The organism is Nocardia gipuzkoensis (assembly GCF_021183645.1).
In the GTDB taxonomy this organism is placed as follows: Bacteria; Actinomycetota; Actinomycetes; order Mycobacteriales; family Mycobacteriaceae; genus Nocardia; species Nocardia abscessus.
Genome location: NZ_CP089225.1, coordinates 7082874 through 7140544 on the forward strand (window position 1 = coordinate 7082874; position 57671 = coordinate 7140544).

The 57671-nt window shown below is 67.0% G+C and carries 51 protein-coding genes and 4 pseudogenes (2 of these 55 cut by a window edge); 28 read left to right on the forward strand and 27 right to left on the reverse strand.

What is annotated here, in order from left to right:
• From LTT66_RS32355 to LTT66_RS32365, 3 genes are all read right to left on the reverse strand, one after another.
• On the reverse strand, positions 1-2060 hold the 5' portion of the coding sequence (locus tag LTT66_RS32355) for a cation-translocating P-type ATPase (RefSeq protein WP_233062309.1). Its footprint begins 670 nt before the window's first position; 2060 of the gene's 2730 nt are visible here — the first part of the coding sequence; it begins with the start codon at positions 2058-2060; its stop codon lies off the left edge, out of view.
• Positions 2057-2965, reverse strand: a complete 909-nt coding sequence (locus tag LTT66_RS32360; RefSeq protein WP_233062310.1) for a DUF302 domain-containing protein — start codon at positions 2963-2965, stop codon at positions 2057-2059. Before LTT66_RS32360 ends, LTT66_RS32355 begins: the two co-directional genes overlap by 4 nt.
• Before the next feature lie 433 nt (positions 2966-3398).
• Positions 3399-4925 (reverse strand): bifunctional aminoglycoside phosphotransferase/ATP-binding protein, encoded by a 1527-nt coding sequence (locus tag LTT66_RS32365; RefSeq protein ID WP_233062311.1) that lies wholly within the window; start codon positions 4923-4925, stop codon positions 3399-3401.
• A 724-nt stretch (positions 4926-5649) separates the two neighbouring features.
• Here LTT66_RS32365 and LTT66_RS32370 point away from each other — a divergent pair.
• From LTT66_RS32370 to LTT66_RS32380, 3 genes are all read left to right on the forward strand, one after another.
• Positions 5650-6636: a 1-phosphofructokinase family hexose kinase gene (locus tag LTT66_RS32370; protein WP_233062312.1), complete on the forward strand. Its 987-nt coding sequence runs from the start codon at positions 5650-5652 to the stop codon at positions 6634-6636.
• A gap of 417 nt (positions 6637-7053) precedes the next feature.
• Positions 7054-7941, forward strand: coding sequence for an IS5 family transposase (locus tag LTT66_RS32375; RefSeq protein ID WP_408638878.1), 888 nt, complete (start codon positions 7054-7056; stop codon positions 7939-7941).
• 120 nt (positions 7942-8061) lie between these two features.
• Positions 8062-8280, forward strand: coding sequence for a serine hydrolase (locus tag LTT66_RS32380; RefSeq protein WP_233062314.1), 219 nt, complete (start codon positions 8062-8064; stop codon positions 8278-8280).
• 21 nt (positions 8281-8301) lie between these two features.
• On the opposite strand, the gene LTT66_RS32385 is transcribed toward LTT66_RS32380, so the two are convergent.
• The gene (locus LTT66_RS32385) at positions 8302-8673 is read right to left on the reverse strand and encodes a hypothetical protein (RefSeq protein ID WP_233062315.1); all 372 of its coding nucleotides are present in this window, start codon (positions 8671-8673) and stop codon (positions 8302-8304) included.
• 256 nt (positions 8674-8929) lie between these two features.
• Here LTT66_RS32385 and LTT66_RS32390 point away from each other — a divergent pair, with 256 nt between their 5' ends.
• A complete protein-coding gene (locus LTT66_RS32390; RefSeq protein ID WP_233062316.1) occupies positions 8930-9487 on the forward strand; it encodes a universal stress protein in 558 nt (185 codons plus the stop codon).
• 186 nt (positions 9488-9673) lie between these two features.
• Here LTT66_RS32390 and LTT66_RS32395 read toward each other — a convergent pair whose 3' ends face one another.
• From LTT66_RS32395 to LTT66_RS32410, 4 genes are all read right to left on the reverse strand, one after another.
• Positions 9674-10870: an IS110 family RNA-guided transposase gene (locus LTT66_RS32395; protein ID WP_233062317.1), complete on the reverse strand. Its 1197-nt coding sequence runs from the start codon at positions 10868-10870 to the stop codon at positions 9674-9676.
• A 264-nt stretch (positions 10871-11134) separates the two neighbouring features.
• Complete coding sequence (locus LTT66_RS32400; RefSeq protein ID WP_233062318.1) at positions 11135-11581, reverse strand: CBS domain-containing protein; 447 nt, start codon at positions 11579-11581, stop codon at positions 11135-11137.
• Between the two features lie 158 nt (positions 11582-11739).
• Positions 11740-12654 (reverse strand): universal stress protein, encoded by a 915-nt coding sequence (locus LTT66_RS32405; RefSeq protein ID WP_233062319.1) that lies wholly within the window; start codon positions 12652-12654, stop codon positions 11740-11742.
• Positions 12655-13026: 372 nt separating this feature from the next.
• Positions 13027-13947 (reverse strand): universal stress protein, encoded by a 921-nt coding sequence (locus LTT66_RS32410; protein ID WP_233062320.1) that lies wholly within the window; start codon positions 13945-13947, stop codon positions 13027-13029.
• Positions 13948-14286: 339 nt separating this feature from the next.
• On the opposite strand from LTT66_RS32410, the gene LTT66_RS32415 reads away from it, so the two are divergent.
• Entirely contained in the window at positions 14287-15252 is a 966-nt protein-coding gene (locus LTT66_RS32415; RefSeq protein WP_233061796.1) for an acyl-ACP desaturase, read from the forward strand.
• 294 nt (positions 15253-15546) lie between these two features.
• Positions 15547-16212: a fasciclin domain-containing protein gene (locus LTT66_RS32420; protein WP_233061799.1), complete on the forward strand. Its 666-nt coding sequence runs from the start codon at positions 15547-15549 to the stop codon at positions 16210-16212.
• A 188-nt stretch (positions 16213-16400) separates the two neighbouring features.
• On the opposite strand, the pseudogene LTT66_RS32425 reads toward LTT66_RS32420, so the two are convergent.
• Together LTT66_RS32425 and LTT66_RS32430 are read right to left on the reverse strand one after the other, a co-directional pair.
• A pseudogene (locus LTT66_RS32425) lies at positions 16401-16820 on the reverse strand (erythromycin esterase family protein); the annotation flags it as partial.
• Positions 16817-17998 carry a site-2 protease family protein gene (locus LTT66_RS32430; RefSeq protein ID WP_233062321.1) on the reverse strand — a complete coding sequence of 394 codons (1182 nt, stop codon included), beginning with the start codon at positions 17996-17998 and terminating at the stop codon, positions 16817-16819. The pseudogene LTT66_RS32425 and the gene LTT66_RS32430, both read right to left, overlap by 4 nt.
• Positions 17999-18357: 359 nt before the next feature.
• On the opposite strand from LTT66_RS32430, the gene LTT66_RS32435 reads away from it, so the two are divergent.
• Positions 18358-19392 (forward strand): hypothetical protein, encoded by a 1035-nt coding sequence (locus LTT66_RS32435; protein WP_233062322.1) that lies wholly within the window; start codon positions 18358-18360, stop codon positions 19390-19392.
• Positions 19393-19530: 138 nt separating this feature from the next.
• On the opposite strand, the gene LTT66_RS32440 is transcribed toward LTT66_RS32435, so the two are convergent.
• Positions 19531-20934, reverse strand: coding sequence for a wax ester/triacylglycerol synthase domain-containing protein (locus LTT66_RS32440; RefSeq protein WP_233062323.1), 1404 nt, complete (start codon positions 20932-20934; stop codon positions 19531-19533).
• A 53-nt stretch (positions 20935-20987) separates the two neighbouring features.
• Positions 20988-21224, reverse strand: a complete 237-nt coding sequence (locus LTT66_RS32445; protein WP_408638700.1) for an SHOCT domain-containing protein — start codon at positions 21222-21224, stop codon at positions 20988-20990.
• A 459-nt stretch (positions 21225-21683) separates the two neighbouring features.
• On the opposite strand from LTT66_RS32445, the pseudogene LTT66_RS32450 reads away from it, so the two are divergent.
• Positions 21684-22132 (forward strand): annotated as a pseudogene (locus LTT66_RS32450) (Hsp20/alpha crystallin family protein).
• A gap of 198 nt (positions 22133-22330) precedes the next feature.
• Here the strand turns inward: LTT66_RS32450 and LTT66_RS32455 are convergent.
• The gene (locus LTT66_RS32455) at positions 22331-23218 is read right to left on the reverse strand and encodes an IS5 family transposase (RefSeq protein WP_408638878.1); all 888 of its coding nucleotides are present in this window, start codon (positions 23216-23218) and stop codon (positions 22331-22333) included.
• Between the two features lie 408 nt (positions 23219-23626).
• Here LTT66_RS32455 and LTT66_RS32460 point away from each other — a divergent pair, with 408 nt between their 5' ends.
• From LTT66_RS32460 to LTT66_RS32470, 3 genes are all read left to right on the forward strand, one after another.
• Entirely contained in the window at positions 23627-25078 is a 1452-nt protein-coding gene (locus tag LTT66_RS32460) for a GNAT family N-acetyltransferase (protein WP_233062325.1), read from the forward strand.
• A gap of 110 nt (positions 25079-25188) precedes the next feature.
• A complete protein-coding gene (locus LTT66_RS32465; RefSeq protein ID WP_233062326.1) occupies positions 25189-27027 on the forward strand; it encodes an AMP-dependent synthetase/ligase in 1839 nt (612 codons plus the stop codon).
• Positions 27028-27416: 389 nt separating this feature from the next.
• Entirely contained in the window at positions 27417-31601 is a 4185-nt protein-coding gene (locus tag LTT66_RS32470) for a cation-translocating P-type ATPase (protein ID WP_233062327.1), read from the forward strand.
• Between the two features lie 128 nt (positions 31602-31729).
• On the opposite strand, the gene LTT66_RS32475 is transcribed toward LTT66_RS32470, so the two are convergent.
• Complete coding sequence (locus tag LTT66_RS32475) at positions 31730-32707, reverse strand: magnesium transporter (RefSeq protein ID WP_233062328.1); 978 nt, start codon at positions 32705-32707, stop codon at positions 31730-31732.
• A gap of 70 nt (positions 32708-32777) precedes the next feature.
• Here LTT66_RS32475 and LTT66_RS32480 point away from each other — a divergent pair, with 70 nt between their 5' ends.
• The 4 genes from LTT66_RS32480 (at position 32778) to LTT66_RS32495 (ending at position 36956) form a co-directional block, all read left to right on the forward strand.
• A complete protein-coding gene (locus LTT66_RS32480; RefSeq protein WP_233062329.1) occupies positions 32778-33008 on the forward strand; it encodes a hypothetical protein in 231 nt (76 codons plus the stop codon).
• A gap of 929 nt (positions 33009-33937) precedes the next feature.
• On the forward strand, positions 33938-34381 hold the full coding sequence (lpqS, locus tag LTT66_RS32485; RefSeq protein WP_233062330.1) for a putative copper homeostasis (lipo)protein LpqS: 444 nt from the start codon (positions 33938-33940) through the stop codon (positions 34379-34381).
• Between the two features lie 98 nt (positions 34382-34479).
• Positions 34480-35607, forward strand: coding sequence for a PLP-dependent cysteine synthase family protein (locus LTT66_RS32490; RefSeq protein WP_233062331.1), 1128 nt, complete (start codon positions 34480-34482; stop codon positions 35605-35607).
• A complete protein-coding gene (locus tag LTT66_RS32495; protein WP_233062332.1) occupies positions 35604-36956 on the forward strand; it encodes an MDR family MFS transporter in 1353 nt (450 codons plus the stop codon). Before LTT66_RS32490 ends, LTT66_RS32495 begins: the two co-directional genes overlap by 4 nt.
• A gap of 670 nt (positions 36957-37626) precedes the next feature.
• Here LTT66_RS32495 and LTT66_RS32500 read toward each other — a convergent pair.
• A complete protein-coding gene (locus LTT66_RS32500; protein WP_233062333.1) occupies positions 37627-38226 on the reverse strand; it encodes a hypothetical protein in 600 nt (199 codons plus the stop codon).
• 106 nt (positions 38227-38332) lie between these two features.
• On the opposite strand from LTT66_RS32500, the gene LTT66_RS32505 reads away from it, so the two are divergent.
• Entirely contained in the window at positions 38333-38530 is a 198-nt protein-coding gene (locus tag LTT66_RS32505) for a hypothetical protein (protein ID WP_233069543.1), read from the forward strand.
• The gene (locus tag LTT66_RS32510; RefSeq protein ID WP_233069477.1) at positions 38512-38691 is read left to right on the forward strand and encodes a hypothetical protein; all 180 of its coding nucleotides are present in this window, start codon (positions 38512-38514) and stop codon (positions 38689-38691) included. The genes LTT66_RS32505 and LTT66_RS32510 overlap by 19 nt, the downstream gene beginning before the upstream one ends.
• Positions 38692-38954: 263 nt before the next feature.
• On the opposite strand, the gene LTT66_RS32515 is transcribed toward LTT66_RS32510, so the two are convergent.
• Positions 38955-39575 carry a mycothiol-dependent nitroreductase Rv2466c family protein gene (locus LTT66_RS32515; RefSeq protein WP_233062334.1) on the reverse strand — a complete coding sequence of 207 codons (621 nt, stop codon included), beginning with the start codon at positions 39573-39575 and terminating at the stop codon, positions 38955-38957.
• 94 nt (positions 39576-39669) lie between these two features.
• Complete coding sequence (locus tag LTT66_RS32520) at positions 39670-39891, reverse strand: YgaP family membrane protein (protein WP_233062335.1); 222 nt, start codon at positions 39889-39891, stop codon at positions 39670-39672.
• A gap of 110 nt (positions 39892-40001) precedes the next feature.
• On the opposite strand from LTT66_RS32520, the gene LTT66_RS32525 reads away from it, so the two are divergent.
• From LTT66_RS32525 to LTT66_RS32540, 4 genes are all read left to right on the forward strand, one after another.
• On the forward strand, positions 40002-42161 hold the full coding sequence (locus LTT66_RS32525) for an MMPL family transporter (protein WP_233062336.1): 2160 nt from the start codon (positions 40002-40004) through the stop codon (positions 42159-42161).
• 87 nt (positions 42162-42248) lie between these two features.
• The gene (locus LTT66_RS32530) at positions 42249-42518 is read left to right on the forward strand and encodes a metal-sensitive transcriptional regulator (protein ID WP_233062337.1); all 270 of its coding nucleotides are present in this window, start codon (positions 42249-42251) and stop codon (positions 42516-42518) included.
• A gap of 46 nt (positions 42519-42564) precedes the next feature.
• Positions 42565-42804 (forward strand): YgaP family membrane protein, encoded by a 240-nt coding sequence (locus LTT66_RS32535; protein WP_233062338.1) that lies wholly within the window; start codon positions 42565-42567, stop codon positions 42802-42804.
• A gap of 26 nt (positions 42805-42830) precedes the next feature.
• A complete protein-coding gene (locus tag LTT66_RS32540; protein ID WP_233062339.1) occupies positions 42831-43238 on the forward strand; it encodes a DUF302 domain-containing protein in 408 nt (135 codons plus the stop codon).
• A 61-nt stretch (positions 43239-43299) separates the two neighbouring features.
• Here LTT66_RS32540 and LTT66_RS32545 read toward each other — a convergent pair whose 3' ends face one another.
• Positions 43300-44409 carry a transposase gene (locus LTT66_RS32545; protein ID WP_233062340.1) on the reverse strand — a complete coding sequence of 370 codons (1110 nt, stop codon included), beginning with the start codon at positions 44407-44409 and terminating at the stop codon, positions 43300-43302.
• A gap of 144 nt (positions 44410-44553) precedes the next feature.
• Positions 44554-44868, reverse strand: coding sequence for a hypothetical protein (locus tag LTT66_RS32550; protein WP_233062341.1), 315 nt, complete (start codon positions 44866-44868; stop codon positions 44554-44556).
• 593 nt (positions 44869-45461) lie between these two features.
• Between LTT66_RS32550 and LTT66_RS32555 the strand changes: the two genes are divergently transcribed.
• Positions 45462-45863: a nuclear transport factor 2 family protein gene (locus LTT66_RS32555; RefSeq protein WP_233062342.1), complete on the forward strand. Its 402-nt coding sequence runs from the start codon at positions 45462-45464 to the stop codon at positions 45861-45863.
• 89 nt (positions 45864-45952) lie between these two features.
• Here the strand turns inward: LTT66_RS32555 and LTT66_RS32560 are convergent, their stop codons facing one another.
• The 3 genes from LTT66_RS32560 to LTT66_RS32570 all read right to left on the reverse strand — a co-directional run bounded on the left by LTT66_RS32560 (position 45953) and on the right by LTT66_RS32570 (position 47176).
• On the reverse strand, positions 45953-46168 hold the full coding sequence (locus LTT66_RS32560; RefSeq protein ID WP_233062343.1) for a hypothetical protein: 216 nt from the start codon (positions 46166-46168) through the stop codon (positions 45953-45955).
• A 113-nt stretch (positions 46169-46281) separates the two neighbouring features.
• Positions 46282-46524: a hypothetical protein gene (locus LTT66_RS32565; RefSeq protein WP_233062344.1), complete on the reverse strand. Its 243-nt coding sequence runs from the start codon at positions 46522-46524 to the stop codon at positions 46282-46284.
• A 43-nt stretch (positions 46525-46567) separates the two neighbouring features.
• A complete protein-coding gene (locus tag LTT66_RS32570) occupies positions 46568-47176 on the reverse strand; it encodes a TetR/AcrR family transcriptional regulator (protein WP_233062345.1) in 609 nt (202 codons plus the stop codon).
• A 92-nt stretch (positions 47177-47268) separates the two neighbouring features.
• Here LTT66_RS32570 and LTT66_RS32575 point away from each other — a divergent pair, with 92 nt between their 5' ends.
• Positions 47269-48480 carry a cytochrome P450 gene (locus LTT66_RS32575; protein WP_233062346.1) on the forward strand — a complete coding sequence of 404 codons (1212 nt, stop codon included), beginning with the start codon at positions 47269-47271 and terminating at the stop codon, positions 48478-48480.
• A gap of 199 nt (positions 48481-48679) precedes the next feature.
• Positions 48680-48847: pseudogene (locus LTT66_RS32580) on the forward strand (TetR/AcrR family transcriptional regulator); the annotation flags it as partial.
• Between the two features lie 73 nt (positions 48848-48920).
• Here the strand turns inward: LTT66_RS32580 and LTT66_RS32585 are convergent.
• Entirely contained in the window at positions 48921-49637 is a 717-nt protein-coding gene (locus LTT66_RS32585) for a hypothetical protein (protein ID WP_233062347.1), read from the reverse strand.
• Between the two features lie 283 nt (positions 49638-49920).
• On the opposite strand from LTT66_RS32585, the gene LTT66_RS32590 reads away from it, so the two are divergent.
• Both LTT66_RS32590 and LTT66_RS37165 read left to right on the forward strand, forming a co-directional pair.
• The gene (locus LTT66_RS32590; RefSeq protein ID WP_233062348.1) at positions 49921-50121 is read left to right on the forward strand and encodes a hypothetical protein; all 201 of its coding nucleotides are present in this window, start codon (positions 49921-49923) and stop codon (positions 50119-50121) included.
• Between the two features lie 219 nt (positions 50122-50340).
• A complete protein-coding gene (locus tag LTT66_RS37165) occupies positions 50341-50475 on the forward strand; it encodes a hypothetical protein (RefSeq protein ID WP_269821985.1) in 135 nt (44 codons plus the stop codon).
• Positions 50476-51629: 1154 nt separating this feature from the next.
• On the opposite strand, the gene LTT66_RS32595 is transcribed toward LTT66_RS37165, so the two are convergent.
• From LTT66_RS32595 to LTT66_RS32605, 3 genes are all read right to left on the reverse strand, one after another.
• A complete protein-coding gene (locus LTT66_RS32595; RefSeq protein ID WP_233062349.1) occupies positions 51630-51986 on the reverse strand; it encodes a DoxX family protein in 357 nt (118 codons plus the stop codon).
• A gap of 318 nt (positions 51987-52304) precedes the next feature.
• Positions 52305-54017, reverse strand: a complete 1713-nt coding sequence (locus LTT66_RS32600) for a CocE/NonD family hydrolase (RefSeq protein ID WP_233062350.1) — start codon at positions 54015-54017, stop codon at positions 52305-52307.
• 502 nt (positions 54018-54519) lie between these two features.
• On the reverse strand, positions 54520-55149 hold the full coding sequence (locus LTT66_RS32605) for a TetR/AcrR family transcriptional regulator (protein ID WP_233062351.1): 630 nt from the start codon (positions 55147-55149) through the stop codon (positions 54520-54522).
• Positions 55150-55573: 424 nt separating this feature from the next.
• Between LTT66_RS32605 and LTT66_RS32610 the strand changes: the two genes are divergently transcribed.
• Positions 55574-56362 carry a FadR/GntR family transcriptional regulator gene (locus LTT66_RS32610; RefSeq protein WP_233062352.1) on the forward strand — a complete coding sequence of 263 codons (789 nt, stop codon included), beginning with the start codon at positions 55574-55576 and terminating at the stop codon, positions 56360-56362.
• A gap of 28 nt (positions 56363-56390) precedes the next feature.
• On the opposite strand, the gene LTT66_RS32615 is transcribed toward LTT66_RS32610, so the two are convergent.
• Complete coding sequence (locus tag LTT66_RS32615) at positions 56391-56963, reverse strand: hypothetical protein (protein ID WP_233062353.1); 573 nt, start codon at positions 56961-56963, stop codon at positions 56391-56393.
• 409 nt (positions 56964-57372) lie between these two features.
• Here LTT66_RS32615 and LTT66_RS32620 point away from each other — a divergent pair.
• Positions 57373-57671: pseudogene (locus LTT66_RS32620) on the forward strand (2-keto-4-pentenoate hydratase) (it continues 392 nt past the right edge of the window).

Genomic DNA, 57671 nt, shown 5'->3' on the forward strand with positions numbered 1-57671 from the left:
AATTTCCGGATGTTGTCGTAGACCTTTCTACCGGCCTGGATGGCCGCGGTGATGGTGGCGAAGTTGTCGTCGGTGAGCACCATGGTGGCGGCCTCACGGGCCACGTCGGTGCCCGAGCGGCCCATCGCGACACCGATGTCGGCGCGCCGTAGGGCTGGTGCGTCGTTGACGCCGTCGCCGGTCATAGCGACGACGTGGCCTGCGGCACGTAGCGCGTCGGCGATACGCAGCTTGGCCTCGGGCGAGGTACGGGCGAAGATGAGTTCGGTCGGTCCAGCAAGCAATTCGTCCAGTTCGGCCTCGCTCATCCGCTCCAATTCCGCTCCGCTGATCACAGTTGGCGTACCGCGGGTTATCCCGATCTGGTCGGCGACGGCTGCCGCGGTCAGCCCGTGATCACCGGTGATGACGATGATGCGGATACCCGCGCCGTGGCACAGCTGCACCGCCTCGGCGACCTCCGGCCGTGGCGGGTCCTCCATCGCTACCAAGCCGAGCAGGACCAGATCCCTTTCGGCTTGCTCCCGGTTCTGCGGTGCTGCGCAACCAGCGAGGTCGCGCGCGGCGACAGCCAGCATCCGCAGACCTCGGCGGGCGCGGGCGTCGACGAGTTCGGTGAGCTGCTCGCGGCGGTGCGGATGCAGAGGGCGGATGCCTCCCTCGGCGCCGAGTTCGGCGGTGCACAGTGGCAGCAGGGATTCCGGCGCTCCTTTGGTGTGCACGTGCAGCCGACCGGTCTCGTCGGCATCGAGAGTCGACATCCGTTTGCGTACCGGGTCGAAGTGGAACAGGCGCTGCCGGAGTCGTTCCCGCTCCTCGGCGCGGACCTGCTGCCCGAGGACCGAGGCCGCGTCGAGCAGCGCCAGCTCGGTGGGGTCCCCGCCGGCGGGCCCGGTGTCGTCGGCGAGACGAGCGTTGTTGCAGGCGGCGATCGCTTCCGCGACACGGGCCAGGGTGAGATCTCGCTTTCCGGGTGCGGCATCAGGGTCGTGCGTTCCGGTGGTGGTGTCGATCGTGACGACCCGCATGCGGTTCTCGGTGAGGGTGCCGGTCTTGTCGGTACAGATCACATCGGTGGAGCCGAGGGTCTCCACGGCGCTGAGGCGTTTGACCACGGCGCCGCGGCGCGCCAGCTCCCGAACCCCGATCGCCAGCGCCAGTGTGATCACCGGCAGCAGCCCTTCTGGAACATTGCTCACCAGCAGAGCGATCGCGAAGATCACGGAGTTGATCGGGGACAGCCCGGCCCCGAGCATCGCGAGCGGGATGAACGCCGCCGCGAGCAGAACGGAGATCAACGCGATCAACCAGGCCACGCGGCGCACCTGATGTTCGAGGGGACTCTCGTCTCGCTCGACACGTTCCGACAGCGCGGCGATGCGGCCGAGTTCGGTGTGCATTCCGGTGGCGAAGACGATCGCGCGTGCTTCGCCTTCGGTGCAGGAGGTGCCGCTGAAGACCAGTTCGCGTGCCTGCGCCAGCGGCACCCCGGCATCGACAGCGTCGGCGCTGCGGTAGACCGGCATCGATTCCCCGGTCAGTTCCGACAGATCCACCTCGATGCCGCCGGTGAGCAGGCGCGCGTCCGCGCAGATGCGGTCGCCTTCGGCGATGACAAGGACATCTCCTGGCACGACACCGGTCGCCTCGACCTCGGTGACCTGGCCGTCGCGCACGACTTGCGCTCGTATCGGCAGGTAGGCGGCCAGTGCCTCCACAGCCTGCTCGGCGTGCCGTTCCTGGGCGAACGCGAACGCCGCGTTGATGACGATGACGATGACGATGGCGATCGCGACCGGGACGATGCCGACCATCCCAGCGAGACCGGCCGCGGCCCACAGCAACAGCGCCAACGGGTGGGTGAGCTGACGAGCCAGATCCCGTCGCCAGCTCCGTTGGCCCCGCCGCCGCAGCATGTTCGGTCCGTAGTGGACAAGGCGCCGTTCGGCCTCGCGAGCGGTGAGTCCGGAGCGGCTGCCGCGTAGATCGCGTAGCAGCAGATCGATCCGTTCGGTGGGATCGATCCGCAGGCCCGATTCGGCCTCGGCCAGGCCGGTCACGTGGATGCCGGCGCCGCGTCTCGCAGGCTGTCCAAGGCGGCGAGGAGCCGCCGCCGTACATCACCGGCTACCGGGGGTAGCTCCGATCCGGCCATGACGTGAGGCGGTACATCGGGATCGATCGCCTCGACCACGGTGCCGTCGTCGACCGAGCGCACCACCACACGGCACGATGTCACCAAACCGGCCTGCCGGTCGGAGGTCAGCGCGCGGAAGGTCAGCCGAGGATCGCATGCGTCCACAACCAGGTAGTTCTCGATGTGCTCGCCGATGGTCTCGCGCAGTGTGGCCTGCATGTCCACTTCGGCGGTCACGATGAGCCCGTGGTGTCGCAGCGCCTCCCTGGTGCGTTCGACGGCGAGTTCGAACGGCGCGTCGAGGTTGGCCGCGATGGTCGGGGCGGGAGCGACCGGCAATCGGATCTCGGTCAGCAGTCGCCGGGCATCCGAGACCTCGTCCGGGCCGATCAGATACGCCTCGGTGGGTGGACCGATCGGCTGATATCCCGCGTCACGCAACCACTGCCGTAGCGCCCGATACGCCACGCCGAGGTCGCGATAGCTACCGCGGTGGCTGGTGCGGGCGACCAGGGTGCCGGGCATGAGGACTACCTGGGCGCCGGAGCTGGGGCCGAGGTTGGGCGCAGGCTCCACCGGAACGCCGAATTCCACCACGATCGCCTCATCGATCGGCAGATCCTCGCGGAACGTGATCGTCGGCGCGCCGCTGGCGGTCAATCCCGCATTCTGCACGATCCGGGTCACCTCCCGCATTCCCTCGGAGATGTCCTCGCCGAGCAGATTCGAGTTCGGTCGGATCTCGCGGGGCACTCGCAGCACTACCTCCGGCGCCGACTCGATCAGGGCCACCCGGTAGTCCATCGCAGCCTCCTCGGTTCGCGTCATGCGATGAGCGTGCGCTCTGCGGCCTGCCGCCGCACAGGGGCGAAAGTCCTGCTCTGGGGGTCCAACCGCCATCGGACGCCGGAAACGACGGAGGTCACCACAAGGGAAGGTCTTTACGCCCTGCCGGGGAAGCAGGCACCCGGTCGAAACGTCCACCACCTCGCTGTCGTGCACACTGTCGCCGGTGCGGGCCGGCAGCGGCGATGACCCGTTGTTCGCTGGGATCGCCGAAGATGCCACGAACGGTGACCACTTCCTCGGATACATCCATGGACCACTGCCGACGGCTGCCTGCGTAGTCCTCCGGCAGCGCTGACTGCTGACTCTGCGCCCGGGGTGATCGCTGCCACACTGTCGATGTCGGGCGGTGAAAGGCAGTGTGCTGGGCAGGGCGCCGCCGTCTGCCCATTCGATCAGCCGCCGTACGTGTTGCTCATCCACGCCTGACGGCGGCAGCGGCCGGGACAACCGCGCCGCGCCAGGCGTCCAGCGCCGTGCCGATCGAGCCTTCGATCGGCTGTGCGGTGTCGAGCACGATCGCCTCGGGCCATGGCGTCACCGTGGCCGCCAGAGCGGCCGCGATCGCGGGTGTGGCGTCGGAGTCACCCTGCGGCCTTGCGCTGATCCGTTCGGCCGCGAGGGGCTGGGGACAGACACACCGCAGCGGTACCAGATCGCTGCGAGTCTCGTCGGCTAAGGCGGCGGCTCGGGCGCGCTGGTCCGAGTCGGTCCAGCTGGCGTCGAGGATCACCGAGACTCCGCGCTCGAGCCGCTGCCGCGCCTGCTCCAACATCTGGGCATACACCAGTGCTTTCGCGGCGGACCGATAGGCACCGGCCCCGAAGACGCCTGCCGCACCGGCGATGGATCCCGTGGTGCGCAGCTCAGCGCGGACACTATCGCTGGAAATCACGACCGCGCCGGTGGCCGCCGCCAAACGGGCTGCCACCGTGGACTTTCCGGTGCCGGGCAGGCCGCCGACGAGCACGAGACGGACGGCGCCCTGTTCCAGGTGTTCGACGGCAAGGTCGAGATGCCGCTCGGCACGTCCGGCGGCTTCGACATCCCCTTGGTCGGCGCGTATATGGTCGGTCTTCGCCCGGACCATCGCCCGGTATGCGATGTAGTGGTGCCGAAGCGACGGCGGGGGTGAGTCGCCTGCCGCGCGCAGGTAGCAGTTCAAGAACGCATCGGATTGCTCGGGGTATCCCAAGAATTCGAGGTCCATCGCCAGGAAGGCGGCGTCATCGAGGCTGTCGACATAGCGGAGTTCATCGTCGAAGTCGAGGCAGTCCAGAATGCGGAAGCCGTCCGGTAGGACGAAGATATCCTCGGCGAGTAGATCGCCGTGACCGTCGACCATACGGCCGTCGGCGATGCGCTCCGTCAGCAGGCTGGTTCGGCCGTCGATGTAGCGCACGGCCATATATTCGGCGCGCGCGAGAATGCTGGGATCGCTCGGCGCGTGCGGATACTGCTGCAGGGGCCGCAATAGATTCTCCCATCGCCGACGCAATTGCGCGGGTGTCCCGGCGCGGTCGATGTCGGCGTCGCGCCGTCCGCCCGCATGGAACCGCGCCAAGGTCTCCGCGAGTGCTGACAGTTCGACGGCGTCGCGAGCCGGTTCCGCGAGCGTGGCGGACAATCGCGACGCCTCCGGCATCCGGCGCATCACGATGATCGGTTCGTCGGCGCCGCCTTCCGGGTCTGTCAGATGGGCCAGACCGAGATAGACGTCGGGTGCGAGACGCTGATTCAACTCCAGCTCTCTGGCGCACGCGCGCTCCCGGTTCTCCGGCGTGCCGAAATCGAGGAAGTCGGTGACGACCGGTTTCTTCGCCTTGTACGCGCGGTCCCCGCACAGCACCACCAGCCCGGTATGCGTCTCGCGTAGTTGTGCGAACGGTTCCTGTGCGTTGAACATAGCGGGCGCGGCGCGCAAAGCCGAGACATCGAGCATGACAACTCCCTCTCGAAGACTGGTTGATTTGCCGGACGATTGGTTCCATCGCGCCAGGCAGGACCTCCCGGCACGACCAGTCTCGCAGCAAGCACACCCGACGCTCTGGAGGACGAACTCCTCTCTATCGCGGTACGAATGTCATCGGCGCAATGACCTACAGCGTCGTCCCGCCCGCCTCCCTGCCGAGCGCCTATGTCGCGGTCCTGCGCGGCTACGCTCGCCCGAGCGGTTGCCGCGCCATATTTCGCCGTCGAGCAGGCCGACGGGGAGAAGATCCCCGCCCGCCGGGATCCTGTGGCCCTCGCCGCTACTGCTCGCCGAGACGGACGATGGTCCGGTGCGGTGATCACGGGACCGGCTCGGCGTGGTGTCGATCCGATAGCGCAACCGGCCGGTCTTGCCAGTAGCGACAAATAGCCGTCAGGCCCGGAACGGGTGTCGAGTGCAGGACCTAAGTCCCAGTACGTGAGGGGCGGCCGACTCTGCTCGGGCCAGCCGGCACTGGGCAGAGTAATCGGCATACAGGGATGCGCCGGGACGGAGGCGTCCAGTGGTTCACCACTCTTCGCGTGGACGGGGCAGCGGTCACCCTCCACAGGCGGCGGGCCAGGGTCCGGAGAACTCGATGCTCTGAAAGATCGGCTTCAGCGACACGACCCCGTGGACAAGCGCGCCGGACACCGACCGGGCTGGTGCGGAAGGACGGAGCGAGGAGGTTTCGGTGGGCCGGATCGTGACATTGACGATGAATCCCGCGATCGATCTCGCGACTCGGGTCGAGCGAGTCGTACCGACCGACAAGATGCGCTGCGCGACACCCCGCTTCGACCCGGGCGGTGGCGGGATCAACGTCGCGCGCACGGCCGCCGAGCTGGGCGTCGAGGTGACAGCGATCTTTCCCGTCGGTGGCCCGAGCGGTCGCCTGCTCGAGCAATTGGTGCGCGACGCCGGAGTGCCACCGCGGCCGGTGCAGGTGGCCGAATCGACCCGGGAAAGTCTCTCGGTCACCGAAACCACCAGCGGCGAGCAGTACCGATTCGTCTTTCCAGGCCCCCGGCTCACCGACCCGGAACAGCATCGCTGCCTGGCCGAGGTGGAGCGTGCGGTGCGCGGCGGAAACTATCTCGTCGCCAGCGGGACTCTGCCGCCGGGTGTGTCCTCGGACTTCTATCAGACCCTTACAGATCTCGCCGACGACCTCGGTGTGCGCGTGGTGCTCGATACTTCGGGCATCGCGTTGCGCGGTGTCCACCGTGGCGTCTATCTGATCAAGCCCAGCGTGCGGGAACTCGGCGACTACGTCGGACATCCGCTGGTCGACCGCACCGAACAGCTGTCGCAGGCTCGACGGCTGATCACCGCCGGGATGACCGAGGTCGTCCTGCTCTCCCTCGGCGCCGCCGGAGCGCTCGTGGTGACACGTGAATCGCACGAATGGTTCGCGTCGATCCCCGCGCGGGTGCGCAGCGGTATCGGTGCAGGCGACGCGATGGTCGGCGGCATCACGGTGGGGCTGACACGGGGATACGAACTCGCCGACGCGGTGCGTCTGGGTATCGCCGCCGCGACAGCAGCCCTGGCCACCACTGGGACCGGCCCGGGGCGCCGCGAGCACATCGCGGAGTTGTACCGAGAACTTCTGCGCGACGACGGCGCCGGTAGCGAATCCGATGACCTCTCACGACCGACGGCCCAGCGGCGGCGGTAACCACGCCACCAGCTCCCAGCCGCGGCACGTGGACGGGTCGAACTCGATACGGGGTCGGAGGGGTGTCAGCGCGGCCGCCATCCGACGGCTCTCCGAGAAAGTGTGGGACGTTCGACCTCCGCCTTCGAGTCGATGTCCTCCTCCAGTGCCCTCCGCGAAGCCGCACGCTGATTAGTGCCGCCGACGGCAGCGAGCGAATGGAGAAACCGTGCTGTTAAACGAGGACCGCCGACTAGCCACTGTTTTGAAAGTGGGTTGTTGACGGCGTCGCTGCGCGGCGGCCTCAACAGCCTGGTTGTGATCGAGATCCCTTGCTCGCGTTGGCATGTCGGTGGGCAGATGAGAGGAGGTCTCCGGTAGATGGGTTAGCGACCAAGCAAAACCTTGAATACCGGAGACCTCGTGCCCAGCGTAGCGGTGACGAGGCGCGCGGATCTGACCGACGCCGAATGGGCGCGGCTGGCACCGCTGTTGCCTCGCGGGAAGAAGGCGGGACGACCGTCGAAGTGGACGAAACGGCAGCTTATCGACGGGATCCGATGGCGGGTCCGGGTCGGTTCTCCGTGGCGGGACGTGCCCGCGCATTATGCGCCGTGGCAGACGGTCTACGGGTTGTTCCGCCGCTGGCAGCGCACCGGTATTTGGGCGTTGATCCTGAAGATGCTGCAAGCGGCCGCCGACGCGGCCGGGGCGATCGTGTGGGACGTCAGCGTGGACTCCACCATCACCCGCGCGCACCGGCACGCTGCTGGTGCGCGCCGCCACGGCGCAGCTCAGGTCGAGCCACCCGGTGGGGTCGACACCGAACCCGGCGACCACGCGCTGGGCCGGTCTCGCGGTGGCTGGACCACGAAAACCCACCTGGCTACAGAGCAGGGCCGCAAAGTGCTGTCGATCGTACTCACCGCTGGCCAGCGGGGAGACAGCCCGCAGTTCACCGCGGTACTCGACGGCATCACCGTGCCACGGTTGGGTGCCGGGCGGCCGCGGACCCGCCCGGACCGGGTACGCGCCGACAAGGCCTACAGCTCTGCCGCCAACCGCGCCCACCTGCGTAAACGGGGTATCAAAGCGACGATCCCGATCAAGAAGGACCAGACCGCCAACCGGAAGAAGAAGGGCTCGGCCGGGGGCCGTCCGCATGCGTTCGACGCTGAGGAATACAAGCTCCGCCACGCCGTGGAGTGCGGTATCGGTCAATTGAAGGAACACCGCGCCGTGGCAACCAGATTCGACAAACTCGCCGTCCGCTACCAGGCCACCATCCGCATCGCTGCCATCAACCAATGGCTCCGACACGGGTGAGGGCGGGCAACTGCCCGCCCTCACCCACTTTCAAAACAGTGGCTAGCGGACCGGATCGGACGCGTATTCAATCGGCGGGCAGTGGTGGGTGCCGCGGTCGCCGTCGTACGTGACGGGCGAATGGAGTTCGCTGGGCACGGGATGGCCGACATCGCCGCGAACCGCCCGGTCACCCAGGACGCGATCTTCCGGATCGCGTCTATCACCAAGACGTTCACCGCGATCGCGGTGACCCTCGGCCAGATCGTCGCCGACGTCACCGGCGTCCCATTCGCCGACTATCTGCGCGAGCGGCTCTTCTTGCCGCTGGGCATGCCCGACACGCGCGGGGTCGGATGAAGCACGGGGGTATGGATGAGTTCAATCCGGCTTGCGGTCGGACTCGGCTATGTCGAGGATCTCGCTGAGCGGGCGGCGTGAAGTCGCCGGAGCGTTCGGCTCCGATTCGGGCGCGATACCGACGCGGATCAAGACCTGAGGGAGGCCGGAGTGTGCGGTCAATTCGCGGACCACGGCACGGCTGCTCGGCACCTCGGTCAGGTGAGTCAACGGACAGGTCGCGAACCCGGCGAGTGTGCATTCCAGTAACACCGTGGACAGCACCTCACCGCAGCGCACCAGGTCCTCGGGTGTGTCGCGGTCGGTGGACAGCACGCTGTTGTGCAGCGACGGCGCCCGGCCGGCGAGCAGGACGGCCTTCTCGATGGTTTCTCCGGACGGTAGCTGGTTCATACCGTCACGGTAGGGATCGAGAGGCGATGTCCGGATGAGTCGTAGGTCCCCAATCGCACCGCAGCTGGTCCTCTGTACGACTGCCGCGCGACCTCGGCCCTGGACGGCCGCCATCGGTCCGTTCAGGCTGGAGAGATGGGACATGGTGGCACCGCTCGACCGGTGATCGATGCGCGCAGGCACGACGCGGTGATCTTCGATATGGACGGCGCGGTGACCGATACCTCCGAGCGGGTACTCGCAGGCCTACGCGGTCGTGATCGGTGCGACCGGCGACGCCGGGACATTCACCCACCTCGGTTCCACGCTGCTGGCCGTGACTGCCCATGCGGAGGGAACAGTGGTCGTCGTGCGCACCGATCCCGACGCCGACGGCGCGGTTCGCACGTCGGGCCCGGTAGTGGTGGGTGGGGACGGCAGCCCGGTCACCGACACGGCGATCGTGGCTGCCTTCACCGAAGCGGCCGAACGCGGTGTCGAACTCGTCGCCGTTCATGTCTGGAGCGATTGGGACTCCGGCCGGTTCGCCGGTCACCACAACGTGGTCGAGGCCGAATTCGACAATGTCAAGCGGGCGATTCTCGCCGAGCGCATCGCGGGCTGGCAGGAGAAGTTCCCGGGGGTTCGCGTCACCCGCAAGATCGAGGTGTCCGCGCCCGCTCCCCACCTGCTGGATTGGTCGAAGGTCGCGCAGTTGATCGTGGTCGGTAGCCGCGGCCGTGGTGGTTTCACCGGCCTACTGCTCGGCTCTACCGCCAACACGCTGGTGCAGCACGCTTCCTGCCCGGTCATGGTGGTTCACCCCGCACGCTGACCCAGACCGAGGCAGCGGTCGGCGTCACCGATGCGCGCGGTGGCTCGTGGTCGCCACCGCGTCGACGAGATCGAACGACCGAAGTGGCAACGCGGGCCCCGGGCATACCGCTCAGCAGCGCGCGGGCCCCATCGCCGATTCTCAATGACGATGTCAACTCTTCAAGATCATGTGGGCACTGGGATGTCACGCGGCGGTAGCGGCCGGAGTGGGTGGCACTGCCGTGTAGCAGCGGTTGTCTCGCAGCATCGCCCACAAGACGTTGACTCGTCGGCGTGCGAGAGCGAGGACGGCCTGGTTGTGTCGCTTACCCTCGGACCTCTTGCGGTCGTAGAAGTTCCGCGACGGCTCATGGCGCTGGACGCTGATCAGCGCGGATGTGTAGAAGACATGTTGCAGGCCGCGATGGTATCGGCGTGGACGGTGCAGGTTGCCTGCGATGCGGCCGGAGTCTCGCGGCACCGGTGCGACGCCGCCGTAGCCGGCCATGTGGTCGCAGGAGGCGAAGGCGTTCATGTCGCCGCCGGTCGCGGCCAGGAATTCGGCTCCGAGCACGGGCCCGATGCCGGGCATGCTCAGCAGGACCTCGGCGCTACGGTGGCGGTGAAATCGGCCCTCGATGAGCTTGCCGACGTGTTTGAGCTGCTCATCGAGGGCGATCACCCCCTTCGCCATCTCGGCGATCAGCTCGGCGGCCAGCCGTTGGCCGGGAAGGGTGGTGTGCTGGCTCGAGGCAGCGGTGACAGCCTTCATCGCCAGTGCGGCGGCACCTTTGACTTTCTGCGAGCGCAGCCATGCTTCGACCTCGCCGACACCGGCTTGGCGCAGCGTCTCGGGGATCTGGTAGCCGGTGAGCAGCACCAGCGGTCCTTGGTTGGTCAGATCGAGCACTCGCTCGAGTGCGGGGCTGAGGCTGAGCAACTGCTGGTGCAGCCGGTTGACCAGCCGTGTGCGGTCACCGGCGAGGTCACGGCGGCGGGCGATGAGCATCCGCAGTTCCACGATGAGTTCGTCATCGATGCGCATCGGTGCCAGATCGCGGCGGATGCGGACCTGGTCGGCGATGATGGCAGCGTCTTTTGCGTCGGTTTTCCCCGCGCCGCGGTAGCCATCGGCGGCCCGGTTGACCTGGGCGCCAGTGATATAGAAAACCGTCTGGTCGTGGGCTGTGAGCAGGGCCAGCAGCAGTGCCGATTCGCCTGTGACGATATCAACGGCCCAGTCCACCCGGTCGGCCAGGCCAGCCACCTGGCCGACCAGCTCCAGCAAAGCCTGTTCGTCGTTGCGGACTCGCCGCGACAGCAGCCGGTTGCCGTCGGTATCGATCACCACCGCGTGATGGTGTTGCTTGCCGATGTCGACTCCGGCCCACACACGTTCCAACGTCGTCTCCCTCGTTCACCGAAACTATTGCACCGCAGACGACCTCGCTGTCCTATCCCTACTGAGCGACTGGTTCGCAATTCTCAATCAGCAGCCGGGTCGTCGCGGGGTGCCGGGCGGCCAATCGGCGCAAGCCACATCCACTGCAGATGCCTGAGAGCCATACCCGGCACCCCTCGGCAACCAGGACCCTACGACTGGCCCGAGTCACCCACGAAAGAAGGTAGGGATGCCTGATCTGTGGCGCAGCGAGGTGACGGATTCTCACACGTCCTCGGTGGTGGGCAGATTGGCGGCGCAGACCGCTTCTACGAATTCGCCGACGGTGTTCTCGGTCAGATGGCGGGCCAGATCGGCTTCGGTGATGATGCCGGCCAGCACGCCGTTGTCGGTGACCGGAAGCCGCCGGATCCGGTTCTGCCGCATGAGCGTCAGCGCGTCGTCCACCTCGGTGTCGATCTCGACGGTGTGCAGCCGTTCGGCGCCCTGTGCCAATTCTCCGGCGGTAGTGGTCTTCGGATTCGCGCCGACACCGACGACCTGCACGACGATATCGCGATCGGTGACAATGCCGACGGGATGACCTTCGCCGTCGCAGATCGGCAGCGCGCCGATATCGAGTTGGCGCATCCGCTGGGCGGCTGCTTCCATGGTCTCTCGAACACTGATGTGTTGTACGTCGGGCCGCATGATGGTCTGCACGGTTGCCATGAGGCGACTCCTTCTACTCCGGGCGGCGTGCTCGCTACTTCGATCATCATTCGACGGCGGCGAAGGTATCGACAGGGCAGAAGGTCATCTGACGCCGGCGCCACCGCGGCGGCGGTCGGAGCGGTCGTCGCCGCGACGGCCTGCGACAGCGGACGCGTTCACTTCGGATGTACGACCATGACGGGGCACTCGGCGTGCTGTACGAGCCAATTGCTGGTGGAACCGAGTAGGAGGCTCCGGAATCCGCCCCGGCCGCGGCTGCCCACGACGACGAGTTGCGCGTGCTGCGACCAATCGCCCAGATGGTCACGAGGCCCGGACAGATAGACCTTGCGGATCACGGTGACCTCCGGGTACTTCTCCTGCCAGCCCGCGAGTCGCTCGGCCAGCAGTGCCCGCTCACCGATCTCCAGGTTCTCCAGCGGGATCTCGAGGTATCGGGTTCCGGCGAATTCACCGGCGGAGAGGTCGCTCCAAGCGTGGACGGTGACCAGATCGACGTCACGTGCTGCCGCTTCGGCGAACGCGGCGGCTATCGCCGCTTCCCCCACTTCGCTGCCGTCGGCGCCTACCACAACCGGTGCGCGGTCGCCGGTCAGCTGCCGGTCGCCGCGCACCACCACGACGGCGCCGTCGGCGTGGGCGGTTACCGCGAGCAAGGTCGAACCCAGATGAGCGATCGTGCCCGTGCCCGGTGTGGCACCGAGGACCACGAGATGCGCGTGCGCCGACAGTGTGATGAGCAGCGCGGCGGCGTTCTCTTCACCGAGCTTCGTAGCCACAGGCAGATCGGGGGCGACGCCATGCGCCAGCGCGCGGGCTTCGGTGAGGATTTTCGATCCGCGTGCGCGCATCGTCTCGCTGACCGCGGGCACCATCACGTCGTAAACGCCGAGCGTGGCGCGAGCCGCGGGAAGGTTCATGCCGTGCACGATCAGCAGGCGGCGCCCGCGATCTGATGCCGTCCGGGCCGCCCAGCGGACAGCCGCCGAGGCGTGCTCGCTGCCGTCGGTGCCGACCACTACCGCAGCGGACGCGAACTCGTGCGGATTGTCCTCGTGCTGATCAACCATGTCGGTGCCCTTCGGTATACGGATGCGTCATCTGTACGGTAGGGATCGACACCTGCGGCGACTGCTGGCCTTGGTCCTCGACCGGAGGGCCGATAGGCAGTTGAGGTCGATACGCCGATTCGTCTGTTCGGTGTCCAAGCGCATCCGTGGCCGCGTCGGCTGCTCGGACGTCACCATGCACGAGTTCGAATCGCCGCGAGGGCAGCAAGTCTACGCTTGCAGGCCAATGCCTTTCATGCTCGGCATACACGAGGCACTGTCGGAGAACGGCGTGGGAGCGGAGGGCGTCCACTACGACGTATCCGGGTCCAGATGGGGACGGCTGACCGCATGAGCGAGCGGCTCTGGGATGGCGGACCGCTGGCGTGGAGTTCACGCCGCGTGCGCGACGAGGACCGGGCAATGCGCGTGCTGGACGAGGAAATTGCTGGTCGAGCCGAGCAGTAGGCCGGTGAAACCACCGCGGCCGCGGCTGCCGACCACGATCAACTGCGCGGTCTTCGACCAATATTCCAGGCGTTGGGTCGCTCCGGTCAAGTACACCTTGCGGGTCACGCGGACGTCGGGATATTTCTCCTGCCACCCGGCTAGACGTTCGGCGAGAATGGCGTCTTCCGCGGTCTCCAAGGCGGAGCCCATGAAACCGGTGTCGGCCTCGCCCGCGAATTCCTCGAAGTGCAAGTCGCTCCACGAATGGGCGGCCACCAACTCGGCGCCGCGCTCTGATGCTTCGGTGAACGCGGCGGCGATAGCGGCCTCGCTGACCGGGCTGCCGTCGACGCCGACCACCACCGGACCGTGCTTGCTGACGTCCGGTTCCGCGCCGGTGTCGCGGACCACGACGATGGAGCCGCGGCCGTGGCTGGTGACCGTGAGCAGCGTGGAGCCGAGATGGGCGAAGACGCCGGCGTTGCCGGTGGCGCCCAGCGCGACGAGATGCGCGGATTTCGAGAGGTGGATCAGCAGCCTGGACGGACTCGCCTCGGAGACTTCGGTGGTGATCTGCAGGCTCGGCGCGACCTCACGGGCCAGCCGGTGTGCGCTGGCGGCGATTCCCGTGCCGCGCGTTCGCACGGCTTCGATGATCGATGGGGGCATGGCCAGGTGGCTGCCCGTCATGGAGCGCAGGCCTGCGATATCGAGCCCGTGGGCGATGAGCAAAGTGCGGCCTCGCCGTGCCGCTGTCTCGGCGGCCCAGCGGACGGCTCGCTCGCTGCCCTCGGAACCGTCGGCGCCGACGACCACCGGCGCCGACGCCAGCAGATGAGGGTTCTCGCGGTATGGCATGTCCATGTCTGTCGCCCTCCGGATTCGGAAATCAGCTGTTGTTCGTAGCGTAGGAATTCGCGAGTCGATGGACTGCTGTCGTTGGTCCTGGTCTCGTAGGCCGAAGGGCCGCAATGCCGCCGCGCCGGATCGCCCGGACGACACCGGGTATCTGCCGTTCGGACCACCGCGGCTGTCCGTCGATGGAACCGGGAACAGTGACACGGGACGGCCGAATTCATCGGATGAACGGGTATTCGGTCCCGCCTCCCCGGGGCCTTCGGCCCTGTGCGCCACCCGAGGCCGGTGGTGGTGTGTATGCCGACCTGTTCGAAGGATTGCGAAAAAGAGAGGCAGGCTACAGCATTGGCGCGTGACCTGACGCAGCGAGAGATTCTGGCCGAACTGGAGCCGATCGCCGAGGACTGCGTGCACCGGCACCTGTCGATGGCCAAGGACTGGCATCCCCACGACTACGTGCCCTGGGACGAGGGGCGAAACTTCGCCATGCTCGGTGGTGTGGACTGGTCTCCCGAGCAGTCCACTCTCAGCGAGGTGGCGAAAGCCGCGATGATCACCAATCTGCTGACCGAGGACAATCTGCCTTCCTATCATCGCGAGATCTCCGAGAACTTCTCCCGTGACGGTGCATGGGGTACCTGGGTCGGCCGCTGGACAGCCGAGGAGATGCGGCACAGCACGGTGATCCGCGATTATCTGGTGGTCACCCGCGGCGTGGACCCGGTTGCCCTCGAGAAGGCCCGGATGGTCCACATGACCAACGGATTCTCCTCCGGCGCGAACGAAACCGATGTCGCGAGTGGCGCCGGTTTCCTGCACTCGGTCGCCTACGTCAGCTTCCAGGAACTCGCCACGCGGGTCACCCACCGCAACACCGGCCGGGTATGCGACGACCCGATCGCCGACCGGATGCTGCAGCGCATCGCCGCCGACGAAAACCTGCACATGATCTTCTACCGCACCATCTGCGCCGCCGCCCTGGATTTGGTGCCCGATCAGGCGATGGAGGCGATAGACACCATCGTGGAGAACTTCCGGATGCCGGGCGCTGGCATGCCCGACTTCCGCCGCAACGGCGTGCTGATGGCCAAGCACGGCGTCTACGACCTGCGCCAGCACTTGGAGGAAGTACTGCTTCCGGTGGTCAGGCAGTGGAACATCATGGACCGCAACGACTTCGGAGCACGCGGCGAGCAAGCACGCGAGAGACTCGCCGCATTCATCGACGACCTGCAACAGGTGCGAATCCCACGCTTCGAACAACAGCGCGCCCGCGCCCTGGAGCGCGAACGCGCCCGCGCAGCACGATAGCGCCCGCGACCTGGACCGCCGTCGGCGTCATTGCGGCCATGGCCGCTGACACCGACGACTGATTCGAACGTGGCCGCGCTAACTCACAGCGAATTTTCAGCATAAATCGACGCATAAACGATGCATTCGAGGCAGTTCGGTGCAAGACTTCGTGGAGTGAGCATCCGCTCGTGCGGACCACCCGCACAGCGCGCGTGAACGTGGCGGTGGCCGTTCTGGGCCCCGCAGCGGTTAGGTACTCGCGCGTGATGACAACTACGACCGCTGAGGTCAACCTGAAGGAAGCGACCCAAGATGCGAAACGCGAAACGATCACTTCTGCTGGCTACGGCCCTCACCGCCACTGTCCTAGGGGCGTCGGCCTGCACGGATGACAACGACACATCCTCCGCGACCTCGACAACCAGTCCGGCCGTCACGACGTCGACGGCGACGACATCGCCCCCCTCGACGGGAACGCCCGCGTCGGCTCCTGTCGGCCCGGGCTGCGCCGCATACGCCGAGCAGGTGCCGACCGGGCCGGGTTCGGTGACCGGCATGGCGACCGAACCCGTGTCGGTCGCCGCGTCGAACAACCCGATGCTCACCACGCTCGTCGCTGCGGTGTCCGGTCAGCTCAATCCGCAGGTGAACCTGGTCGGCACCCTCGACGGCGGACAATCCACCGTGTTCGCACCGGTCGACGCGGCCTTCGCCAAGGTCGATCCCGCGACGATCGAAACGCTGAAGACCGATTCGGCCGCGCTCACCAAACTCCTGACGTATCACGTGGTGCCAGGCCGAGTGGGGCCGGGCGAGATCGCGGGCGACCACAAGACCGTCGAAGGTTCCACGGTCACTGTGACCGGCAGCGGCGACAATCTCAAAGTGGCTGATGCCGGCGTGATCTGCGGCGGACTCCAGACCGCGAATGCCACCGTGTACTTGATCGACACGGTGTTGACGCCCCCCGCGGCATGATGCGGCCGACCTCGGGCGGATCGGGGCGGTGATCAGCCGCTCACTCCGCCCGGGTCCGCGGCCTCTTTCCGGGTCCCGCGTCGCAAAGTCGCGCGGCCGCGAAGCTGTTGCAGCCGACCCCTTACCCGGACCGGCATCCCTGCGGTTATCGGCCACGTTCGAAGTCTCGAGCAGTTGGCACACCCAGACGTCGCACCGGTAATGTCGCCGGACACCATCCGGCGGCGCTGTAGCGGAGCGGGTTCGCGCCGACCGCCCGTTTCGCGTGCCTCGGCATGGGCGACACCGCGCACCTGTTCGGCGGTAAGACCCAACCCCCGGACCACGTCGTCGTTCACCACCATCCGGCCGCCGGTGGCCAGTGCGCCGAGTGCGAACTCCGGATTCCGGGGAGCGCCGAGCTTGCGCACGATGAGTGTGTCCAGCGGTGCGCCGAGCGCGGCGGTGATTTTTCAGACGACGGGCGCACCGCCGCGGGCGAGGCCGAGCACGATCGCGTCCGGATCGCCTCGATAGTGTTCGAGCAGCCCGGCCAGCACTCGACCGGCCTCGCGACGTTCGCGGAAGATCGGCTGCGGTTCGTCCCGGAAGACCGGTGCGGATGTCATGGCGTCCTTTCTTCGTAGATGGCCGACGCGAGACGCGGGCGCTCACCGATTCGCAGCGGCAAGCCGAGGACGGAGCGATCACAGGCGAGGACCAGATCGCTCGCGGTGATCAACCCCGTGAGCCTGCCATCGGCGCCGATGACGGCGACGGCGTCCAAGTTGGGCCGCAGCACCGCCCGAGACGCGACATCGGCGAGCGGCTCGTCTTCCCGAGCGATCGCACCGGTGGGTAGCGCGCGGGCAGCGCGTCCGACCGTGGTGGTAGCGCGCGCGGGCTCGGCGACCGCGGCCAGATCGGACCAGGCCACGACAGCGGTCGGATGACCGGCGTCATCGACGACCGGGAAGACCCGATGGCCGGTGGCCACCGCATTCGAGTGCAGCAGCTCGGTGATCGACCATGCTGCCGGAATCGCCATCGGACGGGCCGTCATCACGTCCCGGACCTTGCTGTCGCCCAGCCGATGTCGCAGTCCGGCGACAGTGAGTTCGGCGAATGCCGCAGACTGCAGGAACCAGCCGAGCAACATCAGCCACACACCGCCGAGATGTCCGAACAGGATCAACTCGGCCAGACCGAGCATGAGCAGGAAGGTGCCGAGGACCTGTCCGCTGCGCGCGGCCCAGGTCGCCGCCCGCAACCGGTCGCCGGTGCGCCACCAGATCGCAGCGCGCAACACGCGGCCACCATCGAGAGGGGCGCCGGGGAGCAGGTTGAACAACCCCAGCACCGCATTCATGACAGCCAGCCATACCAGGACAGCGGTTATCGGCCCGTCCGGGTCCGCCGCCGCAGTGGCAGCGGCCCCGGCGAAAGCGACGAGCGCGATCGCGAGGCTGGTGACCGGTCCGGCCAATGCGATGCGCAGATCGGCCCGCGCGTCCCGCGGCTCATCGGCCAATTCGGAAACACCACCGAGCAGCCACAGAACAATCCGTTCGACCCGAATCCCGTTGCGTCGCGCGATGATCGAATGCGCGAGCTCATGTGCTAGTAGCGCCGCACACAGCATGACGGCGCCGGTGACCGCTGCCGCCCACACTGCGGCCGTCGTGGCCGTGCCGGTCAGGTAAGAGCCCAGGATCCAGGTGAACAGTCCGACCGTTACCAGCGCCGACCAGTGCGCGTCGAGGCGGATCCCGGAGATCCGGCCGAGCGGAAATGTTCGACGCATCATGCCATGCCGTCCTCGTCGTACGCCTCACGCAGCGGTGTCTCCGGCCCCACTGTCACCACGGGCCTGCTGGGGACGTCACGTGCGTACATCGGCATCACCTCACACGGATTCGGGGGGGTGCTGCACGGCGATGCGGAACCTTCCGAGGACATATCCCCAGCGTGACGGGGTGCGGGCGGATTCTGGAGAGGCGTCCTGCCTTCGGCACGCGGGACCAACGTCCTCAGTGGCGAGGTCCGATTCCGGGTGTTGCGGAGATCACGAACGGCCGCCGGATGGTGACTTTCGCTTCTGTGGAAGCGCGTGTGCGCCGCGAAAGATCGAGCTAGAAGCTGATTCGATGCGCCCGGGAGGTAATCGTGACGATCACCAGGTACGAGAGACCAGGACTGGCCGCATCGGCGCTGTTGCTGGCATTGCGACTGCCGGTCGGATTACAGCAGACGATCGGGGAGTTGCGGTACCGAGGGCGATCATCCGGGCGGCATATCGCCCTGCCGGTGTCGTATGTGCGGGTGGGCGACAGCGTAGTCGTCCGAGTGGCGAACGCCGCCACGAAGACGTGGTGGCGGAACTTCCGGTCACCGCATCCGGCGTCGATCAGGATCGGCGGGTTCTGGTCGACGGGTATCGGGCACGTTGTGGCGCCGGGATCGCTAGAGCACGAAGAGGTGGTGGCGTTGTATCAGAAGGCGCATCCACGGCACCGGATCCACACGAATGATCCGTACGTGGTGATCGTCGTAAGTGCGGAGAAGACGATGCCGTCGCGCCGGGAGCTGAGCCGTCGCTGGTTCGTCGCGGTTACCGCTGGTGAAACTCTCGGCTTCGCCGCACCGGCTGTGGCGGGTGCGCTGACCGTCGACTCGGCGCCTGGCATGATCGCGGCCGCACTGCTGATCGCGGCCGTGGTCGAAGGCGGCGTGCTCGCCTTTTTCCAGAGTCGCGTACTGCGGTGGTGGTTGCCCGAATTCCCTGTCCGCGACTGGATCGTGGCCACGGCGGCTGGTGCGGTCGTCGCGTGGACAGTCGGGCTGGCGCCGGTACTGTACGGAGACCGATTGAGCAATTGGCCGGCCGTGGTCCAGATACCGGCGGTCGCCGCGGGGGCACTTGTGATCGTGTTCGCGATCGGCGTCGCGCAGTGGTACGTGTTACGGCGCTGGTCGGAGCGTGCGGTGCTGTGGATCTGGGGCAACGCGGTCGGCTGGATCGCGGGGCTGGCCGCCTTCACCACGGTCACGACCCCATTGTGGCGGACAGGGCAGTCGACGATGGTCACTGCCGTAATCGGGGCGCTGGGCGGCGTTGTGATGGCGGCGGTAGTGGCGGTGACGACCGGGATCTTTCTTGTGCGCATCCTTGTGCCCGGGCATCTACGGGCCTCCGTGTGACCGCGCCCGGAGAACTCACCTCGGCGGATACGGCGGGCCGCAGATCTCGAACCGGATCACTCCGGTCCGCGCCCCTGTCACACTGGTCGGAGCGGCCGGACAGAGGAGTGCGACCGCCTCGATCCGGTACACAACCGATCACACGGGTGTCGAGCGAGGTGCTTCGGCGGGGAGGTCGGCGACGCCCTCTGATGCGTCTTCGGCGCCGAGACGAAGCACAGTGGCGAAACCGGCGGCGAGGCAGTCGGTCAATATCGCGACATCGGGGACCGCGGCGGTATCGGCGTTGATCGCGATGTAGCAGGTTCCGGCATGCGAGGTCAGGGTGACGTTGACGGCCGTGCCGATGGTGGGACCGAAAGCGTACATCCGGTCGATCCGCGCCCCGGCGATATAGAGCGGCACCGGGGAACCCGGGACGTTGGACGCGAGGAAGTCGATATGTTTGAGCATTTCGGTGAGCAGTCCGGCAGGCAGCCGGTTGAACGCGGCGGCGACAGCGCCGGACAGCGGTATCGCCGGCTCGCGCCGCCAACCGGCGACCGCGGCGGCCACGGCGCGCATCAAGTCTGCGGTGTCCGGGACGTCGGCCGGCAACGCGAAACGAGCGAGGGTGATCCGATTGCCGCCGAGCGGATCGTCGGCTGTGCGAAGACTGATCGGCATGGTCACCCGCAACTGGTCGACACTCGCCCCGTGCCGATCGTGATACATACGTAGCCCGATGACCAACGCGGTCAGGAACGCATCGTTCATGGTGCAGCCAACCGCCCGCGCGGCACGGCGTAGCTGCTCGACGGGAGCGTCGAGTACTGCCAGCCGGCGACGGAGACTGCGCTCGATCATCACCGGCGACAGCGTCGCGGTGACGGGCTGGGCCAAGCGGACCAACGAGGTCGCCAGCGCCACACCATCGCGCGCCGCCCGCGCGGGATGACTGACAGCCCGCCACGCGGTCCGCGGCGTGACCCGCACACCGCCACGAAGAAGATCCGAGCCGACCTGCCAGTTCCACGCCACGATGTCGCGGACCGCGCCGTCACGGTCCTGCGACGGCTCGGGCGGATGGCCGCGATCGGTTCCCGCCCGATCGAAATCGAGCAGCGCTGTGGCGATCTGAATACCGCCGATGCCATCGGTGAGGCTGTGATGCACCGTCATCACCAGCGCGCATCCCGCGCCGTTCAAGCCGGTGAGCAAGGTCGAGCGCCAGAGTGGCCGGGCCGGATCGAACGCGGTCATCGCTTCGGTTCGGGCGAACTCGAGTACCGCGGAGAGGTCCGCCGGTTCCGGCAGCGCGGAACGGCGCAGGTGCCAGGAGAGGTCGAAATCAGAATCGAGCACCCACCGCGGCGGGGCGAGACCGAACGGCACGGTGACCAGCCGATGCCGCAACCTCGGCACGATGCGGGTGCCGCGATCGATCGTCTCCACCAAACGTTCCCAGTCCGGATCGGTATCGAGAATCAGGACCGAGACGATCGTCGAGCGGAGCGCCGGATCACGTTCCATGTTCCAGGAGAACAGGTCCGATTGGGACATGTGGGATTCGCGAGTGGCCATCGTCTGCTGCTTTCGAACCACGCCGGCACGCCTCAGGTGGATGTGGCGCTGTTGAGGGTTTTCAATCGACGGGTGTATTCCTCGTCATCGATCTCGCCACGGGCGTAACGGTCGGCGAGCACCTGCTGCGGAGTTGGCCCGCGCGGCACCGTGGGCCAGCCCTGCGAGGGGGCCGCGCTGTAGCGGACCAGTGCCACGATGCCGGCGATGACCAGCACCCAGAAGATCACCATGCTGATACCCATCAGACCGTATCCCCATCCGGTCATTCCATTGCTGTACCAGAACATCACCGCAGGCTCTCCTTCACTTCGGAGTGTTCGGTTCTTTCACTGTGCGCGCTGTACACCGACCGGGATACGGCCGAACAGCACTATTCAGGCGGGACGAGAGTCATCTGTCACCTGTCGTGGCCGAGAGCGCGACCCGGTCGGGCCCGCATGCCGCGCGGCAACGCATCCGGGTCCGAAAGACCCGAGTTCCACAGGCATACTGCCCTACCCCACCCGTACTCCGTGACCAGAATCGGACATAGTTCCCACGATGGCACCGTTCACCTTTGACGAGGCACACCGGGCCGCCCAAGACCGTCGCGAGTGCCTTGCGGAAGACTGCCCGTATTCGGGGACCGGAGTCCTCGGAGGAAGGACCGTAGGCCCTACTGCTGGGCGCGGGCGCCGGCGTGGAATCGAAGAGTCATCAACCACTCTCTTCGCTGGAGTCGCGCTATGAGCATCCTTTCCTCTCGCCGGGCATTGGTACCGACCTGGCCCGCACTGCCCGATTGGTCCGATCTGATGGCCCGGTTGGAGTCACGCCCCCCTGGACCTCGCTCGAGGGCCACATGATTCGAGTCGAGGAGAATCTCGAGAAGGGCCGGTACACGTTGCGGGCCGAGTTGCCCGGGGTGGACCCGGCCAAAGACGTCGACATCAGCGTCCGGGAAGGACAGTTGACGATCAAGGCCGAACGCACGGAACGGAAGGAAGAAGGCACCCGCTCGGAATTTCACTACGGCAGTTTCTACCGGTCGATTCCGCTACCGGTCGGCGCGAAGGAAGACGACATCGACGCGTCCTACACCGACGGGATCTTGACGGTGACCGTGCCGGTGTCCGAGTCGGAGACCCCGGAGAAGCACATCGAAATCAAGAAGACCGGAAACGGACACAGCTGACCGCTGCGGAACCCGGGATGGCCCAGACACACGGGCCAGCCGGCACAACGCCATACCGACCGCGGCCGCGGGTCGACGTCATTCGAGGTATGCGGAGGGTCTGCCAGCCATAGCCGGGATACGCTGAACACCGCCGCTTCCGCCATCGCCGCCTAGCCACTGTTTTGAAAGTGGGTGAGGGCGGGCAGTTGCCCGCCCTCACCCGTGTCGGAGCCATTGGTTGATGGCAGCGATGCGGATGGTGGCCTGGTAGCGGACGGCGAGTTTGTCGAATCTGGTTGCCACGGCGCGGTGTTCCTTCAATTGACCGATACCGCACTCCACGGCGTGGCGGAGCTTGTATTCCTCAGCGTCGAACGCATGCGGACGGCCCCCGGCCGAGCCCTTCTTCTTCCGGTTGGCGGTCTGGTCCTTCTTGATCGGGATCGTCGCTTTGATACCCCGTTTACGCAGGTGGGCGCGGTTGGCGGCAGAGCTGTAGGCCTTGTCGGCGCGTACCCGGTCCGGGCGGGTCCGCGGCCGCCCGGCACCCAACCGTGGCACGGTGATGCCGTCGAGTACCGCGGTGAACTGCGGGCTGTCTCCCCGCTGGCCAGCGGTGAGTACGATCGACAGCACTTTGCGGCCCTGCTCTGTAGCCAGGTGGGTTTTCGTGGTCCAGCCACCGCGAGACCGGCCCAGCGCGTGGTCGCCGGGTTCGGTGTCGACCCCACCGGGTGGCTCGACCTGAGCTGCGCCGTGGCGGCGCGCACCAGCAGCGTGCCGGTGCGCGCGGGTGATGGTGGAGTCCACGCTGACGTCCCACACGATCGCCCCGGCCGCGTCGGCGGCCGCTTGCAGCATCTTCAGGATCAACGCCCAAATACCGGTGCGCTGCCAGCGGCGGAACAACCCGTAGACCGTCTGCCACGGCGCATAATGCGCGGGCACGTCCCGCCACGGAGAACCGACCCGGACCCGCCATCGGATCCCGTCGATAAGCTGCCGTTTCGTCCACTTCGACGGTCGTCCCGCCTTCTTCCCGCGAGGCAACAGCGGTGCCAGCCGCGCCCATTCGGCGTCGGTCAGATCCGCGCGCCTCGTCACCGCTACGCTGGGCACGAGGTCTCCGGTATTCAAGGTTTTGCTTGGTCGCTAACCCATCTACCGGAGACCTCCTCTCATCTGCCCACCGACATGCCAACGCGAGCAAGGGATCTCGATCACAACCAGGCTGTTGAGGCCGCCGCGCAGCGACGCCGTCAACAACCCACTTTCAAAACAGTGGCTAGGCCGGCGTTGGGCACCTATGCTGGCGACCACGCCGTCGGCAGGGCGGCGACTCATCGCCGATCGGCGGCACACCGCCACGACGACCATTGGGAAATCGCTCGGTCCTGCCCTTGTCACGTCGATGCGATCCGCGCTCGGACGGCCTACTCGGCCATTGACCGATCGGCGGCCCGGCCGGGGGATTCGCGGAAGGTGGTTGGCTCTGATGACGGGAGGAACCGCATGACCACACACGGGCATCCTCCGATCGTGGTGACCGTCGACCGACCGTCGATCGGGCGTGACGCCGCCCTATGGTCCGCCCGCCTCGCCGAACGACTGCACTGCAGCCTGCGGGTCGTCTACATCGCCACCGCCACTGCTGACGTCTCGGCGGACATCCCAGCGACGGGCCCCGAAGCGGCGGCTCGGACGGAACGCAGCGCGACAGCCGTCGTCGACGACACCGTCGCGGTCGTGCGCCGCGATCACCCCGATCTCGAGATCAGTGGTGAGTCGATCGACGGACCGGCTGCGCAGGCGTGGGCCACAGTAGGAGAGGACGCCCGGATGGTCGTCCTCTGTCATCCCGACGTGGGGGAGTTCGACGTGCCGACGGCCCTGACGATGGTTACCGATCACGCCACTTGCCCGGTAACCGTCTGGCGGGGAGAGCCCGGCCAACTTCCAGACCAGCGCCCCGTGCTTCTCGCCGTGGACGACGACGGCGCCGACGCCGCGCTCGCCGCGTTCGGCTACGCACACCTGTTCGGGGCATCGGTCGTCGCCGTGAACGCCCGACCGGAGCAACTCGAAACGGCCGCTCCGGTTGCGTCGAGGAACCGGCACTCCCTCGACGCCCACCTTGCCGTGGCACGCGACGCCTTCCCTGACGTCACCGTGTCCGCCCTTGCCGACATCCCATATCGGTCGTTGAGCGAACACGCGACGGGTGCGCAACTGGTGGTCACCGGAATCGATGGTCGCGCGTCTGTTCCGGAAGTACCCGGTTTCGGTTGGTACTTGTTCCGCCGCAGCCGGTGCCCCGTCATATTCTGTCCGTCGCGAATAGCCCCGGTGGGCCTCGGCGCTGATCCGATCGCACCAACCACTGGTACCGCACCGGCACCGTCCGCTCCGCTGATCTCCGGGATAACCGTCCGCGCACTGACGCCTGACGACCGGGACGCGGTCGCGTCGCTGCACGAGCAGATGTCGGCGCACGACGCCTATCTGCGGTTCTTCAGTGCCGTTCCGAAGCACATCGACGAGTTCGCGGAACAATTGTGCCAGCACGACTCCACCCACCTCGCGCTCGGCGCCTTCGAAGGTGTCGACCTGGTCGGGGTCGCCAATTACGTCGTCACCGACACCACCGCGGGACACATCACTGCGGAGATGGCGCTAGCGGTCGACGCGCATGACCAACAACACGGTATCGGCACATTGCTCGTGCGGCGACTGGGCACGGCCGCCTACCTGCAGGGGGTGGCACATCTGACGGCCGAAATACTCGCGGAGAACACCCTCATGCTCGCGATCATCACCGAACAGGGGTGGAATGACGCGCTCCGATACGAGGGCGCCACCGTGCACTTCGATCTCGATCTCGAGGCCCACGAACAGGAAGATCCGGATACGCCTGTACTTCCACGTATGGAAAATGCGGGCCGAGCAATCCGAAAAGGTCGATAGGGACGAGCGCCGCTATCCGCGTCCGGACCGGTTCCAAGAATCGTGCCGGGCTTTGCAGTTTCTCGTATGAGCGCCTCATCGATCGGCCGAAGACTCCGTAGAATGAAGTGATGACGTTCCTTCGGGAATCCGAGGAACTTCCCGATCTCAGCAAGATCGAGCACCGGGCATCCTCGGTTGCCCAGATGCTTGTCGACCGCGTCACCGCGACTCCGGAGGCGGAGGCGTTCCGATTCCCCGACGGCGAGCGCTGGACCAGCGTGTCCTGGAAGCAGTTCGGCGACCGCGTCGACATCCTCGCCGCCGGGCTGATCGCACTGGGAATCCAACCCGAGGACCGGGTCGCCCTCGTGTCGTCCACGCGCTACGAATGGGTGCTCGCCGATTTCGCCGTGATGTGCGCCGGTGCGGCCACCACCACCGTGTACCCCACCACCAACGCCCCCGGCGTCGCGTTCATCGTCGCCAACTCGGGCAGTCGTGTCGTCGTCGCCGAGGATCAGGCCCAAGTGGACAAACTGATCGAGCACCGCGCCGAGTTGCCCGACGTGCGACAGGTGGTGATCTTCGACGGCGAAGGCGACGGAAACTGGGTGATCGCTCTCGATGACCTCGAAGAGCGCGGACGCGCGCTGCTCGCCGAATCGCCCGACGCGGTGGCCGACCGCATCCGCGGCATCCGGCCCGAGCACCTGGGCAGCATCATGTACACCTCTGGGACGACCGGCACCCCGAAGGGGGTGAGGCTGCCGCACTCGGCTTGGACCTACAGCGCCGCAGCAATCGACGCGTTGCATGTTCTCGGCCCCGACGATCTGAACTTCCTGTGGCTGCCGCTGTCCCACGCGTTCGGCAAGGTGATGCTCGCGCTGTCACCACTGATCGGCTATCCCACGGCGATCGACGGCCGGGTGGAGAAGATAGTGGACAACCTCACGATCCTGCACCCCACCATCGTGGCGGCCGCCCCGCGCATCTTCGAGAAGGCGCATGCCCGTATCGAGGGCATAGTGGCCGAAGAAGGCGGGATCAAGAAGAAGCTCTTCGACTGGGCCGTTGGCGTCGGCCTGAAAGTCTCGCGTGCGAGACAGGCCGGCAAAGATCCGTCGTTGCTGATTTCACTGCAGCACAAAGTCGCCGACAGGCTGGTGCTTTCGAAGGTTCGTGAACGCTTCGGTGGTCGATTACGGTACTTCGTTTCGGCTGCGGCCCCCTTGGACCGCGATGTCGCGCAATGGTTCGACGCAATCGGCGTCATCGTGCTCGAAGGTTACGGCCTGACCGAGACCGCAGCCGCCTCGTTCATCAACCGCCCGGAGGCATACCGGTTCGGAACGGTAGGCAAGCCGTTCCCCGGCACCGAGGTCAAGATCGCCGAGGACGGCGAGATCCTGCTCAGAAGCCCGGGTGTGATGAGCGGCTATCATGACCGTCCCGACGCCACCGCCGAGGCTTTCGACGCGTACGGCTGGTTCCGCACCGGCGACATCGGCGAGATCGACGCAGACGGCTTCCTGCACATCACCGACCGCAAGAAGGACTTGTTCAAAACCTCGCAGGGCAAGTACGTTGCGCCCTCCGCAATTGCCGCCACATTCAAGGGGATATGTCCGTACGCGGCGGAGTTCATCGTCTACGGAGAGACGCGGCCCTATTGCGTCGCATTGGTCGGCCTGGACGCCCAGAGCATCACCGAATGGGCCGGTAAGCACGGCCTGGCGGACAAACCGCTCGCCGACATCGCACGCGACGAGAAGACCCACGACGTGATCGCCGGCTACGTCGACCACCTGAACACCCAACTCAATCGCTGGGAACAGATCAAGAAATTCGACATCATCGATCATGAACTGTCAGTCGAGGCAGGTGATCTCACACCGAGCATGAAACTGCGCCGCAAGATAGTCGTCGACAATCTCGCCGCCAGCATCGATGCCCTCTATCACTGAAGTCGATCGCTGACCGCCACTGCGCATATCGACCGCGCGGTGTGGGCGCGGTCATCATGTGGCGACCGTCTTCTACACATCCGCCGGAGCGGTGTTGCCCTGGGCGCGATACCGGGTCGTCGCCGCCTACTGCGCCGTGGCCCGACACCCTCACGCAAGACAAAGGTCCCCGCCGGTCGGCCCCGTTGTGCCCTATTCCGCTCGGTTATCCCCGAGTTTGCTGAGCGTAATCGAGTCCTGCAGCTCCGACGGAGGGTGACTGTGTGTGAACGGTCGTTGAGTGCGGCACGTGCCCGCGAGATGTGCTGCCCGTTAGCCATCCCCGCACCCGGCAGCCCCTACCGGTCGAGCAGATGGCTCCGACCGGCCGACCGACAGCGGAGTCCCTGATGTTGGGCGGCTATCTCGAGAGATTGCTGCGTGTCCCGGTGCTCGCGGTGAATGCGTTGCGGGTCCCGACGGCCGCGGCCTGTGCACTGCGCGCACCGGCATCCGCTGCGGACGCGTTGCACACCGTGTTGTCGGAAGCCGTGGGGCACGCCCGCGTCGTATGGTCCTGTGACGAACGCGTACATGTCGCGGTGCGCGGACCGGCGCCGGAACGGCTGGAGGCGTTCGCTACGGACTTGACCGCGCGGGTGGGCCGTCTGCCCGGGGTGGCCTGGGCACGCCTCGACGCCGGGTGCGGATTTCTCGTGGTCGCCAGGAGGTCTTCCGAGGCGTTCGACTCGGCCGCCATCGTCGCCGCGGTGGAGGAAGCGGAGACCGCCGCCGGTGTCGAGGGGCCCTTCACCGCAGCTGTGGCCACACATCCCACCGATCGGAGCGCAGCGGCCTGGTACACCGTCGCGGCGGTCGCCGACGTGGCCGCGGTCGGCGTCGCCGCCCTCGGCACACTGCTGCGCCTGCCCGGGCGCTCGACGCCGATCGAACTCGCACCCGTCATCGCGTTCGTGCAGAACCAGGAGCGGCTGCGCGTCCCGCTGGAGCGGCGATTCGGGGTGACCGAAGTGGAGCTGGCCCTGGGCATCGCGGCCGCCACGGCCGGTGCCCTGGAGCGGCAGCTGCTCAGCCCGGTCGTCGACCTCGTCCACCGGGTGCTGCTGCTGCGGCAGGAGTATTCCCGCGCGCAGACCTTCGCGCAGCTGGAGCCGGTACTGTACGCGACCGCCCCGCCGACCCAGCCGCTACCGGAGCACCGCGCGCCGCGGCCGATCCCGCTGCCCCCGGGGCCGATCGAGCGCTATGACGAGGGCGACTTGATGGCGACGATAGCCGCTGCATTGACCACCATCCCGCTTTCTCATCAGACGCGGAGTGCGATCGACGTGGTCAGCGCGGGGGTTGCCAAGGCCGCCCGGCTCGGACGCGAGGCATTCGCCACCGGAGTGACGGAGTACCTGGGTCGCTGCGATGTGCTCGTGGTGCGTCCGGAACCGCTGCGAATACTCGACCATGTCGACCGTCTGGTGATCGACATGGACCTGCTCGGTGACACGCCACCGCCGAAGCCGGTGGCCGGCCATGACATCGAGATCATCCGGTACGAACCCAAGTCCGGACCAGAGGAAGGTCTGGAGGATCTCACCGAACTCGTCGAGCGGCTGCAGCGCGAAGGCCACGGCGTCGCGGTCGTCGCGGGCGCCGACGAGGCCGCGCTCGCCGCCGCGGATTGCGGCGTCGCGGTCGCGCCGTATCCGGAGCATCCGGTGCCGTGGCATGCCGACCTCATCGCCGTCGACGGGACGGTCGGCGTCGCGGCCGTGCTCGACGCCTGCCGGCTCGCCCGGGACATCAGTCGGCACAGTGCGCTGTTGGCGCTGGCCGGGTCGGCGGCGAGCGCGCTCATCCTGCTCGGCGTCCCGGTGCCGTGGCGACGTCGGCAGGCATGGCCCGTCTCGCTGGGTGTCGACGCGGCGGCTCTGGTCGCTCTGGCACACGGGCGCATGAGCGCGTTGCGGCTGGTCCCGCGGGCCCCGAAGGCGCAGGCGGGTGACGACTGGCACCGCGTCCCGCCCGCCGAGGTGCTCGCTCGTTTGGGAAGTAGCCCGGAAGGGTTGACCGCCGCCGAGGCGGGTGCCCGCCGCCCGCCGCCGGTCGCCGTACCGAACGCGCCTCGGCAGTTGCTGATTCATGTCGCCAACGAGCTGCGCAACCCCCTCACGCCGGTGCTCGCGGTAGGCGCCGCACTTTCGGTGGCTGTCGGGTCCATGCTCGACGCGGCCATGGTGGCGGCCGTCGTCTTCACCGACGCCGGAATCGGCGCTCTGCAACAGCTCGGGGCCGACCGGGCCGTTGCCGCGCTCGACCAGGTATCCGCCCAGCGGGTCCGGGTCCGCCGCGACGGGACCGAGCGTGGCGTCCTCGCCGACGAACTGGTCGTCGGCGACGTCATTCGGCTCGGCCCTGGCGAAGGGGTGCCCGCCGACTGCCGCCTGCTCGAGGCCGAGGGCCTGGAGATCGACGAATCCGCGCTGACCGGTGAGTCACTGCCGGTGGACAAGGTTCCCGCGCCGATCGAAGCGGAGGCGCTGGCCGACCAGTCGTGCATGTTGTTCGCCGGCACCGCCGTCGCGACGGGCCGAGCCAGCGCGGCAGTGGTAGCGGTCGGGGCCGACACCGCCGCCGGACGGGCTGCCCGCGGCGTCACCGCACCGCGCACCGGAGTGGAGAGCCGCCTCGAGACCTTGGCGGCGCGCGCCACACCGGTCGCACTCGGGGCGGGAGCCGTCACCGTGGCTGCCAACCTCGCCCGGGGCGCCCCACTGGCCGAGACGCTGGCCGCCGGGGTGAGCCTCACGGTCGCGGCCGTCCCCGAGGGTCTGCCGATCCTCGCCACCGCCGCCCAGCTGGCCGGGGCAAGACGGCTGGCTGAACGGGGTGTGCTGGTCCGCCACAAGCGAGCGGTGGAGGCACTGGGCCGGGTCGATGTGCTGTGTGTGGACAAGACCGGCACCCTTACCCATGGAATTCTGCGCGTCACCGCCGTGCACGACGGACAGCAAGGTGCCGCTGCCGATCAGCTCCCGGGCAGGCACCGGCAGATCCTCGCCACCGCGCAAGCTGTGGCGGCGACCACCCTGCCGCGACGACGTCGCCCGGGCAGCACCGACGACGCCATCGTCACCGCCGCGACGGCCGCGCGGCTCCCGGAGTCCCCGGCCGCACTGGCCGAGCTGACCTACGAATCGGGCCGGGCCTACCATGCGGTCATCGTCCCAGACGACGACGGTGTACAACTGAGCGTCATCGGGGCTCCCGAGACGATCCTGAGCCGCTGCGCCGACCACGAACACCCCAGCGCAGGCCACGTCGAGGTGGACCGTGATCGCCGCAGCCAGCTCGACGGACTGGTCGAGGAACTGGCCGGAGACGGCGGCCGAGTGCTCGCCGTCGCCACCCGCCGGCTCGGCGCGCCACCGGAGGGCGAGCTGACCGAGGACGCCGTCATAGAACTCACCCTGGCCGGGTTCTTGGTCCTCTCCGACCCGCCACGCGGCCATGCCGCGGACGCCCTGAATCGAATCACCCGAGCGGGTGTGCGGCCCGTGCTGATCAGCGGCGACCATCCTGCGACGGCCTGCTGGCTGGCCACCGAGGTCGGGATGCCGTCCGCGCCCGACGGCAGCACCGGTGTCGTCACCGGCCCAGAGCTCGACCGCCTCGACGACGACGCGCTCGACGCACTGCTGCCCGGGGTGTCGGTCTGCGCCCGGGTCACGCCGGCCCATAAAGTCCGGCTGGTGGCTGCCTACCGCAGGGCTGGGCACTGTGTCGCCATGACCGGTGATGGTGTGAACGACGCGGCCGCGATCCGGCTCGCCGACGTCGGTATCGCCCTCGGCAGCGGCCGCAGTACCGAAGCAGCCCGCCACGCCGCCGACGTGGTGCTCGTCGAGGACCACATCGGTAGCATCGTCGACGCGCTCATCGAGGGCCGTGCCCTATGGGTGGCGGTCCGCGATGCGGTCGCCAACCTGCTCGGTCACAACTACGGCGAGATCGCGGTGATCGGCGGCGTGAGTCTGCTGACCGGCATGACCCCGCTCACCGCCCGCCAGCTGCTGCTGTGCAACTTGTTCACCGACACGATCCCCGCGCTGGCCATCGCCATGCGCCCGGTGCCCAGCCTCGATCCGGAGCATCTGCTCGCGGAGGGCCCGGACCGCTCGATCGGCCCACTGCTCACCGAACGGATCACCGTGAACGGCGTCGCCACCGGTCTGGCAGGCGCGGGCGGCTACCTGGCTGCCCGCCTCACCGGTACCGTCGAGCGAGCTCGCACGGTCACCCTGCTGAGCATCGTCGGTGCGCAGTTGGGCGAGACCGCAGTGCTGCGGCCGACCGACCCGGTCGTCGTCGGCGCGGCCGCCGTATCGGCGGCGGCGCTGCTCGGCATCGTCGAGACTCCAGGACTGAGTCAGTTGTTCGGATGCCGACCGGTAGGCCCCGGCGGCCTGCTCATCGCCGGAACCGCTGCTACGGCGGCGGCCGTAGGCACCTTGATGTTCGCGCCTGCGGTAGCGCGCCACCGCGAGGATAGAGCATCCTCCTCGCGCAGCGCCTCAGGGTGAAACGGGATCCCGGGAGTTGGTTCACCGTGCGTGTGAGTCTCGCTGATCACGACCGACTGCCCGGAGTAGAAGGTGACCGCGGTGGCATTGCGGCCGGCCCCGCAGTGACAGATGGGATCTGTCCGCGATCAGGCCACGACCAGCGCGGTCACTCCTAGGTATATGAGGATCGAAAGGAGGTCTTGGATCACGGTCGCCAATGGTCCGGCGCCGAAGGCCGGATCGATTTTCAGTTTCGACATCGTCCACGGCAGACCCATCGCCACGACCGCGGCGACCGAGCATGCGGCCAGTAAGGAGATCGCCACCGCCAGCGACACGTCCGGTGCGCCCCAGAACATCAGCGTGAGCGGGTAGGACACGACGGCGATCAGCAGCCCGATGAGCAGGCCGGTCACGGATTCACGGTGGACGATGCCACGCACGCCGACACCGACCGCAAGGCCGCGGATCACCAGCGCCTCGGTCTGGGTGCCGACCGCGTCGGCCAGATAGACCACGCCGGGAATGAAGAACGCGACAAGGACCTCGCGCTCCAGTTCGGCGTGGAAGATGTCCACGACACCCGCGGCGAGCATCGCACCGGCGAGCCCCACCAGCAGCCACGGCAAGCGGTGCCACAGTCGGCGGGCGATCGGTTCGACGGTCGCAGTCCGGGCGCCGGTCGCGGATTTCAGATATCCGGAGAGCCGGGCGACATCCTCGTCGTGTTCCTGCAGCAGCACCGTCAACAGTCGCCGCGGTGGAATGAGCCCGAGCCATCGGCCATCGGCGTCGACGACCGCCAGCCCCGGTTCCTCATGCCGCAACGCTTCCCATACCGCCGCCTCCTGGTCCTTGTGCCCGGCGATCGTCGGCGGATCGGGGTCCATCACCGCACCGACGGCCGTCCCGGTGGGTGCCGCGAGCAGATTCTCGATCGTGATCAGACCGGCCAGCCGAGTGCCGTCACACACCGCTATCACGGCCGCGCTGGCAAATCGGCCACCGCGCATACGGGCCAGGACATCGTCGGCCATTTCCCCGGGATCGGCGATCGGCACGTCACGGGTGGCATGAGCCGCCGCCGTGCCGAATAGCTCCACGCTTCGCACAGTCGGTTCCACGGGCGCAAGGTAGTCCGATCGGCCGGGAAGCGCCAGCGTTCCGAACAGGCCGCGCGCCGTTCTGTCGCGCGTGCCCAACCGTCTGCTCGCCGGCGGACTCGGCGGGTGCCCCGGTTCGCTCCTCGGAGTCCTGGGGATCATCTTCAGCCTCGCCGGACTCGCAGTCGCGGTCTTCGCAGTCGTCGTCTGGATCATGGCCATGGTCCAGGCGAACAACACCGGCGGTGTCCACGCAGAGCTTCCCATTGTCGGAAAACTCACTGCCCCCTATGCCGATCAGTTGGCCAATTCGGTCAAGTAGCGGCAATCCGGAGTCTCAGCTGGATTCCGTGATCGAGGATGCTGTCGGCACCCTGCCGACGGCCGGATGCGATAGTCCGAAGATCAACGGCCCGAGACACTCTCGGGCCGTTGGCGTCCGCGCGGAACATCCGGCGGCCCATGGCGTTCGTGTGGAGGAGTGCACGCACGCGGGATTGAGCCGGTCACGACCGTGACGCTGATTCTGGTCGGCGCGGCGGCCGCTGTCGGTGCAGTACTGCACGTTCTGGAGCAGCGCAAAGGCGGGTCAGGTGTTCGACCTGAGACCGGGAGCCCTGAAACCCTTCTACCGCACCCGCGGATGTCTCGCAGTGGGCCTGAGGATGCCGGTGACATCGAGGTAGAAGTTGCAGTATCTACCCTGGACCGTGGCCAGTGGGCGCTGACTCGCAGCCCGCCGGGACGAATACCGCCGCGGCGAGTGCAGCGCGTTGGTTCGACGCTGACGACAGTTGTTTGCTAGACGTGAACTGTCCAGCAAACGACGTCAACTGGGCGATGCGATGGTCCGTATGCCGAGCATCCCCACCTCGGGTGTGCCGATTCAGGAACGCTGTGTTGCGTCGCCGACCCTGAGCTCCGTCGGGACCACGGTTTCGAATCACATCACTCGAGATTAGTACGCCCGCAGATAGTAGATCGATCACAGAGAAGTCCCGTGTACGCACGTGGTGTCATGGATTCCACGGTCGAAGCACCGCTCAGCTCCTATCGCTCGATGTGGCGGAAATCCACAGAAGTCAGGAGACGGGCCTGCATACTGAGCAGCGCAGTATGTCACCCATCGGTTGGACTCTGCCGCACGAACACCTGCCGTGCGGCGTGGTCGCGGACAGCGAATCTGCCGCGTGCGGATACATGGCTGTGCCGGAGCGCTGGTCACGAGCTTGTCGCTAGAATGGTTTTATTGTGAAGCTCATCGGGTGGTTGCGGCTTGGTGGCTTAACGCTGGCGCTGCTTGCGGCGGCGCTGCTGATGGCGCCGCTGATGCACTGCACGCTGCTCGACGCCGGCGAGCATCACCATGGAGCCGCTGCGCACTCCCATGACGCCGCAACGCCGATCACCGCCCTGGTGGCCGCGGCGGTGGACGGCACCTCCCATGTCCTCGCCGATGCCGGAGGACGCCACGGTGCGCCGCATGCCGTCCATTGCGCCATCACGCCCGCGCTACCGGCAGGTGGCGGAAGTTTCGTGCCGCTGCAACTGCTCCTGTTCGTGCTGGTCGTGGGCATGGTTGTCGCGGCCGTGTACCGGGTCTGTCCCGGTGGAGTGCGCGGTCCGCCCGTCGCGGCCGTACCCGTCGTCAGCGGCAGAGTCCTGCTGACGCGCATCTGTATCGCCCGGCGCTGATCGGTCAGCGCCAGGCTGACGTGTCGTCCCCGTCGGCCGGTGTGCTGCCCGTGCACGCTCCGCCCTTGTGGGCGGTCTCGATACAGAAAGCGACACTCATGGACAACGTTGTGCTCGGCAGGCGTGCCGAGGTTCCGGCGGCGCTGGGGGTCGCGCCAGACGCAACCCGGCAGCCGCAGGCGCTGGTCGGCAACACTCCGGTGTTGTGGGTCGGCGCGCCGCTGGCACCCGCGGGCCGCGGGTTCTGGGCCAAACTCGAGGGATTCAATCCGGGCGGTATGAAGGACCGCCCCGCCTTGCATATGGTGCGGCGAGCGCGAGGACGCGGCGATCTGGTGCCCGGAGCGCGCATCATCGAATCCACCAGCGGCACCCTCGGCATGGGCTTGGCGCTGGCGGGAATGACCTACCACCATCCGGTCACTGTCGTCACCGACCCTGGGCTGGAACCGATCGTCGCGCGAATGCTCGCGGCCTATGGAACGCGCGTCGACATAGTGACCGAACCTCACGCCAGCGGCGGCTGGCAGCAGGCGCGCCGCGCTCGAGTCGCGGAACTGCTCGAGCACGAGCCCGATGCGTGGTGCCCGGACCAGTACCACAATCCGGATAATGTCGCCGGCTACGAAGCGCTGGCGATCGAGTTGATCGAGCAGCTCGGTGGGGTCGATGTGCTGGTGTGCGCGGTCGGCACCGGCGGGCATTCGGCTGGCGTGGCGCGGGTGCTGCGGCGGTTCAACCCGGACCTGAAGCTGATCGGGGTGGACACCGTGGCGTCGACGATCTTCGGTCAGCCCGCTGGTCCGCGACTGATGCGGGGCCTTGGTTCGAGCATCTACCCGCGCAACATCGATTACGAGGCCTTCGAAGAAGTCCATTGGGTCGCGCCATCGGAGGCGGTGTGGGCGTGCCGCACGCTGGCGGCGACCCATCACGCCACCGGCGGCTGGAGCGTCGGTGCGGTCGCGCTGGTAGCGGGGTGGGCCGCCCGGGTCTTCGATCCCGAGTTGCGGATCGCGGCTGTGTTCCCCGACGGGCCGCTCCGCTACTTCGACACCATCTACAACGACACCTATTGCGAGGAGCACGGTTTGCTCGACGCCGACCCACCGATCGAACCGGGCACCATCACCCACCCGGCCGAGAAGGTCGTGCGGAGCTGGACCCGCTGCACCACCGTCATCGATCCCCAACAGCTCAGCCGCGACAGGAAGCGATCGTCGTGACGGTAGTCGTGGAGTTCCGCAGCTTCGATCTCGCCGCGCGGCTGCTGATGGTGAACCAGTTCGGCATCAATCTCGGTTTCTACATGCTTATGCCGTATCTGGCGGGGTACCTGGCCGGACCACTCGGCTTGGCTGCCTGGGCGGTCGGGCTCGTGCTGGGTGTGCGGAACTTCTCCCAGCAAGGCATGTTCCTCCTCGGTGGCACACTCGCCGACCGGCTCGGCTACAAACCACTGATCGTCGCCGGATGCCTGCTGCGCACCGGCGGTTTCGCCCTCCTGGTGTTCGCGACTTCCCTGCCGTGGTTGCTGATCGCCTCGGCTGCAACGGGCTTCGCCGGCGCACTGTTCAACCCGGCGGTGCGCGCCTATCTCGCCGCCGACACCGGAGAACGCCGGTTGGAAGCGTTCGCGGTGTTCAACATCTTCTACCAGGCGGGCATCCTGGCCGGGCCACTGGTCGGCCTCGCGCTGATGACGTTGGATTTCCGGGTGACCGCAGCCACAGCGGCAGCCGTGTTCGCTGCGCTGACGGTCGCGCAACTGTTCGCGCTCCCCACCCGGCGCGCCGAGACACCGCCGGAGAAGACATCGGTGGTCGAGGATTGGCGCACCGTGGTCTCCAATCGGCGGTTCGTGGCCTTCGCGGTGGCAATGATCGGTTCATATGTGCTGTCTTTCCAGGTCTATCTCGCGCTGCCGCTGCAGGCGGACTACGTGGCAGGCACGCGATCGCAGGCGGTGACCTCGGCGGTGTTCGTGATCTCCGGTGTCGTCGCGGTGGCCGGGCAATTGCGCATCACCGCGTGGTTGCGCTCCCGCTGGCGCACCGGCCGCAGCCTGGTCGTCGGCATGAGTCTGCTGGCCGTGTCGTTCCTGCCGCTGGCTCTCGTACCCGGATCCGAGCGGTTCGGGACAGCGGCCGCGATCGCCGCGATTCTGGTGGCGGCCGCGCTGCTGGCGGTCGGGACGGCGGCTGTGTTCCCGTTCGAGATGGACACCGTGGTCTCCCTGGCCAACGGCAGGCTGGTGGCCACCCATTACGGGTTCTACAACACCGTCGTCGGCGTCGGAATCCTGATCGGCAACCTCGCCACCGGCGCAGTGGTCGGCGCCGCCCACGACGCTGGAGCCGACTGGGCGGTCTGGGTCGGGCTCATAGCCATCGGCGCGCTCGCCGCGCTGGCCTTGCATCGGCTCGACCGCTCGGAGCGTGCGGTGGTGACAGCGTCCGGAGGCGACGATCCGGATACCGCGACAAGCAGTGAGCGGCGCGACCGTGCTCTTGGCCGGACAGTGCCGCCGGTCAGCCCTCCGCCAGGCCACCGCGACGACCGGATCACCATATGACGCGGTAGCTGCGGTCGTTGCGGAACCCGCAGCGCTCACAGAGTGCCAGTGCGTGCTTGACCGGTTCCGGATCCACGGAACCCCGCGGCAGGGCCAGGTGGTCGGCCCGGTCAACCGCCACTGATCCTGGGGTATGCCGGTTTTCTCGACCACGTTGAATGCCGTGCAGCAGCCCCAACTTCATATCATGTTTCTGCCAGTGTGGCGGTGGTGGCCGCCGTAGGCGCGGAAGACGGGTTTGCCGAACTGTCGTTCTACGTAGTTCAGTGTGGTGTAGCGGGCAAACGCCGCTATTCAGCCACACCCCTCGTCGTCGATGCGATAAGCACGAGGACCGCTCGTTGGACGCCACTTGGGCTCATCGCCCATGATCGTGACGCGCCATCACCTCAGTCATGCTGTCGTATCGGGGCGACTGACAGCTTCTCGAGCAGCGGCGATCTGTAGTGCACGCAACCTCTCCGGCGTCTCGGGCTGCGCGACGAGTTGCCCGCCGCCGCGCTGCCGCCGGATCGAGATCACAGCAGAACAGATTGCCACGGCGAGAAGCGATTTCGGAATACCCGGGTGCGACAGGGGCACCGGGCAGATTCCGCCGTACTGGTGGCATCGACGACGGCGTGGCGACCTTCGGGCCGGCAGTTCCTGCAGGTTCTCGGCGGACGGTTGCCTACGCCGTGCGCCGAGTAGTGAAGTCGAATTCGAGGTATTGCTCTGCGGCGGAGGGGATATGAGTGAGCGTGAGGTCGGCGAGGTTGCCCTGGTCGGTCTGCACGCAGAGATGGCTGCCGGTAGGCAGGTGATAGACATCGTCGAGGGTCTGCGTCCAGGCGACCGGCGGGATCTTGGTGCAGCGATCGGGTCCGATGTCCTCGCGGGGCACCGCGAACCGGGCACGGCCGTTGGTCATGGCGTTGAGTGTGTCGCCGGTCTTCGACGGGCTCATGTCGACGCCTGGTTCGTTCTGATCGCGCACCTGCCCGTTGTCCAAGTCGATGCCCTCGACGTTGATGAGCCTGGCGTGTCCCTGGGCGAGAGGTGCAGCGGTGGTCGGTATCTCGGTCGACGAAGTCGGGCCAGTGGTCGGCACCGGCGGTATGCCCGACGGTTCGGAAGCGGAGTTCGGTCCTGAGCACTGGGTGACGCCGAAGACAACGAGTGCGACCACGACGCTCACTACGCCCGCCGAGCTACCGACCACGGTCCAGAAGTGCGTCGAGCCATACCTGTTGCTCCTTGCGGGTGCCGGTCGTTGCTCGTCCTGGGTCATCTGCTGCTTCCCCCTGTTGCCCGGATGCTGACGCTGGGCTTTTTCTATATCGGCGCGGTCTTTCTCACCAGTGTGGCAGACCGGCACGGCCCGGCTCCTGCCGAGGATGCTGGCCGGGCGCAAGTCCGGGCCGGTGTTTCTCACCGACCGCAAGGCCCGCCCCTCGGTCGCGGTCAACGACATCGACCCGACGTCTGGGCGTGCGCGCCTGTCGTATCGGCGTGCGGCCGAGTTGTTCGAAGAACACACCGCCGTGTTCGACAACGGCCCTGCACGCTGCATCAGCTGCGACATTCCCGGCTGACCCATGCCGCGGAGGATGGTGCGTCGACGCCGGTGTTGATGAAGCTGTCCGGGCACACATCGGTGCGCAGTCTGGTGAAGTACGCGCGGGTTTCGGACGAAGGACTTCGTCGTTTCCAGGCAGAGAGCGACCCGGCGACACGACGCCGTCGAGGTCGCTGATCACGTGCGGCCGGGCAGGTCGTCTCCGGGCTCGTGCCGCGCGGTCGGCGAGTCGGTGATGGTTCATCGAATTGTTCAGGCCTGCCCGGGCGCGGCGGTTCCTTACTTCTTGCCGGGACGCCACCAGGGTGTGCTGGGTTCGGGCTTGGGGTGCCCGGGGCACCATTGCTCGGATGCGACACCGGCGCGGACACGGTCGATGTGGGCGCCGCAGCCTGACCAGGTGGTTTTGCCGCAGGTGCGGCATCGGGTGGGTGAGCACATCAGTGGGCCGCCTCGGTGGTGGTCTCGATGCGTGGAGGTCCTTGGTAAGGGCGGTGCAGGGCAGCGAATCCGGGGGTGGTCGCGGCGGTGACGAGCGCGTCGAGCAGGACCGGACCGCGTTGCGTGGTGGGGCTTTCGGTCAGGACGGGGCCGTTGAAGCCGTGGCCGTCGATGACGATGATCGGGCTGCCCCCGCTTGCGCCGAGCGCGTTCTGGCTGGCCGTGTGCGACCGGGTGACGGCGTTGTCGAGGCCGGGGTCGTCCACGGACCGGGCCAGGTCCGGGTCCAGGCCGGCGGCGGCGAGTGATGCGGTGAGGGCGTCGGGTCCGAGGTCGTCGCCGTGTACGTGCAGTCGGGTTCCGATGTGGTCGTAGAGGCGTGCGAACGCCTCGGGTCCGCCGGTATTGGTGGCGGCGGCGAACACTCGTCCCAGGTGGCGTGAGCGCTCGATCATCGACTTGTGATCGGCGTCGACGTCGTGACCGTCGTTGAGCACCGCCAGGCTCATCTGCCGCAGTCGCACCGTGTGCGGGCTGTCGGTGGCGGCGGCGAGCAGCCATCGGGAGGTGACCCACGCGAACGGGCACACAGGATCGAGGTACAGGTCGATGTCGGCCATCGAGAGCCTCCTTCGGGGTTGCGGCGGTGGGCGCGGAGCCTGCGCACCCGCCGCCGTGGTGAGAGGTGCGATTCCTCGTGGGCGCTGGGTGCCATCAGTGGCTTGCGCGGGGCTTTCCGTGCAGCTCCACACCGAACACAGGCCAGAGCAGGCAGAAGTTGAACACTCCCGCCGCGATCGGGATCAGGCCGATCACGGCCACGATGATGCCGGTGGCGCCACCGATCATGGCGAGGCCGATCACAATCAGCGCGATTCCGGCGGCGATGCGGGCCAGTCGCCCGGCGGTGCTTCCCATGAACTCGACGACGCCCATGCTGCTGAACTCCTTTGCCCGGGGAACAGGGGTTGCGCCCAACAATACCCCATGGGGTATGGTCGGCATCGACATTCACCATACCCCCAGGGGTATTGAAGGAGGGTCGAATGACCGAGACGAAACTCGATACCGCCCCCGCTGATCCACCCCACCCCGACTCCGCAGCGGGCCCGCTGGGCCGGTGGGGTGCGTACATGGCCGGGCACACCAAGGCGGTGATCGGGGTGTGGTTGCTGGTGCTGATCGCGCTCGGGGCCGCCGCGCCGAGCGTGTTCACCTCTCTGGCCGGTGCGGGATGGCAGGCCAACGGCTCGGAATCGGTGCGCGCGCGAGAATTGGCCCAGCAGCACTTCGGCGGCAATTCCTCGGCCGCGGTGCAGGTGGTGATCCATTCCGACACCGCCACGATCGGCGATCCAGCGATGACCCGCATGGTCGAGCAGGTCACCGCGGTATTCGCCGGTGACGAGCGGATCGCGCAGGTGATCGCCCCGCAGCCGGGATTCACGATCAGCCCCGACGCGCACACCGGAATCGTGATCGCGGGCGCGAACGCCTCCACCGACGACATGGTCAAGGCCGTCGACGAGCACAAGGACGTGTTGAGCGCGCTGTCCCGGGAAGGGATCGAGGTCTACCCGACCGGAGCCTCGGCGTTGTGGAGCGATTTCAACGTCGCCAACCACGACGCCATGATCAAAGCCGAGATGTACTCGTGGCCGGTCACTTTGGCGATCATGGTGCTCGCTTTCGGGTCACTGGTCGCGGCCGGGCTGCCGCTGCTGCTGACCCTGGCGGGTCTGGTCGCCTCCGCGGGTGGGCTGGTGTTGTTGAACCAGATCACCCCGATCTCGGTGTGGGCGATGAACTTCGCCATGATGTTCGCCCTGGCCCTGGGGATCGACTATGCGTTGTTCCTGGTGGCCCGCTTCCGTGACGCCCTGGCCCGCACCGGCGATCCCCGCGCCGCGGTCGCCGAGACCATGGCCACCGCCGGCAAGGCGGTCCTGCTCTCGGGATTGACGGTGCTGGTGAGCTTGTCGGCGGTGCTGATCGTGCCCGCCCCCGCGGTGCGGACCATGGCGGTCGGGATCATGCTCGCGGTGGTGTTCGTGCTGGCCGCGACCCTGACCCTGCTGCCGGCCGCGCTCGGCGCGCTCGGAGGCAAGGTCAACGCTGCGGCGTTGCCGTACGCGCGCCGCCAGCAGCACCGCTCCCCGGTGTTCGCGCGTTGGGGCCAGATCCTGCACCGCCACCCGTGGCCGTTCGCTGCGGTGGCGCTGGCCATCCTGATCGGGCTGGCGATACCGGTGTTCGGGCTCAAAACCGCGATGCCCTCGATCGCGGTGGTGCCCGCCGACGCGCCTGTGCGTCAAGGCTATGACCTGATCCAGCAGCAGTTCGGTCCCGGAGCCCCGGGCATGCTCTCGATCATCGCTCCCGCCGCCGAGGCAGAGGCCACCGCGACCATCGCGCGCGCCAGCGAAGGCATCCTCATGCTCACTCCGCCCCAGCCCGCCACAGACGGCGCCGACCTGGTGATGATGCAGGCGATGCCCGCGGTCGATCCGTCCGCACCGCAGATGGCGCAGATCCTGGACCGCCTGCGCGCCGACCTGCCCGAGCACGCGGTGGTCGGCGGTGCGGCGGCGGAGAACCTCGACCTGCAACAAGCCCTGGACGACTACCTGCCGATCGTGGTGGCGATCATCCTGATCCTCGGGTTCGCGCTGTTGCTGATCGCTTTGCAGGCCCCGCTGATCGCGGCCCTGGGCACCCTGGTCAGCTTGCTCTCGACCGCGGCCGCGTTCGGGGTGGCCAAGCTGATCTTCCAGGACGGGCACGGGGCCGGGCTGCTCGGTTTCACCCCGCAAGGGTTCCTGGACGGGTGGGGGCCGGTGTTCTTCTTCGCGATGATCTTCGCCATCGCGATGGACTACACGGTGTTCCTGCTGGCCACCGCCAAGGAACACTACGAACGCACCGGCGACCCCCATACCGCGCACCTGGACGGGCTCGCGCATTCGGGGCGGGTCATCTTCGCCGCGGCGGCGGTGATGGTGGCGGTGTTCTTCACCTTCGCCCTGGCCGACCCGTTGCCTCCCAAGGAGATGGGCATCATCCTGGGTGTCGCGGTCCTGCTCGACGCCCTGCTGGTGCGACTGGTGCTGCTACCGGTCATCTTGCGGCTGACCGGGCGCGCTGCCTGGTGGAGCCCGGCGGGGTTGCGCCGCATCCTGCCCGCCATCAGCTTCTCCCACCACTGACCCACCGGTGAACTCCCGTTCTCGAATCCCCGCCTCACATACCCCTCGGGGTATATTGGGGGCAGGATCCGAGAAGGGAACACATCGATGGTCGGCAACGACGACGCTATCGCGCAGGTACTCAACAGGCTGCGCCGCGCGCAAGGCCAACTCGCCGGGGTGATCGCCATGATCGAGGACGGGCGCGACTGCAAGGACGTGGTCACCCAACTCGCGGCGGTCTCCAAAGCACTCGACCGCGCCGGATTCAAAATCGTCGCCACCGGACTGCGCGAATGCCTCATCGACACCGGCGAGGGCGAACGCGCACCCATGAGCATCGAGGAACTGGAAAAGCTCTTTCTCGCCCTGGCCTGACCCGACACAACCGGGTCGGGTACGCATACCGAAAGGACTCCCGCCGATGGCACTGCCGCCCCGCCCGCGCGGATGGACCATCACCCGGCTCGTCCCGGCCCTGGCCGGAATCCTGGTCCTGCTCAGCGCATTGCTGAGCAGGACCCTCTCGCCGTGGTGGCTGATATTGACCGCCCTGGTCGGAGCGAACCTGCTGCTCTACAGCGCGATGGGCTGGTGCCCGGCCACTCTGGTGATGCGCCGACTCGGCCTCACCGACACGACCTGCCCAACCCCTACCGCCTGACCACTCTTCTCGGATCGGAGCACACGATGGACCTGGCCCTGTCGACCACCCTGCACACCACCTTCGACGACGCGATCGAACGCACCCGCACCGTGCTGGCCGAGCAAGGATTCGGCATCCTCACCGAGATCGACATGCAAGCCACCCTCAAAGCCAAACTCGGCCACGACATGGAGGACTACCGCATCCTCGGCGCCTGCAACCCACCCCTTGCCCACCAAGCGGTCGAAATCAACCGCCAGATCGGACTACTGCTGCCCTGCAACGTGGTGGTCCGCCGCGACCCCACCGATACCGACACCATCATCATCGAAGCCATGAACCCCCAACTCATGGTGCAGGTCACCGACCAGGCCGCCCTCGATCCGGTCGCCGACGAGGCCACCACCCGCCTGCGCGCGGCACTGGCCGCACTGGAGGCCACCCAGCCCTGACACCACGATCAACCCGCCGCGAAAGACGCGAACATATCCGCCCCAACCGCTGCCGGTCGATTCATTCGCCGTCGCGGCAATCCGGATCGCGCAGTGGACGGTGTCGTCCACCCAGATCGGGTAAGTGGAAGCCGTAGTGGCCGTCGATGCCGATGTGAGAGCGGATAAACGGCGAGAGCCGAGCGGCGTCGGAATCGAGAACCGGATAGTCCTGGGCGCGTCGTTCGCTCAGCGCACGATCCATGTAGACGGTGTTCCACAGCACCACACAGTTCAGGACCAGGCCCAGGGCTTCGAGCTGGTCTTCCATGCCGTTGTAGTAGGTGCGCGTCATCTCGCCCTTGCGGCCGTGGAAGATTCGCCGGGGCCAGGTCGTGGCGGCCCTCGGTGTTGATCGAGCTTGTCGTGGCGCCGGTGCTGCGGGCGCTTCCCTGGGGTTAGCGGTGAGTCCGGTCGCAGTGCAGGATGTGTCGAGGTGGCAACACCCTGGATCGTGGATGTAGTCGTTGACGACCAGGATCGGTGGCAACGCCGGTGTACCGGCGGGACGGCCTTGCGCAACAGGTCCGCTTGGCTGTTTTCGATGATCGCCTCGACCGCGTCGCGCTGCGCGGGGGTGGTCGCGGTGAGGTAGTTGTCGCCCTCGACCCTGGGTGTGTGGTTTGGGGTCCACGGCCGCGCGGGGGCTACCGAACCAGGACTTGCGGTCCCGAAGCGACAGGAACGTGGTTCGGATGCGGCGCCGGTCTATCTGCAACGGACTGCCATCGTCGGCGACCAACGACAGACCGGCCTTGCGCACCGCCGGATGACGGCACTGCACCCACCGGGTGACCTGATTGAAGGTGAACGCTTCAGCGGTGACGCGGTTGTAACGGGGCGAATATCGGGTCCACAGCCTCGGTTGCGTGTCCGGCGGGGCCAGGCGTCGGGTGAGCGTCGAGTGCTCGAGCCACTGCTCCAGCAGCCGCACGGACCGCCGGTTGAGAGTCACGCTCTCTGTGGTGTTACGGCCCTTGAGATAATCGAGCAGGATGGTGGCATCACCGGCCCAGTCCAGATCGCCCACGCCCAGCGCCTCGATGCCGTCCGGGACGATCCCGATATAGGTGCCCAACAACAGGCGATACGACAACGCGACGTCGCTGTCGACGAACAGCGCCGCAACCACTCTGGGCAAAACGCAACACATCGTTGACCCGCGTTGTGACCGTGCCGCTGAACGAACGTGGCTCACGCCATCGGCCCGTCCCGATCGATCAACCAGCACAAGTTGTCGAACGACCACCCGAACTCACGCGGATCGCGACCACGCTCAACCGCCGCCAGCGCCGCCTGGTGCTCGGCGAACCCGGCGCGGATGATCGTCGCGCACACCTGCCGTATCCGCTGCCACTCCGACGTGACCGCGTTCGGCCAACTCGTCCACGGACCTGCGGATCACGGTGACGTACTGCTGGAAGGTCTTCAGCTCATCGACCGGTCCGTGCGGATGAACGATGTTGCACAACCCGATCAGCATCTCACGGGCAAAGCACGTGCGATTCCCACCCAGAGTGGGCAGCACGCCGTTGGCGCGGTGCTCATCGCTGAGCGCGTAGAAGCCATACTTCTCGGGATCGGGATGCAAGCGTTCCGGTTCCCGGGTGTCCTACAACACGACAATGCCGTCCGCGGCCGAGGGGCCCGCGCGCGCCACCCGACCAGGCGTACCGTGGGCTGACGCAATCCGGGCAGGATACGGGCGGCAACCAGATCACACGTGCTGGTCCACTCATCCTTTCTCTAGCCAGAATAGTGTTGTTGCACTGGCGTGTTGGTAGCGTGAGTGTGCATTCGCGCGCCACCGCGCCCAGGAATCCCCCGAACGCCGCAAGGCAGCCCCGTTCGTGCACGAACCCGGCCGCACCTGCCTGTGCACCCACTGCGGGAAGGCGCGCGCGGCGAGGCGAGCACCCAAGAGCACTGTTCGCGTATCGGGTGAGCGGGGTTCCCATGGGGTGGTGGTGTTCAGCGCCGGCCACAGGACGATCAGGATGCGGATGTGCCAGTTCGGTGCCCGCGAGTTCGTGGTGTAGCCGTGGGGTGTGCTCGGGCGCGGGAATGGCGCACCGCTGTCCGGGTCCCGGCGGGGGCGCGGTTGGGCAATGTGTGCGCAGGGCGGAGAGACGCTCAACGAGCCCTCTATCGAACATATGTTCCCATACGGGTTAGGCTTTGCGAGTGACCGACGAGAACCCCACCGAGGGCGCTATCCACCGCTACTTCGATGCCCTTCAAGCGGGGTCCCCTGCGCTGTTGAAGGAGTGCTTCACTGATGACGCGCGATGGTTGGCGCCGGGCCGTCTGCCCAACTCCGGAATCTGGCAGGGGCCCAAGGCCATCGTGGAGGAGTTCTTTCCGATCGCGATGGCTCGGATGCAGCCGGGGTCGTTCAGCACTGAACTGATCAGCCTGACCCTCGGGGAGTCGAACGCCGTCGTCGAGTGGCGATCGAGGGCGACCACGCTGACCGGCCATGAGTACGACAACGCCTACATCGCGAATTTCGTTGTCACCGAGGGCAGGATCTGCGAGGTGCGCGAGTACTTCGACACCCACCGCGGCGAGGCGCTGTACCAGTAAGACGGCTTCCCGCCACCGGGCGAAGCGGCACCGCCCGGTGGCGGGACGCGGGGCACTTGCGCCGGCGCAGTCTTCGAGGGTGGTGCTTGTCAGGTGGGGATCGGGCCGGGGTGAGAGTGGGCGGCGAAGAAGTCCCAGATGATCTGACTGGTGTCGATGGTGGGATCGGCGGGGCCGGTGATGGCGGTGGGGACGAGGGTGGGGTCGCCGCCGGGCCAGGTGTGGCCGCCGCCTTCGAGGGTGTAGAGCTCGACGGCGGCGTCGAGGGCGCGAGGGTAGGTGGTGCGGGTGACGGTCGTGCTCACCTGTTCGGTGGCGGGGTCGGTTCCGCATCCGCTGCGGGCGGCCCAGCTGCAGTCTGGGCGGGGATAGAGCCCGGTTGGGGACGTTGTCGGCGTCGGGGGTGGCCCGTTGTTGCTCAGCCAGGGTGCGGGGGGTCGTCGGTGGCGGGCAGGAGTTGCCCGGCGGAGCCCAGCGCCCCGCTGTGGTAGTCGAGGAAGGTGTCGGCGGTGCCGTGGAAGGTGAGCTCGGGGATGGGTCGTGCGGGCCGGCACCAGGAGAAGTTCTGGATGCCGGCGACGGGGGCCACGGCGGCGAGGCGGTCGGCGAACTGGCAGGCGACCGAGGTGGTGGTGAACGCGCCCATCGACAGCCCGGTCATGCAGACGCGGACCTGTACCAACACAATCCGAGCGCGCAGAGGTCTACGAGCTGCCCGGAGATCTCGGCTCGGACCACTGCCGAATCTCCGCCACCAGTTCCGCCAGATCACCGGCGGTCGGAGCCGCTCTCCCCGCCCTCTGGAATGCACGGGACAGCAACGCGCCGACGAACGCACGCACCAACCACGAGACCGAACCTCCACGCACTTGGCCGGTTTGCTGCGCGGCGCGGAACGCCGCGACCAGAGCGTCCGACATGGGTGCGAGTACATGCTTCTGCAGGCGCGCGTAGGCCTCGGGATGTTGCGAGGAGTCGGCGGTGACTCGCAACTGCAGGTCGAGTGCGCCTGACGAGAGACTGGCGATGAACAGCTCGCCGAGCGTGGTGAGATCCTTCTCGAGATCCCCGGTGGGCTCGAAACGCAGAGCGTCGATGGCGCCCATCGCCTCCAGGAGTAAGTCGTCGGCGGAGGACCAGCGTCCCGCGACGGCCTTACGCGTCACTCCCGCCCTGCGCGCGACCTGTCGGATGCTGAAACCCTCGACGCCGGAGGCGGCGAGCTCTTTTCGCGCGGCATCGAGGATGCGAGGTGTCAGCGACTCGTCGCGCGGGCGGCCGGCCCGGCCGGGCGGCTTCATCTCGGCGGTCACATTCGAAGCATGACACCCCGTTGACAGCAAGACCAATCCACAGCACTATTAGGGAGCCAATCTGGCACCCTAATTATGAGGATGGTGGTCCCGTGGGCGAATGCCCCGCATACAACCCGTTCAGCGCCGATGTGCTCGACGATCCGTTCGCCGCGTACGCCGATGCGCGCGGTCAGTGCCCGGTGCACTATTTCGCCGACCACGAGCCGGGCTTCTACACCGCGTTCACCCATGCGGACGTCGTCAAGATCGCGATGAAGCGCGAGGACTGGACCGCTCGTTACGGCCTCTCGCCGCGCTTTCAGCGGGGCGTCGGCTTCAATACCGACGGATCCGAGCATCTGAAATTCCGCAAGGCCGTCGTCGCAGGTCTCGGCCCACGTAACGTGGACGCGCTGGAGCCTGCAATCAAGGCGATCGTCGACGATCTGCTCGACAAGATGATCGAGCACGGCCCCGGCGATTTCCACGATCTGTTCGCCGGACCCCTTCCCCTCATCGTCATCGCCCGGCTGCTCGGCCTCGAGGGCGACCTCGGCCGTTTCAAAGAGTTGTCGGACGCGTTGATGGCCGAGGGGATGAACAGCACTGATCCCCGCGGGTTCAACCAGGTGTTAGCCGAACTCGATCGGTACTGGGTCGAACAGCTCGCTCCACGCAAAGCCGCATTGGCGACCGTGGATCAGCCCGGTCCCGAGCACCTCGGAACACTTCTGCCGGACGACATGATGTCGAATCTGCTGATCGTTCGGACCGCGGAGGGTGAGCCGCTCACCGACTTCGAGATTTCGAACACCTTGATGAACCTGCTCCTCGCGGGCAACGAGACGACGATCTCCTTGCTCACCAACTTGGTGTGGCGCCTGCTGGAAGAACCGACCCGATGGGCAGCGCTGCTGGAGGATCGCACGCTCGTCGAGACGGCGATCGAGGAGAGCCTGCGCTTCGACGCGCCGGTGCTCGGCATGTTCCGCACCAGTGAGCGCGATGTCGAGTTGAGCGGTACGGCGATCCCCGCCAAATCGAAGATCATGGCTGCCTATGGCGCCGCCAACCGCGACCCACAGGTCTTCGCCGACCCCGACGAGTTCCGCCTCGACCGCGCCAAAGCGGAACTGCGCGCGCATCTGGCCTTCGGTCGAGGACCTCACGCCTGCCCAGGAGCCGCGCTCTCGCGCCTCGAAGCCAGGATCGCGATCAACGCCATCCTCGACCGGCTGCCGACGCTGCGGCTCGACGGGCCCAGCACCCGGATCGAGCCGTTCAACTTCTGGGGTCGCAGGACATTGCCGGTCGCTTGGTGAGGGGCCGCGCCGTGTACCGGCAGGGCATCGCCTGCCCCGTACGTCCACGACTCCATGAGGTAGAAAGCGGCACCACCGATGAAGATGCCGACTTGTGCTGGCGCAGTGAAGCATTGGTTACGCTGAGGGTGATGCAGGCGGCACTCGACCGCCACCCCGCTCTCAGTCGGATGACCAGTTCGGGGAACGCGCGCGGCACCTGGGGCCGCGGCGGCGACGCCCGCAGGTGCTCGACACCGCCCTCGACATCGCGATCAATGAAGGATCGACCGCGGTGACGATGGCCGCGGTGGTTGAGCGAATGCGGGTCACCCGCCCGGTGGTGTACTCGTGCTTCGCCGACCGCGCCGAGCTGGTCCATGCCTTGGGAGGTCCCGATAGTAATCGCCGAAAACCAACGGATATGGCGTCACTCCCTGGTCAGGGAGAGGGTTGGTGAACTACCGGCTGTCGTGATGGCCGAGTAATTGGGCTTGGAGGCGTTGACGGAGGTCGGTTTGCTCGGGCGTCATCGGGTCGCCGGGACGGCGGTTCCGAGCGGGGGCGGGTCGGATCGGCTGGTCGTCGTCGGAGCTGGTGGTCTTGCGCCGCCACTCGCCGGTGTGGGTGTATCCGGAGGCGGTAAGCGCGACGGCCTTACGCGTCAAGACTGACGGGGCGCCCGGGGCGGCGGGAACGGATTCCCACCGGCAGCTGACGTGGCGGCCGTAGACGCTGCCGTCGTCGCTGTAGAACAACTCGCAGGCGTAGAGATCGGCGACCGCACCGGTGGGATCGTCGAGGCGGGCGATGACGTGCAGGTCGACGATGTCGGTCACCGCGCCACCCCCGGAGTCGGCCATCCCGCAGAAGTGCTGGGGCAGGCGGTCTGCGCCGCACGTTCGGGACGGCTTGTGCAACGTCCCGACCGTGGGCTGTGGCCGGCAGAGGCGGCCTGGCGCTGGGCGATCGCGTCGTCCGGCGACAATGTTGGCGGTCTTGTCCCTCCACTGCTGGCGGCGCGCGGCAGCACTGCGGCTGAATTCCCCGGCCTGGCGGGCGCGGTCGTCGACGAGGGTTCGGATCCGCTGCTGCACGTCCGGATTCAGGCCCGCGGGGGCCAGCGCCTTGCCCAGTTCGGTGCGCTTGATCGTGTACTGCTGTCGGTCCAGTTCCACGCTGGTGCCTGGCGGCGCTCCGGAGGCCACGCTGAACAGGAATCGGTCATCGAGGACACCTCGAAGCGCAGTCGCTGGTCCTCGCGGCTGTGCGGGGCGGCCTCGCGGCTGTGCGGGGCGGCGGTGCTGGCGGCGTCGACCAGCTCGGTGATTTGCCAGAGCAATGGTGTCGTACACCGCCGCGCCCGCGTGGGTGCTCAGCCAGGCGCGGATCGGTGACTTGATCCCACGGGGAGTTGTTCGCTGGTGCCGTCTGACGCGTTCGTCTACCGAGGGGTGTGTGATGGGCCCGTTTGATCCGTGCGAGTGGGTGGGATTCGCCGGTGATCGTCATGAGTACTTCGATGACATCCCCGCGCAGGTGGGTCAGCACGGCTGTGTCTTCGTGGTGCTGCCCGACATACACCCGCTCGACCGTCTCACCGAACAACTGGCGGACGTGGGCGCGGACGGTCTCGGTAATCGAGGAAGTGGTGACCTCTGATTCCTGTGCCCATGACAGGTTGTCGCGGACGCGGTCCCACAACCCGTCGTAGCGCCTACGGGAGATCGGGCGCCCGTTGCGTTTACGCAGCACGCGATGGGTGATGTCCTGACCTCCCCGTCGATCGGCATGCCTTCCCAGCGCGGCCATGAGGCGGGAAGAAACCGGATGCCAGTGAAATCCACCGCCCCGCCTCCGTAGCCGCACGAGGCAGTTTTCGTGGTCGAGATCGTGAAGCGCGAGATCGATGGCAGCTTGCCGATCGCATGCGGTTCGGATGTGCAGCATGACGATCAGTTCGTCCAACTCGGGGTCATCACCGGTGCTGGACGCGATGCGATGAACGTCCCGTAGCTGCTCGCTGGTCAGAACGTCGCCTCTGCCGGTACGCCGGCCGGGAAGTCTCGCCGCTGATGCTGGGTTGCTGGAGGGATCGATGAGCCGGTCGCGCTCGGCGTGCTTGTAGAGGCGACGCAACGCCGACAGCAGATTCTCCGCCACGGGAGTTCGCGCGACCGCGAGAACGAATCTGATGCGCATCCATCAGTTCTTCTATCTCGGTGGTCGTCGGCTCACTCAACTCCCGGTCACCCCACACCTCACTGATCACGCGCCACGACGACTCATAGGTCGCCAGCGTCGTCGGCGCAGCTGGTCGATGTACTCACCAAGTCGAGGAGATCCAACCGCTGAGCCCCCTGCATCGTCGCCGCTGCGGTCGAGCACCGGCGGCTGGCGGGGGAGCGGAGGTGGGGCGAGAGGGGATTCGTCGAAACTCATGATGCTCCTGCACACGAGGCGATGTGACGGCGCCAGCAAACCGCACTGCTGATCGGCTCGAAGATGATCGGGGAAACCGACAGCACCAGTGCCGACTGCGCTGGACCGGCTGGTCGACCGACTCGGATCGACCGGAGATCGTTCACGACTCGCGGTGACCACCACCACTGTCAGGTACCCATCATCCGACGCTCGCCACAGCGCGGTCAAGATCTTCGAGGCAGATTTACTTTGATGACTTCTACCAGGTCATCGGGCTGAACGTGTTCGGTTCAGACATGCTTTGTCGCATGGAACCGACGTAGCCTCGAACGCCGCCGCGGCACCGGATACTTCGTGCAAGCCTCAGTCCTGAGCCACGTCGAGCCGGAGTCGGTCGGTGTCGCGTCAGGGGCCTTGTCCACGGCCCAGCAGTGTGGCGGAGCGCTAGGTGTTGCCGTTATCGGAGCGGTCTACTTCAGCTCGTTCCATCCCGCGGCAGTCGGCAGGGTTGCCGCCGCCGGCCACGGCCCATGCCTGAGTGCGAGGATCACCGGTCATGGCCGGGCTGCGAATGAAGCGGGCCCAGCCGTAGTGACGTCCGGGCAGGTCGGTTGCCCGGACGTCCGTCTTTTGGAAGGCCCGCGTCTCGGATGGAGGTTACGAACGGCAATGTGCCGTCCCGCTTCTCCGTAGCCAGGCTCCCGGGCCCGCCGGCTGGTACATCGTGGGCGGGACCAGGTTGCGCTTCACGAAACTGCCTGTTGCCCAATCAGAATCAGATACGCGACGCCAACCGCCGCGATCGCCATCGGTGGGATCAGCTGGGGGAGCCGGTCGCGAACGCGGAGATGAGAGATGGCGGCGCCGACCATCAGTGCTACCACGCCCACGGCTGCGAGGACGCCGATAGTAGGGATCTTCAGCCCCAGGAGCACTCCGATCGCGCCGAGCACCTCCAGGACGCCGATACGGCGGAAGGCGTTGACTCTGAATCCGAGGTGCGCCGCGGTGTCGCGTTGGACGCTGATGGCCAGGATCATTGTTGTACCGGCCCCTAGGAGAACGATTGCGAGCAATGCGGCGAGGATGGTTGTTGCGGTCATGGCGATTTCCTTAGTTGTCGGTGTCTGAGGTTGGTGCCCTGGATGCCCAGGGGGATGGGCGTAGCTGATCGCTGTTCGGCTCTTGTGAGGTTCGAACGCGGTCCCCTCAGCCCGGAGGTGGGGGTGGGGTTCACACCGACGACCTGGATCTCGCCGACGTCGACGCTGCGGTCGAGCAGTTCGGCGCGGGCCTGTTTCAGGTCCGGGACCACCAGTTGCAGGCGATCGTCGTGGCCGAGGCGCCACCCGATAACGGTGTGCTCTTGCCGTGTCCGGTCGTAGACGAGGGGACCGCCGGGGGAGTCGCGGGAGTCCGGTTCATTCTCCTTCCAGGATCGGAAGGAGCAGGCGTGAGCTGGAGTGCACCGTGTTGACGCCCTCGATGCCGACGGGGGCGTGACTGAACAGCATCATGGGGCGGAAGTCCTTGCGGGTGTCGTCACTGGTGAGGATCAGCCGGATACGGTGCCCGCGGCGGAACTGGCGGGCGTTGGCCACTAGCGGGATGCGGTAGTCGACCGGCATCCCCGCCGGGATGGGATCCCGCGCCATCATCGGGAGGACGGGCCTGCCCGTCTCACTTGCGTCCTCGTCGACGTGGCGCATGCTCGCGCGCAGCCAGCCCTGGGTGACGTCGATGGACTCGCCGTCCGGTCCGACGTCTTGCAGGAGCAGGATCCATCCCGTGTCGGTCGCACTGCTGGTGGCGGTGAGCCGTAGCTCGGGGTGACCGACCATGTCGAGGTCGCTGGGAAGGGGGTCGCTGGTCCAGCTCAGCTGTGCGGGCATGGCATTCGCGCCGTCCGTGGCGTAGCTGCGCTCGCCCGGCCGCTCGTCGGCCGTGAGGGAGCCGTCGGCATTGAGGGACAGGGCCATGTGTGTGGCCGGCGGAGGCCAGGAGTCGGCGGTGCGCCACTGTTCGCCCCCGGCCAGCCAGTAACGGATGGCAGGGCCTTCGAGAATGCCGGTGTCCCGCCCCTTGAGCCAGTGGTCGAACCAGGCGAGGGCCTCGATATGCATGCTCTCCCATGGCCAGGGCAAGCCGTGCGCTCCGAGCATGGCCATACGCACGTTCGGGTTGCGGGCGAGGGCCTCCCAGGCTTTGAAGAGGCCGGGCAGATGGAGAGCGACGTTGGACCACTCGCCGCCGAGGTAGACGGGAATGTCGATACCGGCGAGCAGCTCGGTCAGATCACGCTCGTCCCACCACGCATCCGGGATGGGGTGCTCGACCACTGTGTTCAGCAGGTCGCCCCATGGGTGGGCATCGTGGCGGAAGCGGCTGACCACCTGCAGACCGTGGTGGACCTTGACGACGTCGGCGTGGCGGAACCGGTGGTGGACGGCGGGAATGGCGAGAACCTTGCGCAGGAGACGGGACAGGCCCTTGCGGTAGAGACGGTCGCCGTGGGCGGACAGGACGCCCATCGCGTGGAACCAGGGGGTGACGAAAGAGTCGCTCAACAGGCCGTTGTGGTAGCTGGCCTCCCACGCCTGGACAGTGACGTTGAAGGGAAACAGGGCCTTGAGGTGCGGCGGTCGCTGGGTGGCCGCCTCCATCTGGGTCATGGCGTAGTAGCTGATGCCGATCATGCCTACGTTCCCGTCGCACCACGGCTGCCCGGCGACCCACTCGATCAGGTCGAACAGGTCCTTGCGCTCCTGCTCGTCGAAGAAGGTGTAGGTGCCGCCCGAGCCCACTGTGCCGCGAAGGTTGGCGATGACATGGGCGTAACCGCGCGGCACCCAGAAATCACTGGCGCCGGCCTCGATGATGGCCGCGGGGGCACCCAGGTCCATGAGTTGGCGGGGATAGGGGGCCGCTGAGATGAGCGCGGGGAATCTGCCGTCCGCGTCGGGGCGGTGAATATCGGCCAGCAGCCGGGTGTCGTCCCGGACCGGGACGGGCACATTGTCCTCGCGGGTCGTCCCGTGAAGAGCGGGGGACAGGTCGCGATACTGACGACCGGTGGTCTGCGGTCCATTCAGCTGACGCTGTCCGGGCTCCACGCCAGCTACCTTGATGGCCATGACACCTCATTTCCACGTGTACGGAAATTAACGAGCCAACGGTACGCTCGCCGCCCCGCCTCAGGCAAGAAGAATTTCCATACAGCGTGAATTTCCTGTCGGTGACGGCGACCCGGGCGCCGCGCTCGCCGGGGTGAACGGTGGTGAGCAGGGTGCGGCCGTCGGCATACGTGATCGCATTGCCGATCAGCTCGGACACCAGCAACCGGTGACATCGGCGAGGCGGGTGAGTCCATGGGCAGCGAGGCGCTTGGCGACCATGCCTCGGGTCAGGGCCGCGGACCGCGGCTCACGCCGCATGATGCTCACCCGCTCGGCCACCGTCCGTTTTGCTGTCGAGACTGCGCTGACCCCCGAGTGGAGAGGCCGCCATGGGTGCGGCCTGCCCGGGCGTCCACGTCGGGGCGGTAAACGCCGACAGGGGCCGACTGCCGTCGCGGACTGGGATGCGCCCGTCGTCCGCGCAGGTTGGTAGCGGTATGGACCATGTTCGCCCCGGCGGTCATCCGCCGCTCAGGTTGCCCTCCGAGACATCGCCACCCAGGGTGCCGGTGAGGTAGTGCTGCACGGTCGGCCCGATCAGGCGGACGACCTGCTCTGTGAGCATGTCGGCGATGCTATCGATGGCCCAGACGTAGCGCGTCATGGCCAGTCCCACGATCTGTGTGGCCACCAGGTCCGCACGCAGGCCGGCCTCGTCGTCGGGAAGGCTCGCCGACACACCCTGCAAGGCAAGAGTGGAGAAGACGGCGCGAAGGCGCTCCATGGCGAAGGGCTCATGGCTTGCGGCGAGGATGATCGAGCGCAGGATCTCCGACGTGGCCGGATCGTCCCACATGCGCAGCGTCGCCTCGACAAAGGCCCGTCCGCGCTCCTCCAACGGCGCCTGGGCGGCCTCTGCAATTCCGGCACCGAAGGCTTTCGGCGGCTCCAGCGCCGCCTTCAGCAGCCCCATCTTGTTGGAAAAGTAGTAGTTCACCAGGGTGGGGTCCACGTCGGCGGTCTGCGCCACGGCCCGCAACGAGGTCCCGCTGTAACCCCGCTCAGCGAAGGACTTGCGCGCCGCGGCCAGGATGCGGTCCGCCTGCGCGCCACGTTCCCCCCGAGGCCCCCTCCCTGCTCCTGCCACCATGCTCCGCCATCTCCTTTGCGGGTTTCGCGCGCGCCCAACTGCCTGCGACGAAGTTTCCACACACGCTGAAATCTGTTTCAGCTTACCGTGAAATTGAGTCCCCAGTCCCGCACGTCGGCTGCCCGCAGCTATCCGAACACCGCCAAAGGCAGTGGCCGCGGGGCGGGTGCGGCGGTGGTATGGACGAAGTTCGCCGAATCACGCGCTGCGCTGGGCGGCTGGTAGCTGAGCAGCTGGCTCAGGGCGGGATACCTTGGAGCTCAGCGCGGGCGATCATGCCTCCGGAGCTGCCGCTGCATTAATGGTAATATGAATATGATGTTTCGAGGTTGCGCCTTTTAATCCTCGGCAGAATTCATCATGGTGAATTGCCGCGAGGGACAGTGGGTTGCGAAGTGCAGCGAATGAGACGAGGGGAGCATCCTTGACCACATCCGAAGCAGATGCGGATTCCCGAACTGGCCGCGGCAAGGGGCCGGCGATCAACTTGGAGTCGCTTGTGCGCCGCTCGGTCTTCCCTGCGTCCTCGCCGAGCCGAGCCGATCAGATAGCGGCTCAGATCGGAGAGTTGATCGCGAAGCTGAAGCCTGGTGATCGCCTTGGCACCAAGGCCGAACTTCAGAAGCAGGCGGGCGTCTCGGCAGGGACGATCAATGAAACTCTGCGCATTCTGCAGTCGCGGGGGCTGATTGACGTTCGTCGCGGTCCCCATGGCGGATTGTTCGTTGCTGAGCGATTGCCGATGGCGCAACTCGGTCAGGCGGTGCTGCATCTGGACACCAATGCCGCAACGATCGCGGAAGCTATGGATATCCGCGATGCCCTCGATCCGATGCTCCTCGAGGACGCGGTCCACTTCAGCTCTGCGCATCAGGTGGGTCTGATGCGCCAACAGTTGCAGCGCATGGCCGATGCCCTCTCCGACGACGACGGGATCGAGTTCCTGCACGCCAACTGGAAGTTACATGCCATTATCGCCGACGTCAGCCCCCGTCCGATTCTGAGGGCGTTATATGTCAGTCTGCTCGACTTGATCGAGGGGCACACCGTCGCGATCGCCAGCGATAGCAACGAGCGCTCCCTGTCGGGGTTCCACCAGGATCGCTACAACGTCCATATGCGTCTCGTCGACGCCATCGCCGACCGCGACTCGGAGACTGCACGGGAAGTGTTGCGCGAGCACAACGCCGGCATCGCACGCCCTGCGTCGTAGCGGCACCTGCCCGGACGGTGACTCCCTGTCAGGCTGGCGACGCGTGCCGCATGCCGCGCCGCCCTACCGGGAACCGGACCCCACGGGCCTGGACGTCGTCAATCAACTGCGCGTAGCCTTCGCAGACCTCACCGAGGTGAAACCATGCCTCGTGCCGCAGGTCCTTGTCATCGACGAGCAGAACCGCCCACCATGCGTCGGCATATGTCTTTGCGATATGGCTGATCACCTCACCTAGGGAATGGGTGTGCCTGCGCGCTCCGCGGGCTCTCGGAACATGGAAGAGCGCCCACGAATCGATCTCACTGATGATCTTGGCAACGTCGATGTGGACGCGGGCTTCATCGAAGTCGGCGGGAAGGCGCGTCCGATCCATGCGCACTGGGATCAGCGCCGCGTGCAGATCGCCCAACTCTCTTGCCCACCCGATCAGGGCTGATCCTTGCGTAATGTGACCAGCGATCGCCGCCAGCAGCTGATCAGGCCCGAGCAAGGTTGCTTTCCCGTGTGCAGCTTCTTCGGCAAGGTGAACCGCGTGGCGGAGTCCCTTACCGTGAGCTGCGCCGGAGGTGAATTCGACGCGCTTGTCTAACCGTTCCACTGGAGCTCCTCCGGACCGGGGTTTGCGTTTGCTTCAGTTCTCGGATAGGTCCCCGCGTTCTCGTCGGCGCAGCAATGGGAGTGCCGAGAGTGTTGACGGTGTACCTCGGTCACGTCGGCAGGCGCTGGGGAGTCGACAGTGCTGTCGATGGCAGTCGCTGCGCCCTCCTCGCCGATGACCAGTGCTGACAGTGGAGATCTGCCGCACCTTGATACCTAATTAACCATTATGAATATGGTGTTAGCCACCATGCCAGCATAGGTTGCGCTCGTCAAGCGCTCACGATCCTGGACAGCAACTAGGGCCAGCGGCCCAGAAGTCTGGGCCACGCGGTCAGCCTGTGGTCGAGTTCGGCTCGCCGGAACTCGACGGTCGTCACGCGGCATGACGATGGGTCACGGTATTTCCCATGTCCTTCGTGAACACCAGCCCGGCACCCGGGGCCGACATGGTCGAGGCTGCTGCCGCCCGCCTCCTTCGGGCCGCGGCTGACCGGCAGCCCTGCGCGCCGGTCCTTGACCTGATCGGAAGCGCCGATGTGGGCGCTGCCTACGCGGTCCAGGCGCGCCTCACCGCCGACCGTCTCGCCAGCGGCGCCACTGTCGTCGGCCGGAAGATCGGTCTGACCTCACCGGCAGTCCAGGCCCAGCTCGGCGTCGACCGGCCGGACTTCGGCGTCCTCTTCGACGACATGCAGATCTCGCAGGA

Bases quoted from the DNA above. Each gene is read 5' to 3' on its own strand.
- LTT66_RS32380 (WP_233062314.1), top strand. From the start codon at position 8,062: ATGGAGTTCGCTGGGCACGGGATGGCCGACATCGCCGCGAACCGCCCG.
- LTT66_RS32400 (WP_233062318.1), bottom strand. From the start codon at position 11,581: ATGGCAACCGTGCAGACCATCATGCGGCCCGACGTACAACACATCAGT.
- LTT66_RS32470 (WP_233062327.1), top strand. From the start codon at position 27,417: ATGTTGGGCGGCTATCTCGAGAGATTGCTGCGTGTCCCGGTGCTCGCG.
- LTT66_RS32505 (WP_233069543.1), top strand. From the start codon at position 38,333: ATGCTGGCCGGGCGCAAGTCCGGGCCGGTGTTTCTCACCGACCGCAAG.
- LTT66_RS32385 (WP_233062315.1), bottom strand. From the start codon at position 8,673: ATGAACCAGCTACCGTCCGGAGAAACCATCGAGAAGGCCGTCCTGCTC.
- LTT66_RS32430 (WP_233062321.1), bottom strand. From the start codon at position 17,998: ATGATGCGTCGAACATTTCCGCTCGGCCGGATCTCCGGGATCCGCCTC.
- LTT66_RS32565 (WP_233062344.1), bottom strand. From the start codon at position 46,524: ATGACCGGGCTGTCGATGGGCGCGTTCACCACCACCTCGGTCGCCTGC.
- LTT66_RS32360 (WP_233062310.1), bottom strand. From the start codon at position 2,965: ATGACGCGAACCGAGGAGGCTGCGATGGACTACCGGGTGGCCCTGATC.
- LTT66_RS32445 (WP_408638700.1), bottom strand. From the start codon at position 21,224: ATGACCGGATGGGGATACGGTCTGATGGGTATCAGCATGGTGATCTTC.
- LTT66_RS32465 (WP_233062326.1), top strand. From the start codon at position 25,189: ATGACGTTCCTTCGGGAATCCGAGGAACTTCCCGATCTCAGCAAGATC.
- LTT66_RS32540 (WP_233062339.1), top strand. From the start codon at position 42,831: ATGGACCTGGCCCTGTCGACCACCCTGCACACCACCTTCGACGACGCG.
- LTT66_RS32535 (WP_233062338.1), top strand. From the start codon at position 42,565: ATGGCACTGCCGCCCCGCCCGCGCGGATGGACCATCACCCGGCTCGTC.
- LTT66_RS32595 (WP_233062349.1), bottom strand. From the start codon at position 51,986: ATGACCGCAACAACCATCCTCGCCGCATTGCTCGCAATCGTTCTCCTA.
- LTT66_RS32520 (WP_233062335.1), bottom strand. From the start codon at position 39,891: ATGGGCGTCGTCGAGTTCATGGGAAGCACCGCCGGGCGACTGGCCCGC.
- LTT66_RS32410 (WP_233062320.1), bottom strand. From the start codon at position 13,947: ATGGACATGCCATACCGCGAGAACCCTCATCTGCTGGCGTCGGCGCCG.
- LTT66_RS32405 (WP_233062319.1), bottom strand. From the start codon at position 12,654: ATGGTTGATCAGCACGAGGACAATCCGCACGAGTTCGCGTCCGCTGCG.
- LTT66_RS32500 (WP_233062333.1), bottom strand. From the start codon at position 38,226: ATGACCCAGGACGAGCAACGACCGGCACCCGCAAGGAGCAACAGGTAT.
- LTT66_RS32515 (WP_233062334.1), bottom strand. From the start codon at position 39,575: ATGGCCGACATCGACCTGTACCTCGATCCTGTGTGCCCGTTCGCGTGG.
- LTT66_RS32365 (WP_233062311.1), bottom strand. From the start codon at position 4,925: ATGCTCGATGTCTCGGCTTTGCGCGCCGCGCCCGCTATGTTCAACGCA.
- LTT66_RS32440 (WP_233062323.1), bottom strand. From the start codon at position 20,934: ATGTCCCAATCGGACCTGTTCTCCTGGAACATGGAACGTGATCCGGCG.
- LTT66_RS32460 (WP_233062325.1), top strand. From the start codon at position 23,627: ATGACCACACACGGGCATCCTCCGATCGTGGTGACCGTCGACCGACCG.
- LTT66_RS32420 (WP_233061799.1), top strand. From the start codon at position 15,547: ATGCGAAACGCGAAACGATCACTTCTGCTGGCTACGGCCCTCACCGCC.
- LTT66_RS32600 (WP_233062350.1), bottom strand. From the start codon at position 54,017: ATGGCCATCAAGGTAGCTGGCGTGGAGCCCGGACAGCGTCAGCTGAAT.
- LTT66_RS32490 (WP_233062331.1), top strand. From the start codon at position 34,480: ATGGACAACGTTGTGCTCGGCAGGCGTGCCGAGGTTCCGGCGGCGCTG.
- LTT66_RS32590 (WP_233062348.1), top strand. From the start codon at position 49,921: ATGGGCCCGTTTGATCCGTGCGAGTGGGTGGGATTCGCCGGTGATCGT.
- LTT66_RS32530 (WP_233062337.1), top strand. From the start codon at position 42,249: ATGGTCGGCAACGACGACGCTATCGCGCAGGTACTCAACAGGCTGCGC.
- LTT66_RS32525 (WP_233062336.1), top strand. From the start codon at position 40,002: ATGACCGAGACGAAACTCGATACCGCCCCCGCTGATCCACCCCACCCC.
- LTT66_RS32605 (WP_233062351.1), bottom strand. From the start codon at position 55,149: ATGGTGGCAGGAGCAGGGAGGGGGCCTCGGGGGGAACGTGGCGCGCAG.